Consider the following 57,671-nt stretch of genomic DNA (forward strand, 5'->3'; position numbering starts at 1 on the left):
ATTGGTGAATTCCGTGCCTTTAAATCTGGCCACGGTTTAAATAACCAACTGTTACGTGCTGTTCTTGCAGATCAGGAAGCGTGGGAGTGGACTACATTCGAAGAAGAAGTCGGCTCACCAGTAGCATTCGCAGAACCAAATATGGTGCTTGCGTAAATACTTGGCATTAGAATTAATAAAAAACCAGGCTTATGCCTGGTTTTTTGCTATTTGGCTTTAATCCTGGATTTATCAATAACATTCAAGCTTTCAGCATATTGAAATAACGTTCACTTACGATCTTCCTTTTCTGCCATATCGGCTAATCGTTTTAAACGCTCTTGAATTTTCGGTGGCGCCATGTCGGCAATCGTCATTAATGACTTTGCTGCAGATTCGGTTAGTGGTGGACGCTTAGGTCTGTCGTCTTGTTGAAAGCGGTTTCGATATAGTGAAGGATTGATCCTCACTTCAACGCTCATCAGCTTGGCAAAGCCTTGAGTACGAAGTTTATTTAGGATCATGAGGCGATCGTAATCGATCTTCATTTTGATCGCGGCACTAGAGACATCGATCAATAGATGGCCGTTACGAACATTCGCTACTCGGCAATGATCGGCCGTCCCCGTGGGTAAGACCTCTTGCAAAGCTTGGTTAAGCTGTAAGATTTCTCCAGCATGTTCTTGAATCTGCTTGAACTGTGACTCAGCAATAACATCTTCAGTCGAGGTTGGACGGTGATCACGCATAGGTAAAATCTAATTTTGTTGAGATATAGCTATTCTAGAGCAGCTTTCTATCAAGGTATAGTTTACATTAACGTCTTTAGCTTCAGTTTTACAATGTAGCAAGGTAAAAAGCAAAGTTTGCTCTGGATGGATTACACATATTGCGGTATGCAATATCGGCTAATCAGTCACCACTTTAAGTAAAAACTTCAGAGTGCTTCAAACAAATACGTCTATTTATGGTTGTATCGATTAAAAATCCTTACACTAAGCCACATTGTTTCAAAACTTAGCCTTGAAATATGGATGTTTGAACTCAATATCTTTGATAAATGATTTATCTCAGTATTCTTAGTTCCAAACTGGCAGAGACTGAAGGCATTATGAGTAGATCGGGAACGGTCTGAATAAAGAGAGATTCACGAAAAATGATAACTAAGCTACTGACAAAAGTGATTGGCAGTCGCAACGACCGAACACTGCGCCGCCTTAGAAAAATTGTAAAAGAAATTAATAACTTTGAGCCAACATTCGAAGCTCTAAGTGACGAAGAGTTAAAAGCAAAGACGGTTGAATTCCGTGAGCGCCTAGAGAAGGGTGAAACTCTTGATAAACTACTTCCAGAAGCTTTTGCTACGGTTCGTGAAGCATCTAAGCGTGTCTACGGTATGCGCCACTTCGACGTCCAGCTTATCGGTGGTATGGTTCTAAATGCGGGTCAAATCGCTGAAATGCGTACGGGTGAAGGTAAAACGCTGACGGCAACGCTCCCTGCTTACCTAAATGCCCTAGCTGGTAAAGGCGTTCATATTGTAACAGTGAACGATTATCTAGCTAAACGTGATGCAGAGACAAACCGCCCTCTATTTGAATTTTTAGGTATGACTGTTGGCGTAAACGTGCCAAACATGCCTCCTCAAGAGAAAAAAGAAGCGTACCAAGCTGACATCTTGTACGGAACGAACAATGAATTTGGTTTTGACTACCTTCGTGACAATATGGCTTTCCGTAGCGAAGATCGCGTACAACGTGAACGCTTCTTTGCAGTTGTCGATGAGGTGGACTCAATCCTAATTGATGAAGCTCGTACCCCTTTAATCATTTCTGGTCCTGCTGAAGATAGCTCTGAGCTATACACCCGAATCAACCTTTTGATCCCGCATCTTAAAAAGCAAGACAAAGAAGACTCTGAAGAATATCGTGGTGATGGTCACTACACTGTTGATGAGAAATCAAAGCAAGTATACCTCACAGAAACGGGCCAAGAGTACGTTGAAGAACTGTTGGTGAAAAATGGTCTTATGGAAGAGGGTGACACACTTTACTCACCGACTAACATCAGCATGTTGCATCACGTGAATGCCGCTTTGCGTGCTCATGTGTTGTTTGAGCGCAACGTTGATTACATCGTTACTGACGAAGGTGAAGTAGTAATTGTTGATGAACATACTGGTCGTACAATGCCAGGTCGTCGTTGGTCTGAAGGTCTTCACCAAGCAGTAGAAGCGAAAGAAGGCGTTAAGATTCAAAACGAAAACCAAACTTTGGCTTCGATTACCTTCCAGAACTACTTCCGCTTATACGAAAAACTGTCTGGTATGACAGGTACTGCGGATACTGAAGCGTTTGAGTTCCAATCTATTTATGGCTTGGAAACGGTGGTTATCCCAACCAACAAACCAATGATTCGTAACGATATGCCGGATGTGGTGTACCGTACCGAAGCTGAGAAGTTTGCTGCAATCATTGAAGATATCAAAGAGCGCGTTGCGAAAGGTCAGCCAACATTGGTTGGTACCGTATCGATTGAAAAATCAGAACTTCTTTCTAACGCATTGAAGAAAGCGAAGATCAAACACAACGTATTGAATGCGAAATTCCATGAGAAGGAAGCGGAAATTGTTGCTGAAGCGGGTATGCCTGGTGCGGTAACTATCGCGACCAACATGGCCGGTCGTGGTACGGATATTGTGCTTGGCGGTAGTTGGCAATCAAAAGTGGAAGCTTTGGAGAACCCAACTCAAGAACAAATCGATGCGATTAAAGCAGAGTGGAAAGTGGTACATGATCAAGTACTAGATGCTGGTGGTCTACACATCATTGGTACTGAGCGCCACGAATCTCGCCGTATTGATAACCAGCTACGTGGTCGTTCTGGTCGTCAAGGTGATGCGGGTTCATCGCGCTTCTACCTATCTATGGAAGACTCTTTGTTACGTATTTTCACTTCTGATCGTATGGCGAGCCTTATTCAAAGTGGTATGGAAGAAGGTGAAGCTATTGAATCGAAAATGCTTTCTCGCTCAATTGAAAAAGCACAGCGCAAAGTGGAAGGTCGTAACTTTGATATCCGTAAGCAGCTACTAGAATACGATGATGTGGCGAACGATCAGCGTAAGGTTGTCTACGAGCTGCGCGACGAATTGATGAACGTTGAAGACATCAGCGGTATGATCGAGCAAAACCGTGAAGATGTGCTAACAGCGGTTATTGATGAGTACATCCCGCCACAATCACTAGAAGATATGTGGGACGTTGAAGGTCTGCAAGAGCGCTTGAAAGCAGACTTCGATCTTGATGCGCCAGTGAAGCAATGGCTTGAAGAAGACGATAAGCTTTACGAAGAGGCGCTACGCGAGAAGATCATCAATCTAGCCGTTGAAGTGTACAAAGAGAAAGAGGAAGTGGTGGGTGCCCAAGTGCTTCGTAACTTCGAGAAATCGGTTATGCTTCAAACTCTGGATACGCTTTGGAAAGAGCACTTGGCAGCAATGGATCACTTGCGTCAGGGTATTCACTTACGCGGCTATGCGCAGAAGAACCCGAAACAGGAATACAAGCGTGAATCGTTTGAACTGTTTGAAGGTCTACTAGAAGCGCTGAAAACTGATGTGATTACTGTTCTATCTCGCGTTCGAGTTCAGCAACAAGAAGAAGTTGAACGTATGGAAGAGCAACGTCGTGCGCAAGCTGAAGAGGCCGCTCGTCGTGCTCAAGCGCAACACGCAGCAGCACAAAACCCTCTTTCTGAAGGTGAAGAATCTGAAGAAGGTTCAAGTCAGCCAATGGTACGTGATGAACGTAAAGTAGGTCGCAATGAGCCTTGCCCTTGTGGTAGTGGTAAGAAGTATAAACAGTGCCACGGCAAAATCGACTAACGTATTAGTCAGATAATTTTTTAAAGAGTCGCCTAGGCGGCTCTTTTTTTAAGCAAATTCTGTGGCTGTCGAATTTCATAAGTTTTGATAGCATCGGATAGTTTTAGAGATTCAAAGACCGTTGAAGTGTAACGGCTTGAGAGTTAGGAACCCCTATGAAAAGAATTCACATAGTCGCGGCTATTATTTTTAACCAAGACAAATCAAAAATTTTTATTACAAAGCGTCCAGATGACAAGCATAAAGGCGGGTTTTGGGAGTTTCCCGGCGGGAAAGTCGAGTCAGGAGAAAGTATTGAACATGCTCTAGCAAGAGAACTTGAAGAAGAGGTAGGAATTGAAGTTACTGAGCAAGCCCTTTTCGAGCATTTGGAATATGACTATCCAGACAAATCACTTAAGTTTGATTTTATTACGGTATCTAAGTTCAGTAATGAGCCTTACGGCCGAGAAGGTCAAGAAGGTCGCTGGGTTGAGATAAGAGAATTGGGTAACTATGCCTTTCCTGAAGCGAACGTGCCTATCTTGGAGCGTGTCGTAAAAGAGTTCGCTTAAGCCTGATGAACTTGCTTGTGGTAACCACGGTATGTTGTTAGTTTAAACAGATTAAGCGAAACGAGAGAACGAGAGCAAACCTCGTTATCCAGAGAAGGAGAGAAAGCGCAATGGTTCGTATTGCAATCGCAGGAGCAGCAGGCCGAATGGGCCGTAATTTGGTTAAAGCTTCACACCTTAACCCAGAGGCGACAGTGAGCGCGGGATCAGAACGACCTGAGTCCTCACTTGTCGGTGTCGATATCGGTGAACTTTGTGGTGAAGGCAAATTCGATGTGTTCTTAACGGATGATCTTGCTAAAGACGTCGATAATTTTGATGTAATCATCGATTTTACTGCCCCAGTAAGTACGTTGGTGAATCTTGAACTGTGTAAGAAGCATGGAAAGAGTATTGTGATTGGGACGACTGGTTTCAGTGATGCAGAGCGTGAACTGATTGACGAAGCCGCTAAGCAAGTGCCTGTTGTCATGGCTCCTAACTACTCTGTTGGTGTGAACCTAGTATTTAAGCTTCTTGAGAAAGCAGCCAAAGTGATGGGCGACTACTGTGATGTTGAGATTGTCGAAGCACATCATCGTCATAAAGTTGATGCTCCTTCTGGTACCGCTATCGGGATGGGGGAAGCCATTGCTGGTGCGATGGGCAACAAGCTGAATGATGTAGCTGTCTATGCGCGAGAAGGTATCACAGGTGAACGTACTAAAGATGAGATCGGCTTTGCTACAATTCGCGCTGGCGATATTGTCGGTGAGCACACAGCCATGTTTGCTGATATCGGGGAACGAGTGGAGATAACGCACAAAGCGACCGATCGCATGACGTTTGCTAATGGCGCCGTCAAGGCCGCTGTTTGGTTGAGTGCCAAACCAGCAGGCTTTTATACCATGACAGATGTTTTGGGATTGAATGAACTCTAAATACATAATTATTCGCCGGCTGTAGCCGGCTTTTTTATATCTATAGAATTATTTGTAAATGAAATGATTCTAACAGAAAGTATTTTGGTGCTTACTTTTGTTGTTGTTTTGGTTGTTTTGTGGGTGTTTTGGGTTTTGATGTCTAAAAACTAATGTCTTTTTTGTTGGGTGAACGTTTGCGTGAAAAACCAATACTTTTTTGTGATCTCTAAAAAGTTCAAATTTGTAAAATTCATTAAACCTCTATGCCTCTCTATGTAATAGCATGTAAAAGTTATCTTTTTGGGCCTTACTGATTCAAAATGACCTTACTCGCTAGAAATTAATCATTTATTTTTGATTGTAGGTTGACAGGTTTCGAGTCCAACTTTAGAATACCGCCAATTTGTCTGAAATACCTATTTATGTAGATTTTATAGGTAAAGGAAGGCATGTTTGCAGTTTGATTTATTTTTTTTGCATTTTTATTCTGGAGGTTGTCTTGGGTAAATTAGCACTGTTGGTCCTAGAAGATGGGACAGTGTTCCGCGGAGTGTCCATAGGGGCAGATGGTCTTTCCGTTGGTGAAGTCGTTTTTAATACCTCGATGACGGGGTATCAAGAAATCCTCACTGATCCTTCCTATTCTCAGCAAATCGTCACTCTCACTTATCCTCACATTGGCAATACCGGAACCACTTCCGAAGATGAAGAATCCTCTTCCATTCATGCACAAGGCCTTGTGATTCGCGATCTTCCTCTAATCGCTTCTAACTTCCGTAACGAACAATCCCTCTCTGATTATCTTAAGTCTCAAAATATCGTTGGCATCGCTGATATCGATACTCGTAAGCTCACTCGTATCCTGCGTGAAAAAGGTGCTCAAAACGGCTGTATTGTTGCGGGCAACAACCTAGACGAAGCTTTGGCACTAGCGAAAGCAAAAGAATTCCCAGGCTTAAAAGGAATGGACCTTGCGAAAGAAGTTACAACAAAAGAAGCGTATCAATGGAAGCAAGGTTCGTGGACGCTTGAAGGTGGACTTCCAGAGGCGAAAGATGACAGCGAGCTGCCATACCACGTTGTCGCTTACGACTTCGGCGCAAAACGCAACATCTTACGAATGTTGGTTGACCGCGGCTGCCGCTTAACGGTTGTACCTGCAGAAACGTCAGCGGAAGAAGTTTTGGCACTAAATCCAGATGGCGTATTCTTATCAAACGGCCCTGGTGACCCAGAACCATGTACTTACGCGATTGAAGCAACCAAAGTGTTCCTAGAAAAAGGCCTGCCAATTTTTGGTATTTGTCTAGGTCACCAAATTCTGGCGCTAGCATCAGGTGCGCAAACGGTGAAAATGAAGTTTGGTCACCACGGTGCAAACCACCCAGTAAAAGATTTAGAGCGTAACGTTGTGATGATTACCTCGCAAAACCACGGCTTTGCGGCAGATGAAGCAACATTACCGGAAAACTTACGTGCTACTCACGTATCGCTATTTGATGGCTCTTTGCAAGGTATCCACCGCACAGACAAGCCAGCATTTAGCTTCCAAGGTCACCCAGAAGCGAGCCCTGGTCCACATGACGCGGCACCGCTATTTGACCACTTTATCGAACTAATCAAAAAACACAGCGCTTAATTCGGAGTAGTAGATAATGCCAAAACGTACTGACATTCAAAGTATTCTAATTCTTGGTGCTGGTCCGATTGTTATCGGTCAGGCATGTGAGTTTGACTACTCTGGCGCACAAGCGTGTAAAGCTCTTCGCGAAGAAGGCTACCGAGTTATCCTAGTTAACTCTAATCCAGCAACGATTATGACTGACCCAGAGATGGCAGATGCGACTTACATCGAGCCGATTCAGTGGGAAGTTGTACGCAAGATCATCGAGAAAGAACGTCCTGATGCAGTTCTGCCAACTATGGGTGGTCAGACAGCACTTAACTGTGCGTTAGATTTAGAGAAGCACGGCGTTCTCGCAGAGTTTGGCGTAGAGATGATTGGTGCAACGGCTGATGCAATCGACAAAGCGGAAGACCGTTCTCGTTTTGATAAAGCGATGAAGTCTATCGGCCTTGAGTGTCCTCGCGCAGATACAGCGAAGAGCATGGAAGAAGCTTACAAAGTTTTAGATATGGTTGGCTTCCCTTGTATCATTCGTCCATCGTTCACCATGGGTGGCACTGGTGGTGGTATCGCGTACAACAAAGAAGAGTTTGAAGAAATCTGTCGTCGCGGTCTGGACTTATCTCCGACCAATGAACTTCTTATCGATGAGTCACTAATCGGTTGGAAAGAGTACGAAATGGAAGTCGTTCGTGACAAAGCGGACAACTGTATCATCGTATGTTCAATCGAGAACTTTGACCCAATGGGCATCCATACGGGGGACTCAATCACGGTGGCTCCAGCACAAACACTGACTGACAAAGAATACCAGCTTATGCGTAATGCATCGCTAGCCGTTCTACGTGAGATTGGTGTTGAAACAGGTGGTTCAAACGTACAGTTTGGTATCAACCCGAAAGATGGTCGTATGGTCATCATCGAGATGAACCCGCGTGTATCTCGCTCTTCTGCGCTAGCATCAAAAGCAACAGGCTTCCCAATCGCGAAAATTGCCGCGAAACTGGCTGTTGGCTTTACGCTAGACGAACTACAAAACGACATCACAGGTGGTGCAACACCAGCATCATTCGAACCAACTATCGACTACGTCGTAACTAAAATTCCTCGCTTTAACTTCGAGAAATTTGCTGGAGCAAACGACCGTCTGACAACTCAGATGAAATCGGTTGGTGAGGTAATGGCGATTGGTCGTAACCAACAAGAATCTCTTCACAAAGCACTGCGTGGCCTAGAAGTTGGCGCAACTGGTTTTGATGAGATGGTCGATCTTGAAGCACCAGATGCACTGACTAAGATTCGTCACGAACTTAAAGAAGCAGGTGCAGAGCGTATCTGGTACATCGCCGATGCATTCCGAGCGGGTATGTCAGTCGACGGTGTGTTCAACTTGACTCAAATCGACCGCTGGTTTCTGGTTCAAATCGAAGAAATTGTAAAACTCGAAGAGCAAGTCAAGGCTGGCGGCTACGCAGGTTTGACCAAAGAAGTGCTTCGTCAGATGAAACGCAAAGGCTTCTCTGATGCGCGCTTGTCTAAATTGCTTGGTGTCGCTGAAAGTGAAATTCGCCGTGCTCGTGAGCAGTTTGATATTCATCCGGTTTACAAACGTGTGGATACATGTGCAGCAGAGTTTTCTTCTGACACGGCTTACATGTACTCATCTTACGATGAAGAATGTGAAGCAAACCCAACAGACAAAGATAAGATCATGGTTCTTGGTGGCGGTCCAAACCGTATCGGCCAAGGTATCGAATTCGATTACTGTTGTGTTCATGCATCACTTGCGCTGCGTGAAGACGGTTACGAAACCATTATGGTTAACTGTAACCCAGAAACGGTATCTACTGACTACGATACGTCTGATCGTCTGTACTTCGAGCCAGTAACTCTGGAAGATGTACTGTCTATCGCTCGCGTTGAAAAACCAAAAGGTGTGATTGTTCAGTACGGTGGTCAAACGCCACTTAAACTGGCTCGTGCTCTAGAAGCGGCTGGTGTGCCAATCATTGGTACTAGCCCAGATGCTATCGACCGTGCGGAAGACCGTGAACGCTTCCAAGCCGCTGTTGACCGTTTAGGTCTACTTCAGCCAGAAAACGCGACAGTAACAACGATGGAGCAAGCGGTTGAGAAATCGAAAGAAATTGGCTTCCCATTAGTTGTTCGTCCATCTTATGTACTCGGTGGTCGTGCGATGGAAATCGTATACGACGAGCAAGACCTGCGTCGCTACTTCAACGAAGCAGTAAGCGTATCGAACGAGTCTCCAGTTCTGCTAGACCGTTTCTTGGATGATGCAACCGAAGTTGATATTGATGCTATCTGTGACGGTGAACGCGTCGTTATCGGCGGTATCATGGAGCACATCGAACAAGCGGGTGTTCACTCTGGTGACTCTGCATGTTCACTGCCTGCATACACGCTAAGTCAGGAAATTCAAGACAAGATGCGTGAGCAAGTTGAGAAGTTAGCATTCGAACTCGGTGTACGCGGTTTGATGAACACGCAGTTTGCTGTGAAAGATAACGACGTTTATCTAATTGAAGTGAACCCTCGTGCTGCTCGTACGGTACCATTCGTATCGAAAGCGACAGGCGCTCCTCTAGCGAAAATCGCTGCACGTGTAATGGCGGGTCAATCTCTAGAGTCACAAGGCTTTACTAAAGAGATTATCCCTCCTTACTACTCAGTGAAAGAAGTGGTTCTGCCGTTCAACAAATTCCCTGGTGTTGACCCTCTATTGGGCCCTGAAATGCGCTCAACAGGTGAAGTAATGGGTGTGGGTGCAACGTTCGCAGAAGCTTACGCGAAAGCAGAGCTAGGTTGTGGTGCGGTTTATCCTGAAGGTGGTCGTGCGCTACTGTCTGTACGTGAAGGTGATAAAGAGCGTGTTGTTGACCTAGCTTCTAAGTTAGTGAAACTGGGTTACCAGTTGGATGCGACACACGGTACTGCTGTAATTCTGGGCGAAGCGGGTATTAACCCACGTTTGGTAAACAAAGTACACGAAGGTCGTCCACACATTCTTGACCGCATCAAGAACAACGAATACACCTACATCGTAAACACGGCTGCTGGTCGTCAAGCGATTGAAGATTCGAAAGTTCTACGCCGTGGTGCACTGGCAGAAAAAGTGAACTACACAACGACACTGAATGCAGCGTTCGCTACATGTATGTCTCATACTGCAGACGCAAAAGCGTCAGTAACTTCGGTTCAAGAGTTACACGCTAAAGTGAAAGCGAGTCTAGACGCGTAACAGATAAAAATCAGTAAGCTCATTAATCAGGGCTTACATGACAACCTCATTGCCCGCTCATTTGAGCGGGCTTTTTTATATCGAGGTTTTTCTAAAATGAAGAGCATTAAAGTGTGCTAGGAACGATTGGTATGCTTTGCTTTTGAAGATCATTAAGCTAATGATGGCAAGCAATGTGCCCAAAGATGAAGCAATAGAACTACCACTTGCTGCAACAAAATTAATGCTGTAGGACTGAGGTATTAAGCCGACCATAACTCTTTAAGCAGATAGGTAATTAGAAAAAGTTAAAATAAGCAGTGTCGAGCTTAAAGACATACTAACTATGGAGTGCTTCGATATGTTCTTTTTTCTAGGACTAAGTTATAAGTTGATTCTTCAGTATCAAGAGAGTATCCGTTACTTTTTGCAAAAACATCTGCTGCTAGTAGCGAGGGATAAAGAAGAAAAAAACTAGTTACCGATATAGTTAGGAATATCTTACTAGAGCTTTTAAACTCACTTTTAGTTAGGAAATTATTTGATTTTAATGTTTTTACGGACATTCTAGAGCATTCAAATAAGATCAAACTAGAGCCTATAATCAAAATATCAGCTTGATCAAAAGATGAATAACTTTCATTATTATAGATGTTAAGATAAAAGTCTGACAATCCATCAAAACCATATATTAACAGTGATATTGCTGATGCTAATAAAATTATTAAATAAAAAAACACTTGCGTTCGGTCGTAACTCCCTTTTTTCATCGTAACAAACCTCGCTGTATTTCTTGCGAGAAAATCATACTTTGAGTTTTACGTTGAATCTCATTATATTCTTCTTTTGCTCTTCTCTTTGCTTCTATATCTCTTTGCTTTAAGTAAATATCTATAGAGGCTATTAACTTCTGTGTTAAACCTCGTTTATCATTTTCTCTATTCAATAAAAGACCTACAGCCGAGCTTATCAAAATAGCCCCTAATAATGGGCCAGCACTTAAAGTTACAACACTGCCACCCACTGCTGCGGCAAAGTTTACAAATATAGCTGCTGCAGCTGACGATAACCCGATAGTGATTATATCACTAGCTAAAGTACCAAATAGTTTGGCTAAGGTTTGACGGTCATTGAGGAAAAAGTCAATCACTCTGTATGTGGATATTAAGATAATTGTTATTATGCCCCCACTTCTAATGGATTGTAATGCCCCTTCTGGTCCAACAGCGAACTTTGCCACAGTTGGAGTGGGAAGAAATTTTCCTAATCCAGAAAGCTTTGAGTGCATAGCAGGGGAGCCTGTGAGTATGATATGTGGAGCTCCAGAATAATTTTTAACGATAACAGAGCTATTATTTCCGTACAAATAGTTTGATAAGTTGGTTATAAAAACTAAGTCCTGTCCTGTAGCATAATAGTTTGCTGTATTTTCAAACATTCCCTTTATCTTTTCCCAACGTTCTAATTTCGCTTTATCTTTTACATTGTTCTTGACAACGATATCGAAGCTCTCGATAGATAAGATAATGGTTTCTTGATTTCGATGTTGATGATTTGATTTATAAAGTGGGTAGGTGCTTATACTACCACTATTTTTTGAGGATTGATGTCGTGATAAAGGGTAGTTGCTAGTCATGTATTTTCCTCAGATATCGGGCCTTGAGCGCTGACAATGTAAACTCTACATGCTGAACAGATCTTTCATATTCGTCTAGTTTTATATTTAAAGGTAAGCGTTTGATCTCATTATCAGGAATAGATTTGTGACAGTGATTCAATTCTTTCTGACAACTAAATTTTATATAAAAGTTTGGAGTCAAGTTTAAGCATTAATTCTATGAAAATTAGGAATAGATTGGTGTCTTGACTTTCCATTGGTAGTTTTGTGAATAAATGCTACCGTTTCTTCCTCTTTGATACCTCTTCAAAAAGGAAGTGTAGTGGAAATCACGGTTGAGATTTTGTTGGCCTTATTTTTGGTTGCGACTGCCGCAGGCTTTATTGATGCGATGGCTGGTGGGGGAGGGCTCATTACACTCCCTGCGCTTTTGGCTGCGGGGTTAAGTCCGACTCAAGCTCTAGCAACCAATAAGTTACAAAGTTCGTTTGGCAGTTTCTCTGCTAGCTGGTATTTCGTGCGTAACGGTATTGTCAGCCTAAAGGAAATGCGTTTCGCGATACTCTGTACTTTTATTGGTGCAGCGATCGGTGCCGAGGCTGTTCAGTTTATTGATGCTAGCGTACTCACCAGTTTGATCCCTGTTCTTTTGATAGCCATTTCCCTCTATTTTTTACTCGCGCCAAGTACGCGAAAAATCGATGGAGAACCAAAGTTATCTGAAGCGATGTTTGCGCTATGCATTGGTGGCGGGATCGGTTTCTATGATGGCTTTTTTGGCCCTGGGACTGGATCTATTTTTACTGTTTGTTTTGTTGCACTAGGTCACTTTTCTTTGGTCGAAGCCACTGCTAGAACCAAAATTCTCAATTTCACGTCAAACATTGCGGCACTACTCTTTTTTATCTTCGCTGGGTTGCCCGTGTGGAAGCTTGGCTTAACCATGGCTGTTGGCGGTTTTCTTGGTGCTCAGTTAGGAGCGAAGGTCGTGGTAAGTAAAGGACAAAAATGGATTCGTCCTCTAGTTATAGTGATGTCGATGCTTATGGCAACGAAACTTCTTTGGCAACAACATCAGCAATGGATTCTGTCAGTGCTTTAACTCGTTCGCTACGATATGTGCTGTGACGTAAGCAGATATGTATTGGTCGAACTAACTGATCTAGCTCTTCAAAGTCATAGCAGAACTTAGATGTGATATTAAGTGTCGTTAGGATAGATTTAGGGATTAAAGCGGGAGCCATACCTCCCAAAGCCAGTTGTGCTGCCGCAGTATACGAATCCATTTCCATCAAAGGTTCGATTCCGTGTTTGGATAAAATAGCTTGTTGATATGTGTTGGCAGGGTTAGTTAGGTCATTGGTCAAAATAGCTTTAGGTAGTTGTGAAAGTGAATGTCGACTGACAATTGAGAAAGGTTCATCGGCGAGGTGAAGGCTCATTAATCCATGATGAGGTGGTAGATAGCCAGCGCAAAATCCCAATGTTGCTTTGCCTGATTTCACATTCTCAATAATGCGTGGCGTATGATTGGTCGATATTCGTATGTACTGATCATGGGCAAAGTGTTCTGCCATGATCATGCTGAGGTATCCAGCGACTAAGGTTTCAGAGCAGTCTATCTTGATCAAAGAAGTATCTTCTATTTGTTGTTGATCATAGATCTGACCTCTTAACTCATTGAACGTTGGCTCGATCGTGTTGATGAGCGCAAGGCCATCGGAGGTCAGCTTTATGTGCCGACCATTTGGCTCTATTAATTTTTTTCCTAACTTCTTCTCTAGATTTGAAATACGTTTACTCACGGCAGATTGACTAATATAGAGTTGACTGCCCGTGCGGCTCATGGTTTTTTCTTTACTGAGGACAAGTAACGTTTCAATACCTTCAAGCAACATAATGATTAATGAAAGTTAGGAATGGTTGAGATAATTTAGCGAATTGCCCAAGAATTGGCGAATCAAATGAGCATAAATGAGAGGAGCCGACACTTGGTCGACTCCATGGTGAGTGATGTTGTTGGTGTTTAACGGTTAATGGCGAAAGTTGGCAGGGATAGATGCCAACGAATCGCACCGAGACGTATAATGAGCGTTGAGATTACACCAGCGAGCAAAGCCGTTGAGTGGTCATATCCCATGTTTACCGCCATCGTATGGAAGATGCCGCCAATAATACATGCCGTAGCATAGACTTCACTTCTTAATACCATAGGAACTTCGCGAGCCAGCACGTCTCGTATAATGCCACCGCCACAGCCAGTAATAACCCCCATTATCACCGCGACCATCCCGGATGCATTGTAGGCGAGTGCCTTTTCTACTCCTATTCCCACAAACACAGCGAGACCGATGGCATCACAAACGGGTAATACCCACCATGAGAGTCGCTTGGGTCTTCGAATAACAAGCATGGTTAGTAGACACGTAACAAATATCACCCATAAGTAAGTCGTATCTGTTATCCAAAATACGGGAGTGGCACCAAGCGCCATGTCTCGGATTGTTCCGCCACCTATAGCAGTCACACTGCCGAGCACGATAACGCCGAATGGATCCATTTTTAAACGGCCCGCCAGTAATACGCCAGAGATGGCGAAAACAGCGGTACCGAACAAATCGATCATATAAAGCAGCATGGAGTCCATGTTACTTAGTACCTTTAAATAGTGTGAGAAAAAATGGGCGGAAATTGTACGGTATTTGCCACGAAATCGTTAGCGTTTTTGACGAACGCTTTTAAAGTGCTCACACACTTCTTTGATCGCGTTCAATGTGCGTGGTGTGGGACGGTTAATCCAATCAGAGTTTAGGGACCAGATGTGTTTGTTTTTAAGAGCAAGAAGCTCATTACTCCACTCAGTCCACATACCATCGTTACTCATTGCGTGACGAGAAGTAAAAATAACCTCTGGCTGGCGAGTAATGACTTGCTCGATGCTAACTTGAGGATAAGGCGCGCTAGATGCGGCGAAAATGTTCTCACCACCGCAAAAAGTAAAGACTTCACTTGGCCAGTTCTTTCCGGCGACAGTGATGATAGGCTTTTCACTCAACTGATAAAAGTAACTAACTTTCTCGTTCGTGTTGTACTGTTCTTTTAGTGTACTCAGCTGCGTTCTAAAATCTTCAGCGGCCTTTTTTCCTACTTGTGGAGTTTCGCTGTATTGGCTGAGTTGCTCAATATTATTGGCGATATCTTCTAATGAACCTGTAGTGGAGTAATAGATAGGAATACCGAACTGTTTAATTTTCTCCAACTCTTTAGCGGGGTTTCCGGCTGGCCAAGCAATCACTAAGTCCGGCTGAAGAGCAATAATGCGCTCTAATTTAATTCCTTGATAATTTGAGACTCTTTCTAGCTGCTTTGCCTGTTCTGGATAATCGCTCATTTCGCTGACAGCAACAAGCTGGTCTCCTAGCCCTGCTGCAAAGGCAATTTCGGTGGCATGTGGAGCTAAACTTATAATGCGTTGAGCGGGTTGAGCGAAGGTCGCTGTCGAAACAAACAGCGTTAATGCGAAGCATAATTTATTCATCATAATCCTTGATAAATTATTCCTAAAAGCAAACTTTGGATTGCGATCCAAGCCAGGACGCGCCAAACGAGCAGCGTATGTATTTGTGAAAGGTGAATAGCCGATGGCGCAATGCGCCCACCGATTTTTGCGCGCTCTGCACGCACACCTTGATAGATAGCAGGGCCGCATAAAGACAGTTGTAGTTTGTGTCCGATAGTACATAACACCCAGCTAGGTCCTGGTAAGGGCCAAGACTTCGCTTGCTGTTGTATTCCAGAGAGCACATTACTTGTATTCTTTCCGGCAGCTAAAAGTATGGCAAAGAGACGAAGTGGAATAATATCCAGAGTAGCAACCAGTTGAATCACAGGTTTACCAAAGGGCAAATATTGGCGTCGGCTAGGGGACCACACTCGCGCTAATTCTGTTGTGAGTCGATACATTAGCGCACCAATACCACCTGTTAGTGCGTACCAAAATAGTACGCCGATCACGTTGCGGCTGTATCCCATAATCAGGGTTTCTGAGCCAGCTTTACCTATGCCAACGATCGAGAGGCTACCAGTATCGCGATTAAGATATGGTCTCAGTAATGCTCGACACTGAGCTTTGTCTTCCGAAGACATACTAGTTACGAGCTGTTTCGTTAACGTTTCGCTGTTGCGCCAGTCTAGCGCAATGATCAATAGAACCAGTTCATATAAAGGGATTTGCCAAACAAATGGCTTTACTGCAATCAGTAATATCAAGCAAGGAAACAGCATCAAGCCTAGTGCAAGACTGCCTGAGATTACACTCTGTGAGTAATTGTGATTATTGTTCACTTTGTTAGCTAGCTGTTCTGCTAGCTTTCGCCATAAAGTGATGGGGTGCGCTGAATTGGGGATTGGCACTAGAAGGTGCAAGATCAGTGCGCCCCACATTATAAGGAGCGCACCGTTGGCATAAAATGACTGAAAAACTTCTTCCATGAATGAGTCGTTTATTTAATGAGTTCCAGCATTTTGAATACCATTTCGGAAGAGCTTTTTGCTGCTAGAGGTAGGAACTCATCAAAGCTCATTGGTGATTCTTTATCAGCGACATCAGAGATTGCACGCACAACAACAAACGGCGTGTTGAATTGGTGACAAGTTTGAGCGATAGCAGATGCTTCCATTTCTACAGCGATAACTGACGGGAAGTGTTTACGAATAAACTCTTGACGCTCAGCAGTACAAACAAACGCATCGCCAGTACAAATTAGGCCGCGAACCGCATGAGTGTTTTCCATTTGTGCTAGGGCTTTTTCGGCTAAGTCCATTAGCTTGTCATCCGCTTTGAATGCAGCTGGTTGACCGGCCATTTGGCCAATTTCATAACCAAAAGCGGTTACGTCTGCATCGTGATGACGAACTTCTGTAGAGATAACTACATCGCCAAGGTTTAAGCTTGAATCGAAACCGCCAGCAGAGCCTGTGTTAATCACAACGTCTGGTTGGTATTCATCAAGAAGGATTGTCGTGCCCACTGCCGCTGCAACTTTACCGATGCCCGATTGTAGTACGACGACTTCGACATCGTTAATTTGACCAGAGAAAAACGTACAACCCGCTTTATTTACAGTTTTGCAGTTTGTAATTGCTTGCTTCAGGATGGTCACTTCTTGTTCCATCGCACCGATGATACCAACTTTCATAACACTCTCTTTAAGTAAATATTTTAGTTGGCCGAGAGTATAGCACTCCCCGTTGGCAGTTTTCTATTTGATGAGCTTAGCTTGAGTGAGCTTTTCTCGTAATTGATCGGCGCGCTTTCTGTTTACGCCAAAGTCAGAGTAGCCCACACGAGATTCCGAGCGCACAATCAGTTGGTCTCCTGCTATTTTTAGTTCGAGGTCATCCACGAAGCGCATGATTTTAGATGTGCACTCGATACGAAGGTAGTTGCTTTCTTTCACCGCGGTTTTCGCGCCTGGCAGTTCAAGCGCAACTTGCTCAATAGCGTCGATGTTCGCTGAATCAACTAAGATAAATGGCGTTAGGTTGTATTTTTCTCGCGTGTCTTGGGTGGAGACGCAGTTTGGTTTGTCACCACAAGGTGATTGAGAACGATCCGTCATGGTTGTGACTCCTTGGCTACAAGCGGTTAAGCCGAGCAAAGTAATGGAAAGGAGAGCGGCTTTTTTCATTATATTTACTCTTATAATTTTGTTTCTAATTATATGGATACAAAAGAAAAAGGATCCAATAACAGGACCCTTTTTGTGAGGTTAGCTGAGATTAAACTTCGAGGTAATCGAGAATGCCTTCTGCCGCTTTTCGTCCTTCATCAATTGCGGTTACGACAAGATCAGAACCTCGTACCGCATCGCCGCCCGCGAAGATCTTTTCATTGCTGGTCTGGAATTGGAACTCTTGCTTCGCTGGGGCTTTGATACGACCCCACTGATCCAAATCGACATCAAACGGTGCTAACCAGTCCATTTTGTGCGGCTGGAAACCAAACGCCATGATAACAACGTCTGCTGGTAGAACGTGCTCGCTGCCTTCAACGGGCTCTGGGCGTCGGCGACCCGCTTCATCAGGTTCACCAAGTGCGGTTTTCACCACTTTGACCCCCGAGACTTTGCCTGACGCATCCACTTCAACTCCCAAAGGCTGAAGGTTGAACATGAACTTCACGCCTTCTTCCTTTGCGTTTTTTACCTCGCGACGAGAGCCTGGCATGTTGGCCTCATCACGACGATAAGCACAAACTACGTTGGAGGCACCTTGGCGAATTGAGGTACGAACGCAGTCCATTGCGGTATCACCACCACCCAGTACGACGACTTTCTTTCCTGCCATATCGATAAAGGGTTGGTTACTCTCAAGACCCATGACTTTGTAGGTGTTCGAAACTAAAAATGGCAGCGCGTCATACACACCCGGCGCATCTTCATTATCTAGACCAGCACGCATGTATTTATAGGTGCCAACGCCCAAGAAAACAGCATCGTATTCATCAAGTAGCTCTTGCATTTGGACATCTTTGCCTACTTCCATGTTCATGCGGAACTCGACGCCCATTTCAGTGAACACACGGCGGCGGTTTTCCATCACGCCTTTTTCAAGCTTGAAGGAAGGAATACCGAAGGTCAGAAGGCCTCCAATTTCAGGGTAGCGGTCAAACACGACTGGCTTAACGCCATTGCGCACTAGGATATCCGCGGCAGCCAAGCCAGCTGGGCCTGCTCCAATGATTGCGACCTTTTTATCGGTCCACTCCACCTTGGACATATCTGGCTTCCAGCCCATTTCAAACGCTTTGTCGGTAATGTACTTTTCTATGTTACCGATGGTGACGGCACCAAAGTCATCATTAAGCGTGCATGAACCTTCACATAGGCGGTCTTGAGGACAAACGCGCCCACATACTTCCGGTAGGCTGTTGGTTTGATGCGATAGTTCAACCGCTTCAAGAATACGACCTTCATTGGCAAGTTTTAACCATTGAGGGATGTAGTTGTGGACTGGGCATTTCCATTCACAATATGGGTTGCCACAATCTAAGCAGCGATCCGCTTGTGCAGTCGCCTGTTGTTTAGTGAACGGTTCATAGATTTCAACGAACTCGATCTTACGAACTTTGATAGGCTTTTTCGCAGGATCTACACGCTGCACATCGATAAATTGATAAACGTTCTGGCTCATGATTCAAACATCCTCCATGATTACTGTGCTTGAACACGCAGCTCTGCGGCACTGCGGCTCTGGTGACCAAGTAGCGTGCGAAGATCTGCCGCTTGTGGTTTCACCAAATAGAACTTTGGAATCCATTCATCAAAGTTCGCCAAAATATTTTCAGCATGACTCGACCCTGTTTCTTCAAGGTGTTCCGCAATTAGGCCACGCAAATGTTCTTGGTGGATGTAAAGATCGGACAATGAGATGGCTTCGACAGACTCAGTATTAACTCGACCTTCAAAGCTTTGGTTCTCATCCAGAACATAGGCAAAGCCTCCAGTCATACCCGCGCCAAAGTTCACACCTGTCGCACCAAGAATGGCAACAATACCGCCAGTCATGTACTCACAAGCGTTATCGCCAGCACCTTCAATGACGGCTATCGTACCTGAGTTTCGTACGCCGAAACGCTCACCGGCTTTACCGGCTGCAAATAGTTTACCGCCGGTCGCGCCGTACAGACAGGTGTTACCAATGATGGTTGCTTCATTACACTTAAATGCAGTGCCAAGGTGAGGTTTGATAACCACTTTACCACCCGCCATACCTTTGCCCACGTAGTCGTTCGCATCGCCCGTGAGGTAAAGCTCTACACCACCTGCGTTCCAAACACCAAAGGACTGGCCTGCGGTGCCGTCAAGATAGATTTTGATAGGGGAAGCCGCCAACCCTTGGTTGCCATAGCGTTTTGCTATTTCGCCAGATAAGCGTGCACCAACAGAACGATCAGTGTTGATGACATTGTAGAAGAAACTTGCCGATTGACTGTTTTCGACCGCATGCATGGCATCATCAACGATCTTTTGGTTGAGCTCAGCTTTATCAAACGGTTTGTTTGGCTCTGTCCAAAATAGCGGATGGCCCTCAGGTGATACTGGAGCTTCTAGAATATTGGATAGATCCAGCTTGGTCTGTTTCGCTGTAAATCCCTCTACTGCCTCAAGTAAATCGGTACGACCAATCAAGTCCGTCAGCTTTTCAACGCCAAGTTCGGCGAGTAATCCGCGCACTTCGTCTGCCAGGCCGATGAAGTAATTCATCACCATTTCTGGTAGACCTTTGAAGTATTCTTTACGCAGTGTCTCGTCTTGAGTCGCAACCCCAGTTGCACAGTTGTTGAGGTGACAAATTCGTAGGAACTTACAACCCATAGCGACCATTGGCGCAGTACCAAAACCGAAGCTTTCTGCACCTAAAATTGCGGCTTTAACTACGTCTAAACCAGTCTTTAGACCACCGTCTACCTGTAGGCGGATCTTATGACGCAGACCATTAGCAACCAGAGCTTGTTGTGTCTCTGCCAACCCCAACTCCCAAGGGCTACCAGCGTATTTTACCGAAGTTAATGGGCTTGCTGCGGTACCACCGTCGTAACCCGAAATGGTAATAAGATCAGCGTAAGCCTTGGCTACACCCGTTGCGATGGTGCCGACACCTGGCTCGGAGACGAGTTTTACCGAAACCAGCGCATTCGGGTTGACTTGTTTAAGGTCGAAGATCAGCTGGGCCAAATCTTCAATCGAATAGATATCGTGATGCGGAGGAGGGGAGATCAGAGTCACGCCTTGTACCGAATAACGCAGTTTTGCGATTTCTGCGGTGACTTTGTGTCCTGGTAGCTGTCCACCTTCACCCGGTTTCGCACCTTGTGCCACCTTGATTTGCAGTACATCCGCATTAGTCAGGTAATGCGGCGTTACACCAAATCGGCCAGAAGCAATCTGTTTGATACGTGAGTTACGCTCAGTACCGAAACGGCGAGGATCTTCACCGCCTTCACCCGAGTTAGAGTAACCACCAAGACGGTTCATCGCCGTTGCAAGTGCTTCATGCGCTTCTGGGCTAAGTGCGCCAATGGACATTGCCGCTGAGTCAAAGCGTTTGAACAGTTCAGTGCGTGGTTCTATTTGCTCAAGTGGCAGCGGTGAGTCTGATTTTTTCAGCGACATTAAGTCACGCAGCATGGCAACAGGGCGTTGGTTTACCTGCTTAGCAAAGCTCTGATAGTCGTTACTTTCGCCAGATTTAACGGCCTGTTGCAGCGTGCCGACGACATCCGGGTTGTAAGCATGATATTCACCTCCATGGACGTACTTTAACAAGCCGCCATGATCAATCGATTTGCGTTTCGCCCATGCTTTACGAGATAAGTTTGTAAGATCTTGCTGGAAGTCGTCAAAATTCGCGCCTTCAATTCGAGTTGTGACGCCTTTAAAACACAGATCGACCACATCTTGGCTCAAGCCAACTGCTTCAAACAGTTGTGAGCAGCGGTAAGAGGCGATGGTTGAGATCCCCATTTTCGACATGATCTTGTACAGGCCTTTGTTGATGCCGTATTGGTAGTTTTGCATCACATCGCGGTAGTCTTTCTCTAGTGCTTTATCATCAATCAGTTTACCTAAAGCTTCATAAGCAAGGTATGGGTAAACCGCAGTAGCACCAAAGCCAAGCAAGACAGCAAATTGGTGTGGGTCACGAGCTGTTGCGGTCTCAACAACAATGTTGGCATCGCAACGTAAGTTCGCGTCAATCAGACGAGTTTGAACGGCGCCGACTGCCATTGCTGCCGGAATTGGTAACTTACCTTTGACCAAGGCTCTGTCCGAAAGAACCACTAAAACCGTGCCTTCACGAACGACTTGCTCTGCTTGCTCACACAGATCATTAATGGCTTGTTTAAGATCTTTTTGTTGTGGGTCGTAGTTGATATCGAGAATGGTATTACGGTAATGATCGTCACTCAGCTCTAGTAGTTGCTGCATGTCTGAATAGAGCAGTACTGGAGAATCAAAGGTTACACGATGCGCGTGGCCATCGGTTTCACAGAAGACGTTCATCTCCTGGCCGATGCTGGTCGCTAGCGACATGACGTGTTTCTCACGCAGCGGATCGATTGGTGGGTTGGTGACCTGCGCGAACTTCTGACGGAAGTAATCAGTCACCAAGCGCTCTTTCGAAGAAAGAACCGCCATCGGGGTGTCATCACCCATCGAACCGACGGCTTCTTGCCCCATATCACCGAGGACACGCAATACTTGATCGACTTCTTCATTGCTCATGGCAAACTGCTTTTGATAAGTCTTAAGCAAGTCTTCATCAAAGCTGCGCTCACCTACTTGATCTTCAGGCAGCTGAGAGAACGGTGTTAGTTTGCGAACGTTGTTCTCCATCCATTCGCGATAAGGGTGACGAGATTTCAGGTCATTATCGATCTCGCTAGACTGCCAAAGCTTACCTTTACGAGTGTCGATGACGAGCAATTCCCCCGGACCTACACGACCTTTTTTGGCAACTTCATCTGGGGCGTAATTCCAAATCCCTACCTCAGATGCCAGAGTGATCAGCTTGTCTTTGGTAATTACATAACGCGCAGGACGTAGACCGTTTCGGTCTAGGTTACAAGCAGCATAACGACCATCGGACAGTACGATACCTGCTGGGCCATCCCATGGTTCCATGTGTTTGGAGTTGAAATCGTAAAACGCACGCAAATCCGGATCCATATCCGGGTGGTTTTGCCATGCTGGCGGTACGAGCATACGCATGGCACGGAAGATATCCATGCCGCCAGCTAAAAAGAGATCTAGCATATTATCTAAGCTAGACGAGTCTGAGCCTGTCTCGTTCACAAACGGTGCTGCAGTTTGTAGGTCAGGCAGCAGTGGTGACGAGAACTTATAAGCACGAGCGCGTGCCCATTGTCGGTTACCTTCAATGGTATTGATCTCACCATTATGAGCAAGGTAGCGGAACGGTTGAGCTAATGGCCAACGCGGTTGAGTGTTGGTAGAAAAACGCTGGTGGAACAGACAGATAGCAGATTCCATACGTAGATCGGCAAGATCAAGATAAAAGCGCGGTAAGTCCGCAGGCATGCATAGGCCTTTGTACACCAAAACTTGAGTCGACAAGCTACAGATGTAGAAATCCGGATCTTCGGTGATTTGTTTCTCGATGCGACGGCGTGCGATGTAGAGGCGACGTTCAATGTCACGCTCGCGCCAACCTGCCGGTGCAGAGATAAAGACTTGCTGAATATTTGGAAGCGAGTTGGCCGCAATTGGACCGAGTACTTCTGAATTAGTTGGTACTTCACGCCAACCAGCCACAGTTAGCGTCTCTTGCGCCAGTTCTTTGTTGACGATGTCTTTAGCGAGTTGAGCTTTGACTGGATCTTGGTTGAAGAAAATCATCCCTACGGCGTATTGCTTGCCAAGGTTGAAACCATTTTCTTCGGCAATAAGACGTAAATAGGAATCGGGCTTTTGTAATAGAAGACCACAACCATCACCAGTTTTACCATCGGCGGCGATACCACCACGGTGAGTCATGCGGTCAAGTGCAGAAATTGCTGTACGTACCAGCTTGTGGCTTTGTTCGCCTTCCATATGCGCGATCAAGCCAAATCCACAGTTGTCTTTCTCAAGACTTGGATCATAAAGAGCCATTGCAATTCTCCCTTTGCTTATCCGTCATCCCGACAGATATATCAACACTGCTTACGTTGATATCGATGACTAACTATGCGTCACCTTTATAGCTTTATGTATAATTATTCAGTAAAAGTTGTGAAATATCTAACATTTTTTGAGTGTTTTATTTTCATCAACTTCACAAGCTATAGCTTATTGTAAAAAAGGTCAAGTTATTAGTGGATCATCACGTGAATATACGATTTACCATTTAATAAGCTAAAATAGTTTAATAATTTCAAATAGATAGAAAATTGATTGTTACAAAAAAGTAACATTTGATTCTGTGGGAGATAAAAAAGACCAGCATAAAATGCTGGTCAAAATAGAAAGATTGGAAGGAATTGTTTTCTTTCTTCACCGATAGCCATCGATATTGCTGATGGCTATTAGGCAATTGAAAGAGAGAAGCGTGACTGCTTCGTTAAGCAGAAAGCATCAGTGAATCTGCTTTTGCTTCTAGGTTTGTGCCACCCATTAGATAATCATCGATAGCACGGGCACATTCGCGGCCTTCATTGATACAACGAACCACCAAAGATTGGCCTGTTCGCATATCACCAGCAGCAAATACGCCTTCTTGGTTAGTAGCAAAATCTTGAGTTGCTACGTTACCGCGATCGTCTAGTGCGATATCCAGTTGAGCAAGTACGCCTGTTGGTTCAGGGTGTAGGAAGCCCATCGCTAGAAATGCCATATCACATGGAATCACACGCTCGCTGCCTTCTACTTCTTTGAAGCTTGGACGCTCGCCAGGTTTTGCATCTTGCCAAACGATATCAGCTAGACGAAGACCGGTAACTTCACCTTTGTCATTGCCGATGAACTCTTTGGTTAAGATGTTCCAGTGACGATCAACACCTTCTTCATGAGAGGTCGAAGTACGTAGGATCATTGGGTATTGAGGCCAAGGCATATTGGCTGGGCGCTTCTCTGGTGGAGTCGGCATGATTTCCACTTGAGTTACGCTTGCTGCGCCGTGACGGTTTGACGTACCTACACAGTCTGAACCGGTATCACCACCACCAATGACAACCACATGTTTACCTTTTGCGTGAATCTCTTCCGTTTTCAGGTCCATGTTATTTGCACGGCGGTTGTTTTGACCTAGGAATTCCATTGCGAAGTGAACGCCTTTTAGTTCACGACCCGGAACGGGCAAATCACGAGGAACGGTTGAACCACCCGTTAGTAGAACCACATCGAACTCTTGACGCAACTGCTGAGCATTCACATCAACACCAACGTGTTGGTTTACTTTAAACTCAATGCCAGCTTCTGCCATTAGATTGATCTTGCGATCAATGACTTCCATGCTCAGTTTAAAGTCTGGGATACCAAAACGTAGCAGACCGCCCACTTTCTCGTCTCGCTCGAATACTGTCACGGTATGGCCTGCGCTGTTTAGCTGCTCAGCAGCCGCAAGACCAGCAGGTCCAGAACCAATGATCGCCACCGTTTTACCAGTGCGAGAACGTGGCGTTTTTGGCTTGGCGTACCCTTCACGATACGCCGTTTCTACGATGGTTTTCTCGATATTACAGATAGTGATTGGGTCTTGGTTGATGCCAAGTACACAAGCACTTTCACATGGAGCAGGGCAAACACGACCAGTGAACTCTGGGAAGTTATTGGTTGAGCTTAGAATGTTCCATGCTTCTTCCCAGCTATCACGATAAACCGCGTCGTTAAATTCTGGGATGATGTTACCGATAGGGCAGCCGTTATGACAAAACGGCACACCACAATCCATACAACGAGAAGCCTGAGTATTGATCTTGTCACCAAACTCCTCGTTCAGAACGAACTCTTTGTTGTTCTTGATGCGTTCAGCTGGGTCAATCTTCTGTGGTAGTTCACGACCATGCTCTAAAAATCCAGTAGGCTTACCCATTATACGGCCTCCACTTGAGTTTCGTTTCCTTGAGACAGTGCTTCAGCTTTGCGTTTTTGAAGAACCGCTTTGTAGTCACGCGGCATTACCTTAGCCATAGAGGCTAGGCTAGCTTCAAAATTGTCTAGGAAAGACTGAGCGACTTCACTTCCTGTGAATTGAACATGCTTAGTTAGCATGTCGAGTAATAGATCTCTGTCTTCTTGCTCGATTGGATCTAGGTCTACTAGCTCTGGGTTCAGTTTCGACTCAAAGTCACCTGATTTATCCCATACGTATGCCACGCCGCCACTCATACCTGCGGCAAAGTTACGACCTGTTGAACCTAGGATAATTGCTGCACCGCCCGTCATGTATTCACAACCGTGGTCACCGACGCCTTCTACTACTACTTTCGCGCCTGAGTTACGAACACAGAAACGTTCACCAGCCATACCGCGAATGAAAGACTCACCCGAAGTTGCACCGTAGAAACACACGTTACCAACCACGATGTTGTCTTCCGCGACAATACTTGATTTTGCATCTGGGTAAAGTACTAACGTACCGCCAGATAAGCCTTTACCCCAGTAGTCGTTCGCGTCGCCTTCTACTTCGAACTTCACGCCCTTAGCTAGGAATGCGCCGAATGACTGACCCGCAGAACCTTTGAACTTCACGTTCATTGGCTGAGGTAGACCGGCATCTTTGTACACTTTCGAGATTTCGTTCGACAACATGGTACCTGCAGAGCGGTCCGTGTTAACGATAGGGAACTCGGCATTCACCGCTTCGCCTTTCTCGAGTGCAGGAATCGCTGCTTGAATCAGCTTACGGTCTAGCACTTCTTCTAAGTTGTGGTTCTGCTGAGCTTGGTTGAATACACCATCAGCTTCACGTGGTTGCTCAACGTGAAGAACAGGAGACAGATCTAGGTTCTTGTATTTCCAGTGAGAAACGTCTTGGCGAATCTTCAGCTTCTGACCTTGACCGACCATCTCATCGATAGTGCGGAAGCCAAGTTCAGCCATGATTTCACGTAGACCTTGTGCCATGTATTGGAAGAAGGTTACGACGTCTTCTACGCGGCCATCAAAGCGCTCGCGAAGTGTCTTATTTTGAGTTGCGATACCAACAGGACAGGTGTTCTTATGACACTTACGCATCATAATACAACCTTCAACCACCAATGCTGCGGTTGCCACGCCCCATTCTTCTGCACCGAGTAGTGTTGCCACTGCAAGGTCGCGAGGTGTCTTCATCTGACCATCCGCTTGAACCACGATACGGTTACGTAGACCGTTCTTCAGTAGCGTTTGGTGCGTTTCTGCCAAACCAAGTTCCCAAGGAAGACCTGTATGACGGATTGAAGACATTGGGGATGCACCAGTGCCGCCGTCGAAACCTGCGATAAGTACAACGTCCGCTTTCGCTTTAGCAACACCAGAAGCGATCGTACCTACGCCTGCTTCTGATACCAGCTTAACGTTTACACGGCCCGTGCGGTTCGCGTTCTTCAAGTCGTAGATAAGCTGAGCCAAATCTTCGATTGAGTAGATATCGTGGTGTGGCGGTGGCGAGATAAGACCGACGCCTGGAGTCGAGTGACGCGTTGCACCGATCCAGTCATCTACTTTATCGCCTGGTAGCTGACCACCTTCACCTGGCTTCGCACCTTGAGCCATTTTGATTTGCAGCTCATCAGCGTTAGTTAGGTAGTAAGAGGTTACGCCGAAACGACCAGAAGCCACCTGCTTGATTGCAGAGCGTTCCCAATCGCCGTTCTCTTTGCGCTCGAAACGCATTGGGTCTTCACCACCTTCACCAGAGTTCGATTTCGCGCCAAGACGGTTCATCGCAACAGCTAGTGTGGAGTGTGCTTCGTAAGAAATAGAACCGAATGACATAGCACCCGTAGCGAAGCGTTTCACGATGCTTTCAATTGGCTCGACTTCGTCGATAGAGATAGAACCGGCTGGGTTCTTAATGAACTCAAGTTGGCTACGCAGGGTTACCGCGTTGTCGCCCTGCTTATCTACTGCTGTTGCGTACTGCTTGAACTGATCGTAGTTTTTGTTGCGCGTAGACTCTTGCAGTAGAGAAATAGTCTCTGGGTTGAATAGGTGCTTCTCACCACGCTGTTTCCATTGGTAAACACCACCAACATCCAGCATTTGAATTGGGATTTCGCGTTGTGGGTAACCGATGCGGTGACGGATCAGCACTTCTTTGGCGATATCATCAAGGGTTAGACCTTGGATACGAGAAACCGTACCTGTGAAGTATTTGTCGACCACTGATTTGTGGATACCCAACGCTTCGAAGATTTGTGCGCCGTGGTAAGACTGTAGCGTCGAGATACCCATCTTCGAGAAGATCTTCAGAAGACCGCCATTAATCGCTTTACGGTAGTTGTTGAACAGATCACGAGGGTTCGCTTCTGGATCCAACTTCTTCGTACGTTGAAGTTCAATGATGGTTTCAATCACTAGGTAAGGGTTAACCGCATTCGCACCGTAACCAAGTAGTGTTGCAAAGTGGTGCGTTTCACGCGCGTCACCAGTTTCAACCACGATGTCACACTTCGCACGTAGACCTTTACGGATCAAGTGGTGGTGCACTGCGCCAACTGCCAGCATTGCTGGGATCGCAGCGTGGTTTGAATTCACTGCGCGGTCAGTGAGTAGGATGATTGAGTAACCATCGATAACCGCGTCTTCTGCGTATTGGCAGATACGTTTTAATGCACGCTCAAGTTTGCCTTGATCTTCACTAGCTTGGAATACGATATCCAACGTTTTCGCTTGTAGGTGCTCGTTATCGATCGCACGCAGTTTTTCAAGCTCTGAGTTCGCCAGAACCGGCGATTCTAATTCGACTTTCTGACAGTGAAGTGGTGTTTCAGTCAGAAGGTTTTGGTCTTTACCCAAGTAAGTGTTCAGCGACATAACCATACGCTCACGGATCGGGTCAATCGGTGGGTTAGTTACCTGTGCGAACAGCTGCTTGAAGTAGTTTGAAAGATGTTGAGACTGATGAGAGAGAACCGCAAGAGGCCAGTCGGCACCCATTGCTGATAATGGCTCTTTCGCGTCATTCGCCATTGGAACGATGATTTCGTTCACTTCTTCAGTGCTTACGCCAAACGCTTGTTGGCGGTGTAGAAGGTGTTCTGGCTTAGGTTGGCTGAACTGGTTGCTCGCATCTGGCAGCTTCTTCAAGCTCAGTAGGTTTTCTTCTACCCACTTCTCGTAAGGCTGTGCCGTTGCGATGGTGTCTTTCACTTCTTCATCAGAGATGATTCGACCTTGCTCTAGGTCTGCAACGAAGATACGACCTGGTTGTAGGCGACCACGGAACTCAACGTTTTCTGGTTCTATATCCACAACACCAGATTCAGATGCCATCACTAGGAAGTTATCTTTGGTCACCGTGTAGCGAGAAGGGCGCAGACCGTTACGGTCTAGTGTCGCACCAACTTGGACACCATCAGTAAAACATACTGATGCAGGACCATCCCATGGTTCCATGATGTTCGCGTGGTACTGATAGAACGCGCGACGCTTAGGATCCATGTTTTTGTTTTCTTGCCATGCTTCCGGGATCATCATCATTAATGCGTGTGGCAGGCTGCGACCAGACAGAACTAGGAGCTCCAGTGCCATGTCAAAGTTAGATGAATCCGAGCTGCCTTCCTGACAAATTGGAAGAAGCATGTCGATCTCAGCCTGAGTAAACAGGTCTGATTCTAGAATTGCTTCACGGGCTTTCATCCAGTTCAAGTTACCGCGAACTGTATTGATTTCACCGTTGTGGGCAATGTAACGGAAAGGCTGTGCAAGACGCCATTTCGGGAAGGTATTGGTAGAGAAGCGAGAGTGTACCAGTGCTAGTGCAGTCACCATGGTCGGGTTTTGCAGATCAAGGAAGTACTGAGGTACTTGCTCGGTCGTTAACTGACCTTTGTACACCAATGTCTTGTAAGACATTGAGTTAATGTAGAAGTCGTCACCAATGTTCGAAACGCTTTCTAGGCAAACACGTACAGTGTAGTTACGAAGTACGTACAGTTTGCGCTCTAGCTCTTCAGGTGTGATGCCAGGGCCACCAGAGATAAACACATGCTCAAACTGAGGTTCTGTGCTTAGTGGGTCTGCACCGATCATTGAGTTATCGGTTGGCAATACGCGGTAGCCGATAACTTCAAGGTCTAGACGTTGTGCATTACGTTCTAGAATGTCACGGCATTGCTCGCGTTTGTATTCGTCTTTCGGGAAAAGAACGACACCAACACCATACTTTTCAAACGAAGGCAGTTTAATGCCTAGCTTAACGGCTTCTTCTAATAGGAATTCATGAGGTTTTTGTAGCAAGATACCCGCACCGTCACCGCTGCATGGGTCACAACCTTGACCACCACGGTGTTCCATGCGAGCCAGCATATCCAATGCTTGAGTCACTACTTCATGAGATTTACGGTTTTTAAGGTGAGCAACAAAACCGATACCACAAGCGTCATGCTCCAGTTCCGGAGTGTACAGACCCTGTGGATTTTGCTCTCTATCTACCATAGATACATCCTTCCAGTTCAATGTCGACGCAAAAGTACCGGGCAGCAAATACTACCTAGACTATTGATTACGTCTTGTCCTTTATATTTATTATCGCCACCGATCTAGGTTGACCGGTCTTGATTCCTTTCCGTATCTCGCAGGAAAAGTTTTGCGAGAAAAACAATCCTTGGTGGTATCCCTTTATTTATTATCACTATTCAGTGATTTATATAGGTAGGAGTGGGATAACACCGACAAATCCCGCAGTGTGCTTTGTAATAAAAGTCACAAAAATAACGGGGTTGTGTAAGTATCCTACAATTTTGTCACTTCAGAATGCAATGAAAAAGTCGGCGTTGTGACCCAATTTTTTCGTTTAATTATGCATTTTTAGTTTAACATTTACGCAACATGAACGATTTTTGTCTTTAATTATGCAAGTTTATTGATTTTGACCCGCATGATGGGTGTTTGAATTGATTAATATTGTGTGTTTTTTCTTGCAGGGATGTAATTTATTTACACAGATCGTAGTGAGATTGATTACGATTTATTGTTGGTGAGAATTTATGCAGTTACATGAGTTGGTCAATACAATCGGCCAAGATCTTCAGCGTCGATACGGTGAAAAGGTTCATAAGTTAACATTGCACGGTGGATTTAGTTGCCCTAACCGCGATGGCACGATTGGGCGGGGAGGATGTACATTTTGCAATGTGGCTTCGTTTGCAGATGAAGAAGTCCAGATAAAAAGCATTCACGAACAGTTAAAAGATCGCGCAGGTGAAATTCACAGAGCGAAGAAGTATCTCGCTTATTTTCAGGCCTACACCAGTACCTATGCAGAAGTACAAGTTCTCAAAAACATGTATGAGGAAGCACTAAAGGCTGCAGACATGGTTGGTCTTTGTGTGGGGACGCGTCCTGATTGCGTCCCTGATGCGGTATTGGATTTACTGTCGGGCTATGTACAGCAAGGTTATGAAATTTGGCTAGAACTAGGTCTTCAAACCGCCAACAATGACACCCTAAAACGTATCAATCGTGGTCATGACTTTGAGTGTTATGCCGAAATCACTAAGCGTGCACGAACACTCGGAATCAAGGTTTGTACCCACTTAATTGTGGGTTTACCCAAAGAAACCCGCGCTGAAAATATTGAAACGCTGCAAAAAGTGTTAGCCGTGGGAACGGATGGCATCAAGTTACATGGCTTGCATATTGTCGAAGGTAGCACCATGGCGAAAGCTTGGCGTGCTAGAAAGCTAGAAGCCCCTGAATTAGAAGAATATGTTGCGATCGCCAGTGAAATGATTCGTATGACACCACCAGATGTGATTTATCATCGCGTTTCATCAGCAGCCAGGAGGCCCACGTTATTATCGCCTCTGTGGTGTGAAAACCGTTGGCTATCGATGACGGAAATTGGTCGAGATCTCAGTGCTCATGGTGCTCAAGGGAGTCTTACGGGGAATACCTTTATCTATACTAAACCGGAATTAATAGCAGATCGCTCAATAAATAACTGATATATTTTAACCAGTGTTCTTTGAAGGTTTAAACGATGGATCAGTTACTCAATTGGCTTTGGGGTGGTCAAGGCGGTTATGGCTATGTCGTCTTGTTGTTAATCGCAGGCGTGTGCGCGTTAGCACTGATCTATTTGCACTTTCAGACGTCACTTAAGCAACTAGTAACGGATTCTCCCTATCCAGTCATAGTGGTGGACACTAGCCATGCTCAGCTCTTGCTATCTAACCAGGCTGCGATGCAGTTATTAGGCATTCGCTCTTTGGGAACGGGGTATTTGTATCCTGCTTTATTCGATATTCATGAGCTTGAGCAGTTTCTCGATCGCTTCTCTAGTCGTCATTTTCGTCAGCAGGCTTTTGACTGGCGACTATCTGATAGTGAATCTATTAAAGTGGAGCTGTCAGGCAGAAAGAGTTTATTGCGCAATCATCGAGTTTGGATTCTTTATGCTCAGCCATATCAAGCCACTCACCAAGAGCAGCAACAAGAACTTGCACAATTAATCATCGCACGTTCGGCATTAGACTCACTTTCAGAGCTGATTTGTACCCAAGACCGCCAAGGCAATCTGTTAACGACCAATCGAGCATTTGATCAATTCTGGCAAGGGCGAAGGGAAGAAGCTTGCGCATCCAAGACCTTGGGTGAGATGACCAGAAAAAGCGAACGTAAATGGACAACGGATCCACAAGGTCGAAGTTGCTTACTGGAAGTCAATCAAAACTCTCTTGTTTCGCCGAGTGGTGAGCTTATCGGTACGCTGTCTATTAGTCATGACGTGACTGAATGGCACAAGATGCAACAGAATCTGCGAGATGAAATGGAGCGTCGCAAAGATACAGAGGTGGCGCTAGCGCAAAGAGATACTATCTTACAAACGATTCTGGATGCCAGTCCGGACTCTATTGGTATTTTCAATGAGAACATGGTCTATCAAGCGTGTAATCAGCCTTTTGTTAAGGCGTTAGGAATTTCAAAAATTTCTGATTTGATAGGTAAGCGCCTCCAAGACGTGATTCCTAAAGAGATGTACGCGCGCTTAGCAGACAGTGACTTAGAAGCATTACGCCAGTTAGAGCCAGTTCGATACATAGATAAAGTCGTGAGTAGTGATGGTAAAAGTACGTGGTTTGATGTGGTGAAATCGCCTTTTAAAGATAAAGCATCAGGAACGAATGGTGTGCTGATCATGGCGCGTGATATTTCTGAGCGTTATCTTGCAGAACAAAAGTTGGAAAAAGCCAACCTAGAGTTAGAAAAATTGAGCTTTATGGATAGCTTAACTCAAGTATCGAACCGACGCCGTTTCGATGAACAACTGCAGGTATTGTGGTACCACCATGCTAGAGAAAAGCTGCCGCTCACCATCATGTTATGTGACATCGACTTTTTCAAAGATTACAACGACTGTTACGGTCACCAACAAGGTGATGAAGCGTTAGTCAGTGTTGCTACCGTGTTTACACAAGTCATCAATCGTTCTTCGGATTGTGTTGCGCGTTATGGTGGCGAGGAGTTTGGTTTTATCTTGCCGAATACCACCACGGAAGGTGCGCGCAACGTAGCACAGCGTATTCATGAGAAAATTCTACAGCTTGATATGGAACACGACAGTTCAGAAGCATCTGAACGCCTTACCGTCAGTATCGGTCTGGTCTCTTACATTCCTCAGCATGGTGATGAACCCGAAATGGGCATCGCTATGGCTGACAGTGCGTTATATCAAGCTAAAGCTGATGGACGTAATCGCACTTGTATTCACCCCAGTTCTTGCTAACGCTTTGTGACCGCTTGCTCTAAGTTGATAGCTGATTGTTTAAATCACCGTATTAAACACGTTAAACTTACACAAGCCTGTGCGCTCGTTGGTTTATCTTTTTATCTCGTATCACAAGAGCAGATCGCACCGTGTGTTTTTCACTAATCAAACAGACCTAAATTGCGTTAGGTCGAGTGCATTTACCTGTTTTTCATCATCGAATGGCGCTATCTAGCCACCACCATGGAGTAGTTAATGAAACCCATGAAAAATCTCGCCCAGTATTATGTCGACTTGCTAGTCAAACTGGGGATTGTTCGCTTCTCTATTTTGCTAGCCCTTGCGCTGGTGGCATTAGCTGTTGTGGTGCAGGTAGGGATTACTTTAGCTCTCAAAGGGCGAGTAGATGATATCGACATTGTCCGTTCGGTGTTTTTTGGTCTATTGATCACCCCTTGGGCGGTTTACTTCCTCTCTGTGGTTGTCGATCAACTAGAAGAGTCTCGCCAGCGTTTAACTAAGCTGGTGTCCAAACTGAAGGACATGCGTTCGCGAGATCAAGAGCTGAATTACCAACTTCAACAAAACATTGAAAAGCTTAACCAAGAAATTGAAGAGCGTATTAAAGCGGAAGAAGCACGTGAAGAGGCGATGCAAGACCTCGAAAATGAGGTGTTCCAACGCGAACGTACTCAATTAGAGTTGGCAGAACGTACCGCATTACTGCGTTCATTTATTGATGCCTCACCAGACTTAATTTACTACCGCAATGCGGATGGTGTTTTCTCTGGCTGTAACCGCGCGATGGAAGAGCTAACGGGCAAGAAAGAGCACCAGTTAGTCGGATTAAGCCCTTGGGATGTGTATAGCAAAGAAATCGCCGAGCATATCGTTGATACTGACCAAAAGGTTTTTGCCGATAATCAAGCAATTACTTACGAGCAATGGCTCGAATACCCAGATGGTCGCAAGCATTACTTTGAGCTGCGTAAAGTGCCATTTTACAGCAAAGATGGCCGCCACCTTGGTCTCGTTGGGTTCGGTCGTGATATCACTGAACGTAAGCGCCATGAAGAGTCGTTAGAGAAAGCAAGCCGCGACAAAACTACCTTCATCTCAACCATCAGTCATGAGCTGCGAACGCCGCTGAATGGCATTGTAGGCTTAAGTCGTATGCTTCTAGATAGTCCGTTGACAGAAGAGCAGCGTAAACACATGCAGACCATCAATGTGAGTGCGATTACTCTAGGTAACATCTTCAACGATATTATCGATATGGATAAATTTGATCGCCGTAAGTTAGAACTATTACCTGCGCCACTTAACTTCGAAGACTTCGTCGCAGAGATTGAGAGTATCTCAGCTCTGATGGCGGAACAAAAAGGGTTACGCTTTGACTTAGAACGTTTAAGCGACTTGCCAAAAGCAATTGAAGTGGATGCAACCCGTCTACGTCAGGTGATTTGGAACTTGGTCAGCAACGCAATGAAGTTCACCAAGGAAGGTGGCGTTGTGATGACAGTGAGCGCGGATGTCGAAGACGATTTTGCGACCATTATTATGGAAGTGGAAGACACAGGTATTGGTATCCCAGACGAAGAGCTAGATAAGATCTTTGCGATGTACTACCAAGTGAAATCAGGCAAGGACAACCTGCATGCGGTCGGTACAGGTATTGGTTTGGCGGTATCTAAGCAACTGATCAATATGATGGATGGTGACATTACGGTTACCAGTGAGGAAGGCTTTGGTAGCACTTTTACTGTATCGATCCACGTTCCGATTGTTGAACTAGCTGAGCCAGTCATTGATGCGAAACGCGACAATGTGCGCCTCAACATATTTATGGTCGAAGACATCGAGCTTAACGTAACTGTGGCTAAATCGTTACTAGAGAGCCTAGGGCACTCTGTCACCGTGGCAATGACGGGCCAAGAAGCGTTAGTGAACTTTGTGCCAGAAAAATACGACTTAGCGTTGTTGGATATCCAACTGCCTGATATGACGGGCTTTGATGTCGCCAATTATTACCGCAAGCATTATAACAATCTTCCTCCATTGGTCGCCTTAACTGCTAATGTAATGAAAGATCGTCGTGAATACTTAGATAACGGCATGGATGATGCTATCAGTAAGCCGCTGGCAGTGAATGCTATTCAGTCAGTGATTGATAAATTCTTCGCTCACCAGTTAGAACAACCTAAGGAAGTGGTGAGCGGTCCCGAAACAGTGGAAGAGCCAGTGCCTTCTCCTGTGATTGAGACACATTTGCTCGATATGGATATGTTAGAGTCTTACGTCGACATTGTTGGTGCAAAACCTGTCTACGACAGCATAAAAATGTTTGAAGATATGATGCCAGACTATATCGATGTCTTAGATTCGAACATGACAGCGAAAGATCAAGATGGGATTGTTTCTGAAGCGCATAAAATCAAAGGTGCTGCAGGTTCAATTGGCCTGAAACGTATCCAAAGTGTGGCGCAAAAAGCGCAATCGCCCGATATGCCAGCATGGTGGGAAAACATTTCAGACTGGGTTGAAGAGATCAAAAATGAATACCAAAACGATATTCAAGTCCTCAAAAGTTGGTTGGAACAAAGGAAATAACATGAAAAGAATCGCACCATTGGCATTAGCCATGGCATTGATGGCAGGCTGTAGTTCCGTTCCAAATGTGAATTGGCAACAAAACAGTCAGATTACGATTAATGAGGTTAATGTTGAGCTCAAAAGTAATTTATGGGTGAACCTCATGCCGAATATTGGGGACGTGGAAGAGCAAAGTATTCAAGGTGCACTTTACCTCGAAGGAGATCAGTTACTTCCTGCAAATCTAACGGCAGAAGCTCTTATTATTAAACAGGGGCAAAAAGAGTGGTTGGTGGACAGTGCGTCTTTAGATACTCGAACGCACAGTGAAAGCCGATGGGAGGTGGCGTTCTCGTCTCACATTGATGTGAACACAGAAAAATCGGTTGATATCGCAGTGCTTCTAGACGATGCGGGTAAACAGCGTTGGTTAGTCGAAAAGTACGTGAAGATTAACAAGGTTTATTAACCGCAATGATGTTGCATTAGTCGTTAGACCTAAAACAAAAAGGGCTTGCTCAATGAGCAAGCCCTTTGCATATTAGCGGTTAAATCTAGTCTTCTAGATCGCCACAGAAGCGGTAACCTTCGCCGTGGATAGTGGCGATGATTTCTGGCGTACCTGAAACAGACTCAAAGTGCTTACGGATACGACGAATCGTTACGTCTACAGTACGGTCGTGTGGCTTAAGTTCACGACCAGTCATCTTCTTAAGAAGATCTGCACGAGTTTGAATCTTACCCGGGTTCTCACAGAAGTGCAGTAATGCGCGGAACTCAGAGCGAGGTAGCTTGTAGCTATCACCAGCAGGGCTTACTAGAGAGCGGCTGTTGATGTCTAGTACCCAACCGTTGAATTCATACTTTTCTACCGAGCGCTTCTCTTCTTGCACCGCGTTAGAGCTCATTGAGCGACTAAGTAGGTTACGTGCACGAATAGTTAGTTCACGTGGGTTGAATGGTTTAGTGATGTAGTCATCTGCACCAATCTCAAGACCTAGGATCTTGTCTACTTCATTGTCACGGCCTGTCAGGAACATTAAAGCAATGTTCGCTTGCTCGCGTAATTCACGCGCTAGTAGAAGGCCATTCTTGCCTGGAAGATTAATGTCCATAATAACCAAGTTGACTGAGTTATCAGACAACACTTGGTGCATCTCTTCACCGTCACTGGCTTCAAAAACAGCGTATCCCTCTGCTTCAAAAATACTCTTAAGAGTGTTACGAGTTACTTGCTCATCTTCAACGATAAGAATCTGCGGGGTTTGCATTGGCGGTACCTAAATTTGTGACAAAATTGTGCTAATAGAATAAATTCTAGGCAAAAATATAACATACAGGTAATGTGATTTTGATAATAAATCAAGTTGATCAAAAAAACACTTCTTTCAGTTATCCGCCCTCCATGGAATTTTGCCAACTCACCAGTATCCAATGGCGACGTTTATTCTAAAGGGCTTGTTTACCTTTCATTTCCTGCTTTCAGTGGGGCCTGAAACGTAAACACCCTAAGATATTGAGCGGATTTTATATTGTTAACAGCATGCTAACAATGCTCAAATGTTAATTCCATTCAGTTTGTTGATTTATATCAATTGATGAAATGTAACTGTTATTAATCGTTTAAGACTTATGATAGAAAAAAGTAATAAGAACATAGACGCATCGTTATGGAATGCTTATTCAGAATCTTTTTTCAGATTCGAAGCCGAGTGGCGTGTTTCAAACTATGCTGTGATAACCGCTTGGAACCCATACAGTAACTTGAGGTCCAAAGAAGAGAACAGCATAAACAATCACGCGTTAGAAAAACAGCTACAGCACGTTAATTACGCGCCTGTCACGGTAGGTGATAGCGCTTTTACATGGTATGAGGAAAGCTTTGCCGTCGAGTTGTCGCCAGAGGTAGCCGTTGAATTGGCGAGTGACTTTCAACAAAACGCGATTTATTACGTCATTAATGACCAACTTTATCTTATTGCGTGCTCGCAGCCGAAAGTTTTTCATACGTTAGGCTCCATTAAACCTCGGCTCGTATAGAAGGTATAGAAAAGGATACTGCTCACTGAAGCACCGCTTGGGTGAGAAAATTCACGGAGGAAATATGAGAGACATTACACCCGATATTTGTGACCAATTTGAAGACCAAGTGAGCTTGCTTACTTTACCATTGCAGAACTTTGGTCAACGTAGCGCTTTTTACGGTGAAATCGTTACGGTGCGCTGCTATCACGATAACTCGAAAGTGCGTGAAGTACTGGGCGAAGATGGAACGGGTAAAGTATTGATTGTTGACGGGCATGGATCGTGTCAGAGAGCATTACTCGGCGATCAATTAGCGATACTCGGAATAGAAAATGGGTGGGAAGGCATCATTGTCTATGGTGCAATACGCGACGTAGCACAAATATCTCAAATGGACATTGGCGTTCAAGCTCTTGGAACTAACCCGTTTAAAACAGAGAAACGCGGGATAGGAGAGGTAAACGTAACCTTAACGATGCAAAACCAAATCGTTCAACCTAAGCACTACGTTTACGCGGACTGGAACGGTGTATTGATTTCTAAGCAAAAGCTGGACTTCTAAAAACGAAAGCCTAAACCAACCTCAAAGCCTTGTTGCCAATCTTGGTAATCAAGAGTCGCGTGAAGATCCAGTTTATCGGTAATTTTTACGCGACTTGATACTTCAGCCGCGAGGCTGCTGTCGTCTTGGCGAATACCTTCCGCTGTTTCGTTCTTGTAAGAGCGAACTGTACTTTTCAGCGTGACACGATCATTAAAGTGATAGCTGATCCCACTCAAAAAACCACTTTGATTTTGGGTAGGAGAGTTATTGACTCGCGCACCGACATAAACATCTACCGAATCAAAAAGTTCGTAGGCGTAACCCGTATCGATATTCCAAACATCAAAACTGTCAGACTGGTAACTGTCGCTGGAAATGAATAGTTTATGAGGAGAAGGGGATGTTTTACCTGGAAGCGGCGGAAGCTCGTTTGCTAGACAAACACCAGGCACAAAAAACAGCAACAGAAAAAGCCATCTTTTCATGTTCACCACTCCTTGTGTCAACTTTTTTATTAGTATGCGCCCAAAGCTTCTCACTATTAAAGCATAGAATATGAAAGCTAGCTCACCTATTTTCTAAATAATTCGATCCTATGAACATAAGTCACAGTTAAGTTGTTGTTATGTGTCACAACCCTCTCGAATTATTTGATCGTACGTTTTATGGCAAAGATCAGACTAGTTATTAGATAAAAAACCGAACTGGTGATGATGGTTAAGTCCTTTAAAAAATTAACTGTAGATTTTCAAATGATCAATAATGTGTAATTAACTATAAATATCAATGACATTGCTTAGCAGAAATCTCTGAAAGATGGAAAAACAAACAATTTTTTGTTGACTATGTATCAGAAACTCGGTAAACGTAGAGTTAAGCAAACACAATTAACGTTGAATATTTATTTATGCCATCTAACAGCCTAGTAGTAATGACCACGACCATTATTATTACCGACACGACACATGTTGGGGCAGGCTGCTGAGCGAAAGAAATTCACAAAAAAGGCCTGTATCCAACAAGATACAGGCCTTTTTTTATGCTTTTTTATCCAGAATTTAGACAAATTTAAGAAGATATACCGGAGGAAGGGATGCGAGTATTGAAGTTTGGCGGATCATCACTAGCTGATGCAGATCGCTTTTTGAGAGCGGCAGACATTATTGCCAATAACGCTCAACAAGAAGAAGTGGCGGTTGTTCTTTCCGCTCCTGGTAAAACAACAAACAAATTGGTTTCGGTCATTGAAGGCGCATTGCGCAATGGTGAAGCAGAACTACAAATCAAAGAATTGGAGGAGTCGTTTAAAACGCTCTTCACTCAAGTCCAAGCAGTACTACCCAATATCGATGGTTCAGCTTTCGATAACCAAGTGAAAACTTCTCTCTCTCAATTACGCCAATTCGTTCATGGCATCAATCTTCTTGGCATGTGCCCAAACAATGTTAATGCACGTATTATTAGCAAAGGCGAACGCGTTTCGATTCAATTGATGAAAGCAGTGTTAGAAGCCAAAGGCCAGCCTGCACATCTTATCGACCCAGTTGAATACCTATACGCAAAAGGTGATCACCTTGAAGCCATGGTTGATGTAGACGTTTCAACGCAAAACTTCCGCCAAAACCCTCTTCCTCTGGGCCATGTGAACATCATGCCAGGCTTTACCGCAGGTAACGAGAAAGGTGAATTGGTAACACTTGGTCGCAATGGCTCTGATTATTCAGCGGCGGTTCTTGCAGCGTGTCTGCGCGCAGATTGTTGTGAGATCTGGACTGACGTAGATGGTGTATACAACTGTGACCCTCGTTTAGTAGAAGATGCTCGCCTGCTTAAATCTCTTAGCTACCAAGAAGCAATGGAGCTTTCTTACTTCGGTGCTTCCGTTTTGCATCCGAAAACCATTGCTCCTATCGCGCAGTTCCACATCCCATGTCTGATCAAAAACAGCTTTAACCCACAAGGTGCAGGTACCCTGATTGGGCAAGACACTGGTGAAGACAATCTGGCGATCAAAGGTATCACGACGCTAAACGACCTAACCATGGTTAACGTCTCCGGCCCAGGTATGAAGGGTATGGTTGGCATGGCAAGCCGCGTATTTGGCGCAATGTCTTCCGCTGGTGTGTCTATTGTTCTTATTACTCAGTCTTCTTCTGAGTACAGCATTAGCTTCTGTATTGAGGCAGAAGATAAAGCAAAAGCGCAACAAGTACTGGCCGATGCGTTTGAGTTGGAACTGAAAGATAGCTTATTAGAGCCGGTCGAGTTTATTGATAATGTTTCAATCATAACGTTGGTTGGTGACGGCATGCGTACATCGCGCGGTGTTGCATCTCGCTTCTTCTCATCTCTTGCTGAAGTGAACGTAAACATTGTAGCCATCGCACAGGGCTCATCTGAGCGTGCTATCTCAGCCGTGATTCCTGAAGATAAAATCTCTGAAGCGATCAAAGCGTGTCACGAGAACCTATTCAACTCTAAGCACTTCTTAGACGTATTCGTGGTTGGTATTGGCGGCGTTGGTGGTGAGCTGGTGGATCAGATCGAGCGTCAACAGGCGAAGCTTGCGGAAAAAGGCATCGTTATTCGCGTGTGTGGCTTGGCAAACAGCAAAGGTCTTCTGCTTGATAGTGAAGGTCTGCCACTCGATCATTGGCGTGATCGTATGTCGGCAGCGACAGAAGAGTTCAGCCTAGCGCGTTTGATTTCTTTGGTTCAACGTAACCACATCATCAACCCAGTATTGGTTGACTGTACATCAAGTGAAGATATCGCGAATCAATACGCTGATTTCTTAGCTGCTGGTTTCCATGTCGTTACACCAAATAAAAAAGCAAACACAGCAAGCATGGCTTACTACCATCAGCTTCGCGATGTTGCGCGCAGCTCTCGTCGCAAGCTGATGTACGAAACAACTGTGGGGGCGGGTCTACCGGTAATCGAAAACCTGCAAAACCTAATCTCAGCGGGTGATGAGCTAGAGCGCTTTAGCGGTATTCTTTCTGGCTCTCTGTCATACATCTTCGGTAAGTTAGATGAAGGTATGAGCCTAAGTGAAGCAACTAATATCGCAAAAGAAAATGGTTTTACTGAACCGGATCCTCGTGATGATCTTTCTGGTATGGATGTCGCGCGTAAGCTTCTGATCCTAGCTCGTGAAGCAGGCATGTCTCTAGAACTAGAAGACGTTGTGGTTGATCAAGCACTGCCACCAGGTTTTGATGATTCTGGTAGCGTTGATGAATTTATGGCGCGTTTACCTGAAGCAGACGCCTACTTTAAAGAATTATCTGCAAAGGCAGCGGAAGAGGGCAAAGTACTGCGCTACGTTGGTGAAATTAATGAGGGCAAGTGCACAGTAAGCATCGCAGCGGTGGATGAAAACGATCCAATGTATAAAATCAAGGACGGTGAAAACGCACTGGCATTTTACAGCCGTTACTATCAGCCAATCCCACTAGTGTTACGTGGCTATGGTGCAGGCACCGAAGTAACGGCTGCGGGTGTATTTTCTGACGTGATGCGTACTTTAGGTTGGAAACTAGGGGTATAACAATAATGAGTTCAAGTGATATGGATGTAGTGGTTTATGCCCCAGCATCAATTGGTAATGTAAGCGTTGGCTTTGATGTGCTGGGGGCTGCCGTGTCTCCAGTGGATGGCACACTATTGGGTGACCGTGTATTGGTGAAATCTGGGGCTGATCCGTTCAGCCTTAAAACGGCGGGTGATTTTGTTGAGAAATTGCCAACTGAACCAAAAGAGAACATCGTCTACGACTGTTGGCTCGTGTTTGCTTGTGAGTTAGACAAAAAAGGCGTTGAGCTAAAACCACTTGAGATGACGCTAGAAAAGAACATGCCAATTGGCTCTGGTTTAGGCTCAAGTGCATGTTCTATCGTTGCTGCATTAGATGCATTGAACCGATTCCATGGACAGCCACTTAACGAGACAGAATTACTAGCGCTGATGGGAGAGATGGAAGGCAAGATCTCTGGTGGTATTCACTACGACAACGTTGCGCCATGTTACCTTGGTGGTGTGCAACTGATGCTTGAAGAGTTGGGTATCATCAGTCAAGAAGTGCCTTGCTTTGATGATTGGTACTGGGTGATGGCGTATCCGGGTATCAAGGTATCAACGGCGGAAGCGCGTGAGATCCTACCATCTCAATACCGCCGACAAGATATCATCGCTCATGGTCGCCACCTTGCGGGCTTTATTCATGCGTGTCATTCTGGTCAGCCAGAACTTGCTGCAAAAATGATCAAAGACGTGATCGCAGAACCGTATCGTGAGAAACTGCTTCCAGGTTTTGCGAATGCACGTCAATACGCAGCGTCTGCGGGTGCATTGGCAACCGGTATTTCTGGCAGTGGTCCGACACTGTTCAGTATTTGCAAAGAGAAAGATGTCGCTGAGCGAGTTGCTCGCTGGTTAGAACAAAACTACGTACAAAACGAAGAAGGATTCGTCCACGTTTGTCGTCTAGATAAGCAGGGTTCGAAAGTAACAGGAAGTGAGCTATGAAGCTTTACAATATAAAAGAAAATGATGAACAAGTTTCCTTTGGCCAAGCCGTTCGCCAAGGGTTAGGCCGTAACCAAGGTCTATTTTTTCCATCGGAATTACCAAAATTTGAAGATATCGATGCGCTGCTTGCAGAAGACTTTGTCTCTCGTAGCACTAAGATTCTATCGGCGTTAATTGGAGATGAACTTACAGAGGAGCAAGTGAATGCCCTTGTTGATGCTGCGTTTCAATTCCCTGCGCCTATCAACCAAGTAAAAGACGGTGTTTATGCACTGGAACTGTTCCATGGTCCAACGCTTGCGTTTAAAGACTTTGGTGGTCGCTTTATGGCGCAATCTCTTGCTGCGGTTTCGGACGGCGGCAAGATCACCATTCTGACGGCAACGTCTGGCGATACTGGCGCAGCCGTTGCGCATGCTTTCTACGGTATGGAAGACATCAATGTTGTGATTCTTTACCCGAAAGGAAAAATCAGCCCACTGCAAGAGAAGTTATTCTGTACGCTTGGTAAAAACATTCACACTGTCGCGATCGATGGCGACTTCGATGCGTGTCAGGCACTGGTTAAGCAAGCTTTTGATGATTCAGCACTGCGTGAAGAGATCGGTCTGAACTCTGCAAACTCAATCAACATCAGCCGTTTGATGGCGCAAATCTGTTACTACTTTGAAGCAGCTGCGCAAATGAGCAAGCAAGAGCGTGAAAACCTAGTGGTATCAGTACCAAGTGGTAACTTTGGTAACCTAACTGCTGGTCTACTGGCAAAAGCGCTGGGCTTGCCTATCAAACGCTTTATCGCGGCAACTAATGCCAATGACACTGTTCCTCGCTACCTAGAAACAGGTAAGTGGGAGCCAAAACCAACAGTCGCAACAACATCGAACGCGATGGACGTGAGCCAACCAAACAACTGGCCTCGTATTGAAGAGCTGTGCCGCGTGAAAGAGTGGGGCTTGGAGACGTTAGGTAAAGGCGCAGTATCTGATGAGCAAAGCGCACAGTCAGTGAAAGATTTACATGCTCTAGGCTACCTATGCGAACCGCATGGTGCGATTGCTTACCGAGTGCTTGAAGAACAATTGCAAGACGGTGAAACCGGTCTGTTCCTATGTACTGCTCACCCTGCGAAGTTCAAAGAAGTCGTGGATGATATTCTAGAATCCGATATCGAGCTTCCTGCGCCACTAGCGAAGCACGCTGCGATGGAGCTGCTATCGGAAGAGCTCGACGCAGACTTTGACGCATTGAAACAAGTACTGCGCCGCGTGCAGTAAGCTTTAAAGTATAGTAAGTATCAAAAACAGAAATAACGAGAGGTGAATGAGTAATCATTCACCTTTTTTATTGTCGGTAAGTTTTGACTCTCTTTATGATTGAGAAACGAACTTAACTAAATGAGATGGAAAGAGAAGCATGCATTTTTTGATTTTTCTTGGCTCAGTGAGAGACAGCACGCCACCACGACCAGCCCGTTTAGGAATGCGAGTCAGTAAAGCGTGTGAAAAACTCATCGCGAGTCAACATTCGCAACATACGGTCGAAATCATCGACCCTTTGAATTACGACTTTGGTGATGTGTTTAAGCCCGAGTTTGCTTATCACCGCTCTAAAGTTCCGCAGAACCTAAGTGAGCTGGCAGACAAAATCAAACATGCGGATGGGTATGTGATGGTTAGCCCGGAATATAACCATTCGATGAGTCCTGCTCTGGCGAACACGCTTAACCATTTCGGCAGTTCGCTGTTTTCTTACAAGCCGAGTGCTATCGTGACCTATTCTGCCGGACAATGGGGTGGTGTTAGAGCTGCCGTTTCTATGCGTACCTTCTTATCTGAACTTGGATGTCTACCTGTCTCTGCGATGATCCACATTCCGAAAGCGCAAGAAGTGTTTGATGAGCAGGGCGTTGCTGCGGATGAGTCGGAGCAGACGCAGTGGGACAACTATATGAATCGCACTATGCATCAATTGATTTGGTGGGCAGAAGGGGCGTCACTGCAAAGAGATAGGCTTGATCCAACCTCTTTAGCGCAAGCGTTTCAGAAAGATCCTTCGCAAAGAAATGCACCTTAGAGGCGAGTTGCTTTCCATTATAGAAAGGGTTTAGAAGGATTCTGAAACAAAAAAAGCTTGGTCATTGCTGACCAAGCTTTTTAAATTCTAGCGAGCTAGTTTACTGAGAGATTATAGAGTCTCAGTAAAAGTACGAGCGATTACATCACGTTGTTGCTCTGGAGTTAGCGAGTTAAAACGTACTGCGTAACCAGAAACACGAATAGTTAGTTGTGGGTATTTCTCTGGGTGTGCAACTGCATCTTCTAGTGTTTCGCGTTTAAGCACGTTCACGTTTAGGTGTTGGCCGCCTTCGATACGAGGAGCAGTTTCGATTGCAACTTCACGGCTTTCGTATTCACCTAGGTCGCTGATTGCGATAACTTGGTCTGCTTCGTAGCCAGCAGTTGCAGCAACACAACGAGCTTCATTTTTTTCGCTATCTAATAGCCAGATAGAGTTTAGTAGGTCGTCGTTTGCCGCTTTTGTAATTTGGATACCTTGGATCATCACTATCTCCTAGACCACTTACGTGGTGATTATTGGTGTTAATTTTCGAATTTTCGTTGAGCTGAGTATTATATAGCTAATATCCACTATTTTAATATTGATTTAAGTCAAAAAACAACCAAAAACATTATTTTTATTAAGGTGATTTTATTGAGTTAAATCAATAAAACCTTTGAAAACAAACTAATTACAATTTATTTGATAATATAAAAAATATTTAATAACTAGTTTTGTTGTAAATTTACTACAAATTGAGATTAAAGTTTAAACTGGTTAACGCAACTATCTGTATTTAGGTAGCAATACTGAAAGTCTAAAGTGATTAAATGACAAACATGAAAAACAAGCTTGGGAATAAACTCATTGGTGCACATGTCTCTGCTGCTGGTGGGGTCGATCAAGCTCCGTTGAGAGCTCGTGAAATTGGCGCGAATGCCTTCGCACTATTTACAAAAAACCAACGCCAGTGGGTGGCGAAGCCTTTAGAAGCAAAAACCATCAGTGCGTTTAAAGCGAACTGTAAAATGCTGGGTTTCGGAGCAGGGCATATTCTTCCCCATGATTCTTATCTGATTAACTTGGGTGCGCCGGAAGAAGAAAAGCTGAATAAATCCCGCGCGGCATTTATTGATGAAATGGAGCGTTGTAATCAGTTGGGGCTGACTTTGCTTAACTTCCATCCGGGTAGTCACCTAAAGAAAGTCTCTGAACAGGAGTGCCTCGCAACGATCGCCGAGTCGATCAACCTTGCGCATAAAGCGGTGCCGAATGTGATCGCTGTTATCGAGAATACGGCAGGTCAAGGCACTAACTTAGGCTGGAAGTTTGAGCACCTTGCTGAAATCATCGAGCAAGTGGAAGATAAAGATCGTGTCGGCGTTTGTATTGATACCTGCCATACCTTTACGGCTGGTTATGACTTACGTACAAAAGAAGATTGCGAGCGCACCTTTGCAGAGTTCGACCGTATCGTAGGTATGCACTATTTAAGAGCAATGCATCTAAATGATTCAAAAGTAGAGTTTGCCAGCAAAGTAGATCGCCACCATTCGCTAGGTAAAGGAGAGATCGGGTGGGATTGCTTTGAGTACATCGCGAAAGACCCTCGTTTTGATGGTATCCCTCTGATTTTGGAAACAATTGATCCAGATATTTGGCAGCAAGAGATCAACACGTTGCGTCAATTCCATTTAGCGGCCATTGCCAGTTAATGGCGTAACCACAAAGTTGGCACCTTTCTTTCTTAGTCATTGAACATCAATCTCTGAATTAGCAAAGAAGGATGCCAACATGTCTCGACCACTCTCTTTTACTCCTTATGCTTTCACTCGTCGCGTGCTTCGCTTACCGATGCCTAATCGTCACATTACCGGACAGGGGCATTTTCGAACGCCACAGAAGCATTAGTCTTTTATTACTTGTCTCAAGTTCGTGGTAAGTTTTTGTTTGTTTGAGTTTCGCTCGTTAGAATAGAAGCAAAATTTAGGACAGGAACTTTCCATGAATCAGTCACCCACTTGGCACGATGTGATCGGCGAAGAGAAAAAGCAGAGCTACTTTGTAGACACCTTGAATTTTGTTGAAGCCGAACGCGCCGCAGGCAAAGCTATTTTTCCTCCCGCAAAAGATGTCTTTAACGCGTTTCGTTTTACCGAGTTCAAAGACGTTAAGGTCGTGATTCTAGGACAAGACCCATACCACGGCCCAAATCAGGCGCATGGCCTGTGTTTCTCTGTACTTCCTGGCATTAAAACGCCACCGTCACTGGTTAATATGTATAAAGAGCTGGCGCAAGATATTGAAGGTTTCCAAATCCCTCAGCATGGTTTTTTGCAAAGCTGGGCTGAACAAGGCGTATTGTTACTCAATACGGTATTAACGGTGGAGCAAGGTAAAGCGCATTCACATTCAAAGACAGGTTGGGAAACGTTTACTGATCGAGTGATTGAAGCCATTAATCAGCATCAAGAAGGTGTAGTGTTCTTGCTGTGGGGTTCACATGCACAGAAGAAAGGTCGTTTTATCGATCGCAATAAGCACCATGTGTTAGCTGCCCCACACCCATCGCCACTTTCTGCACATCGAGGCTTTTTCGGTTGTAAGCATTTCTCTCAAGCAAACCAGTTGCTTACATCACAAGAAAAAGCACCAATTAACTGGCATTTGCCATTAACGGTATAAATGAAGAGACAGCGATCATGGATGGTATGATCGCTGTTTTTTTGAGCACGCTCGAGGCTGATAGTAAATTTCTCATGTACACTTACTAAAAGTAGGTGTTAAGGAGAGACGCTATGATGATCGAAAGAATTCGACGCGAACATGGTTATATGGTTCGTCTGTTGGCGATACTGCGCCATAAGCTTAATGAGATAAAAAAAGAACGTGTAATCAACTATGCGTTAGTAAGCGAGATTGTTGATTACCTCTCTAATCATTCGGAGAAAGTACACCACCCGAAAGAAGATATCCTCTATCACCACTTTCTTGAACACTATGGTAAGCAACAAACCATGGAAAATTTAGAGAAAGAACATCTAGAGTTAGCGAGTAAAACCAAAGAGTTTTCATCCGTGATAGAGATGATCCTTCAGGATGCTGTTGTGCCACAAGACATGTTTGTCGCTCACCTAGAAGATTTCATAGAATCGCAAAGGCACCACTTGGAGCTAGAAGAGCGAAAAATTTTGCCTCTCATTGAAGAGTTATTTACCACAGAAGATTGGCAGCATGTCGAGAGCTTATGGAGCGTCAGTGAGGATGATCCTGTGTTTGGTGACACGATTGCTGATCGTTATAAGCAGTTGGCCGAACGTGTTCGTCAAAGTGATACTGAATATGTTTAAGACTGAATGATGAAACCTGAGCGAGCGAAAGCCGTCTCTCGGGTTTGTGAGATACATTTCTTATTTATTGGGAATCAACCGAAAATTTAGTGTGCATATTTCTCGGCAAAAAGTACGGAAGATTCTCATTGAGTAATAATGGTATTCATACTTAAACCTTGGTACATAAACTCACGGTGTTTACGGTCACTGTAAACAAAAAACAAAAAACAAAAGGCACCTGTAAGGTGCCTTTTGTTTGAATTAGAGTTTAATGTCTTCCAAGTTATAATCGGTACAGACATCAAGTTCGCGCAGCTCTTTAAGCAAATTGCGTCTGTCGTTCATCTCTTCTATTTCACGCCACTTTCGCTTTACTGGTTTGGCACGAGATTTGGTTGTTGAGGTAGTATCCAGATTAAAAATGTCATCTAGTTGAAAGCCTTCCATAAGCCACCTTTACCTTTCTTAAGCTAAACTGTTGTAACCAGTCCTTGTGGAGTTTTTTTAGTACCACAATAGCCGTGAGAATAACCATGATATATTTCGCATTTGTGTCGGTAGCATGACATTTTCGTGCAAAAATATTCTCAAAATCACACTTTTTATTGCAACGATGTGGATAAAAAATGCACAAACGATCTCAAGAAAACGATTAAATAGAGAGATTTTCTATGTTAATTCGATTTGATGAATGGGTGCACTGCGCAAAGGTTAAAGTTGCATAAAATCAGTTTGATGAAATAGTGTTCAATTAGATGGTAAGTCACTAGCGTAAATTTATGTAACACCTTGTGAATACTAGCTTGTTCTTGTTTATACGGTTTGCCATTCCATTTAATGAAGAATAATTATTTATGTTGGTGTTTGGTAATTGAAATGTTGCGCAGTTTGAGTGTTAAGTCTTCTATTTATGTTATTTTTTGGTGACTTTATAGTGAAAAATAACAATGTTATTCTTATTGTTGCATATTGATTTTTGCGCTCCTAGGTTGCATTATCCGCCCGTCAAAAAATACGCTGGTACGTAAAATGGATGCATGAAGCGACGTTTACGATTCTAGATTGCCCATAAACATTACTTAAAAAGCTAAGCACACTTTGACACTTAGCAGGCAATTTGGTGGATGGCTAGGACGCATAGACTGGCGCAACTCACTTTGAGGTACACATGACAGACTTAATCAATTTGATGAACGATCTCCTCTGGGGCTCGATTCTGGTTTATCTTCTTGTTGGTGTTGGTATTTACTTCACCGTTCGATTAGGGTTCATTCAGTTCCGCCATTTCGGCCACATGTTCTCTGTTCTTAAGAACAGCCGTAAAGCAGACAAAGCTGGTATTTCCTCTTTCCAAGCGCTTTGTACTAGTCTTGCTGCACGTGTTGGTACAGGTAACATGGCGGGCGTTGCAGTTGCATTGACTGCGGGTGGTCCTGGTGCGATCTTCTGGATGTGGCTGATTGCAATGCTTGGTATGGCAACATCGTTTGCTGAGAGCACACTGGCGCAGCTATACAAAACCAAAGATGATGATGGCAACTACCGTGGTGGCCCTGCCTACTACATGGAAAAAGGCCTGGGCATGCGTTGGATGGGCGTGTTGTTCTCAGTTTTCCTAATCATCGCTTTTGGTTTGGTATTCAACGCCGTACAAGCTAACTCAATTGCCAATGCAATGAGCAACGCATTTGGTTGGAATAACCTGTATGTCGGTATTGCCGTTGTTTTACTGTCTGCAATTGTTATTTTCGGTGGCATCAAGCGTATCGCAAGAGTTGCTGAGATGATCGTTCCGATCATGGCACTACTTTATCTAGCCCTAGCGCTGTTCATCATGTTCTCTAACCTAGAGAAATTACCTGATGTATTGATGCTTATCTTTAAGAGTGCATTTGGTCTGCAAGAAGCAGCAGCAGGTGGTCTTGGCTACGCAATTGCACAGGCAATGATTAACGGTATCAAGCGCGGTCTATTCTCGAATGAAGCAGGTATGGGTTCTGCACCTAACGCGGCAGCTTCAGCAACACCTTACCCACCACACCCAGCGTCTCAAGGTTACGTACAGATGCTAGGCGTGTTCATGGATACGATCGTTATCTGTTCTGCAACAGTGGCTATCATCCTGATGTCTGGTGAGTATGTCGGTCAAGCAACAGAAGTGACGGGTATCGAGCTAACTCAGCGTGCATTGAGCTCACAAGTTGGCGATTGGGGCGGCATCTTTGTTGCTGTGGCAATCTTCTTCTTTGCGTTTACTTCAATCATTGCAAACTACTCGTATGCTGAAACGAACTTAATCTTCCTAGAGCACAATCATAAAGCGGGCTTAAGCATTTTCCGCGTTATTGTTCTTGGTATGGTGATGTTTGGTGCACTAGCTTCGTTACCAGTCGTATGGTCGCTTGCTGACGTCTCTATGGGTCTGATGGCGATAGTCAACTTGGTGGCGATCATCTTGCTATCTGGCATCGTGATTAAACTGGCCAAAGATTACAATCGCCAGCTTGGTGAAGGCAAAGTGCCAACATTTGATGCGAATGATTTCCCAGAGCTGAAATCTCAGCTTGAAGAAGGCATTTGGTACAACGATAAAAAAGACTAAGTGAGCTATCACTCATAGTTGAAAGCTATTAGTACGATGTAAAAAGCCATGCAGACAATGCATGGCTTTTTTTGTACCCTATTAAAAACAAAATTAGAGAAGGGAAAGTCATGCTTATCGTAGTTTCTCCAGCGAAGACTCTTGATTACGAGTCTCCGTTAGCGACAGAAAAATTTACTCAACCTGAGTTGGTCGAATACTCAAAAGAGCTTATCGATGTTTGCCGCAAACTGACTCCTGCTGATGTTGCCTCTTTAATGAAAGTGAGCGACAAGATTGCCGATTTAAATGTGGGCCGATTCCAAGAGTGGAGTGAAACGTTTACCACGGAAAACTCTCGACAAGCTATTCTTGCATTTAAAGGTGACGTTTACACAGGGCTAGACGCCGAAAGTTTATCTGAAGCGGACTTCGAATATGCTCAAGATCATCTGCGTATGCTATCGGGTCTTTATGGTTTACTAAAACCACTTGATTTGATGCAGCCATACCGTCTTGAAATGGGTACCAAGCTTGCAAACGACAAAGGTACGAACTTGTACCAGTTTTGGGGCAATGTTATTACGGACAAGCTTAACGAAGCGATTTCTGCTCAAGGTGATAATGTCCTTATCAACCTTGCATCAAATGAATACTTTAAAGCGGTTAAGCCAAAGAATTTAGATGCGCAAGTGATCACGCCAGTATTCAAAGATTGTAAGAATGGTCAATACAAGGTCATCAGTTTTTACGCGAAGAAAGCGCGCGGTATGATGGCGCGTTACATCATTGAAAACCGTGTTGAGAGCGTGGCAGACCTGACTAAGTTTGATACGGCGGGTTACTACTTTGTGGAAGATGAATCGACGCCAACAGAGTTAGTATTTAAACGCGAAGAGCAAAAATAAAGCTGATTGAGACGTAATCGACGTTAATCTCTTTCAGCACAAACGAAAAAAGGGTTGGCATTGCCAACCCTTTGTTATTTTCTAGCTTGAGCTACTTGGCCCCAACAAGATTACTTCTTCTTAGCGGTTTTCTTTTTCGCTACTTTTTTCTTGTCGTCTTTTTTCTTTTTCTTCTTAAACACGGGCTTTTTGTGTTTAGGACGCATCTCTTTCACGAAACGCTCTTTGATGTCTTCTTTCACGTAACGTGCAACGCGATCCATCATTGGTTGGTCGTGTGCTTCTACGATTGAGATAGCGTTACCTTTCTTACCTGCGCGAGCAGTTCGGCCGATACGATGAAGGTAAACATCAGCCGTGCGTGGCATGTCGTAGTTGATAACGTGTGATACATCCGGAAGATCGATACCGCGCGCAGCAACGTCCGTCGCGAGCAGCACGTTCACAGTACCATCGCGGAAGCGAGAAATCGCATTATTACGACGATCTTGAGGCATTTCACCTTGAATCCAAGAACATGGAATCTGTGCGCTTTCAAGCTGCGCTCGTAGCTCAGCCAAACGCTCACGAGTCTTTAAAAAGACGATGGTGCGTTCAGCCTGCTGAGTAATAATGTGTTTTAGTAATTCCAGTTTGTGTTCTGCATCATCAGCTCGGTGGTACCACTGAGCAATTTTCTTACGCTCACGCAGCGGCGATTTTGCATCAATCTCTGCTGGGTCATTCAACAGATCTGCGGTAAAGCCTTCTACGCCTTTCCCTTCTAACGTTGCTGAGAACAGAAGGGTTTGCTTACGCCAGCGACATTCGTTCGATAGGCGATCGACAGTAGGAGCAAAACCCATATCTAGCATACGGTCTGCTTCATCAAGGATTAACCATTCGATTGCACGACAATCAAAACGTTCTGCATCAATGTATTCTTTTAAACGGCCAGGTGTCGCAACCACAATGTCTTGCGTTGTTGCAAGGATGTCGGCGTGCTCTTGGTACTGAACACCACCAGTGATGGTGAAAATGTTGAGTTTGGTATTTTTTGCCAAAGCACGTGCTTGATCGGCAATTTGCATCGCCAGTTCGCGAGTAGGCGTTAGGATCAAAATACGCGCAGGCCCAGGCTTACGACGAGGGAAGTCTTGCAAGTATTGCAATGCTGGCAGGACGAAGGCGGCCGTTTTACCAGTTCCTGTTGGCGCTGACGCTAGAATGTCACGACCGTCCAACGCTTGTGGAATCGCTTCTGCCTGAATTTTTGTTGGGCGTTCGTAACCCATCTCTTCAATGGCTTCAAGTAGGTTTTGGTCTAGATCAAGTTCAGCAAAGGTTCTGATCACAATGAGTTCTCCACAAGCAAAGCTTGGTTAATGGTTCGCCACAACAGCATAGAATACAAAAAGGTCGCACATTATAAAGTGATTGGTGATAAGGATCACATGTTATTTCACATCTTAAGATAAAACTCGCGGGTTAACTGGATGAAATCATCACTATAGCCGTCATTTGAACGGATAATTAAATGTGACGTCTGCAAATCGCAAGGTCGTTTTGACAGTTCAAATAACAGTCGGTGTACTGGTTTCTTTTCTGATGGTTGCACACGACAGATCCTCGATAGATACCAACCTTGGTTTAATGCTAGCTCAATGAACTGCTCGCCTTCGGTGATTGGCAACACAAAACTAGCTCTCCCTTCGTCATCAAGCAAATGATAGCAACGCTGTAGCAATGCGTTATGGCCTAGCGTATCAGTGTGCCTCGCGGTTGCACGTTGACTGTGTTTCGATTGCTCGCCGTTGTTGAAGTAGGGCGGGTTACAAATGATGCGTTGGAATGGATGTGTCGGCGTAAAGTGCAGTATGTCGGTGTGATGCACACTTACACGATCTGACCAAGGAGACTGGGCCATATTTTTTTGCGCGGCAGCAACGGCTGTTAATTCGATATCGACCGCGGTTATTTGAGCTTCCGTAAAGCGTTGAGCACACATCAGGGCAAGCAGGCCAGTGCCAGTCCCAATATCGAGAATTTTAGCGTCGTTAGGGCTTTGAATCCAAGCACCAAGCATTACCCCATCTGTGCTGACTGGCATACCACTCTCGCCGCCCTCAATACAAAATTGCTTAAAATTGAAGCCTTTAGTTTTCAGTTTTTTGTTCTTCATGATTGTTTTATATTTGCTCAATAATTAAGTAGATTGCTCTATTGTTTATTAATTGTATAGATTGTTGTTTTGTTGGTTATTAAATTGTATTGTTAATTGATCGAGATAAAGAACTGGTCTGTTATTTGGATCTGGTTATATCCACTGCTTTTAAGTTTGAAAACTAAATTAATATGGTGTTTTTTTCTTAAAGGTTGCCAAATGATGAGTCTTTCGTCATTATGCGGCGAAAATTTTATAGATTGAACCACGTGTACTTATTGACTTTAGGTATACAAAAAGTGGTCTAAGCATACACAACATTCATTAATTAAAAGACAAGGGTTATCTGTGAAGCAGACGTTAAAACTAACAGATATTATCGCAGTAGGCTTTATGCTATTTGCGTTCTTTTTAGGTGCGGGCAATATTATCTTTCCACCTCTAGCGGGTCAGTTAGCGGGTGAAAACTTAATGCCAGCTATGTTTGGTTTCTTGCTAACAGCGGTAGGTCTACCTCTTATTACTATCGTTGCTATTGCTGTTGCTGGTGGTTCTTGGGATCACTTGACGCAAGATCTTCCGAAAAAAGCGGCAGTTCTTATGGCTGCACTGATTTTCATCATCATTGGTCCTGCGTTTGCAGCGCCTCGTACTGGCCTAGTGGCTTACGAGATGGCGGTGAAACCTTTCTTCCTTGAGGCGTCACAAACGCATCTGACAGCGTTCTCAGTGATCTTCTTTATCGCAGCGATGATGTTCTCATGGTTCCAAGGCCGTTTGATCGATCTTATCGGTAAAGTACTGACACCAGCATTGTTCGTTGGTTTGATCATTCTTGCTGTCGCTGTCTTCCTTGATCCTCAGGGCGATATGATTGGCGCGCACGGTGAATACCTAACGCAGCCTCTGACCAAAGGCTTCTTAGAAGGCTACAACACAATGGATACGTTCGCGTCATTGATGTTTGGTATGCTGATGGTTGATGCACTGCGCGGCAAAGGCATTACTGAGCGCTCTGCTACTACTAAATATCTGATCTATGCAGGTTGTATTGCTGCTGCTGGTCTTGCGTTTGTTTACATCTCACTATTTTACTTAGGTGCGACGAGTGCAACTGTTGCTGCTGGTGCTGATAATGGCGGCCTAGTGCTTAGCCAATACGTTCAAGCGTTGTTTGGTCCATACGGTCAAATCGTTCTGTCTGTCATCGTATTGCTAGCGTGTCTGACAACCGCGATTGGCTTGATTTCTGCGTGTTCAGATTTCTTCAGCTCGAAAACACCACTGTCATACAAGCAATGGGTACTGATTAATGGTTCTGTTTGTGCATTGGTTGCAAACGTTGGTCTTGCGCAGCTGATTTCTCTGTCAGTGCCAGTATTGTTTGCGCTGTACCCTGTGGCGATTGCGTTGGTTGCACTAACATTTGTGCGCAGCAAACTGCCGAATCCACGCTTTGCTTACCGTGCAGTACTGCTTGTATCTCTACTGTTTGCGTTGGTTGATGCGGCAAAAGTATCGGGTATTGATGTTTCTGCGTTTAACATGTTGCCACTATTCGAAGTCGGCATGGGTTGGGTGCTTCCAACATTTGCGGCTATCGTGTGCATGTTCTTCATCGCGAAACCTCGCCCAGAGCTAGCACAAGAAACCGCGTAATCACTTCGCGTTATCAAGATAATAAAAAGCCCGATGAATTACTTCATCGGGCTTTTTACTTTTTTAATGATTACGTGTTTGCGCTATCAAAGCGTGTCGTGGAATTCCACAAGAACTTGTTCACACCATTTTTCGATGCGTTCATCACTCAGTTCGTACTGTGAGTCTTCATCTAACGCAAGTCCAACAAACTTGCTGCCATCTTCGATCAATGCTTTCGATGCTTCAAATTCGTAGCCTTCATTTGGCCAGTAACCGATAAAGGTTGCGCCTGTGGCTTGTAATTCATCGTGAAGTAAGCCCATCGCATCTAAATACCACTCTCCGTAACCTTCTTGGTCACCCAGACCAAACAGCGCTACAACTTTGCCTTTCAGTGGCGTGGTCGCGATGTCTTGCCAAATCGCGTTCCAATCTTCTTGAATTTCACCAAAATCCCAAGTTGAGATGCCAAGGAGTAATAAGTCGTAGTCCGCCATTAGTGATAACGGTGTCTCTTTCACATTGTGAATGTCGACAAGGTCTTCACCAATAAGGGTACGAATTTTCTCTGCTGCCATTTCGGTGTAGCAGGTCGTTGAGCCGTAAAAGAGTCCGATTTTCATTATATTCGTCGTTATTTGTGTTGCTGTTGTGGAAGATTCTAACCATAAATTGAGGAAGATTGCAGCGAATATCCTATGTGGGATGATTTTTTATGGTATTGGATTGGCAGGTGCTTTAATCTAAATACTGTAAATATAAACAGATAAGGAAGCATTCATGACGGCACAACAGCCTGTCAATCAACAAGATTTTTCGCTTGTTGAGCAATTCTTAGATGCGATGTGGATGGAGCGTGGCCTATCAGAGAACACGTTGGCTTCCTACCGAAACGATTTAATGAAGCTGCTCGTGTGGATGGAAAAACATCGATACCGTCTTGATTTTATCAGTTTGTCTGGCTTGCAAGAATATCAAAGCCACCTTGTAGACTTAGATTACAAACAGACGTCCCGTGCGCGTATGTTGTCGGCTATTCGTCGTTTATTTCAATACCTGCATCGTGAGAAGGTGCGTGCTGATGACCCGAGTGCGCTTTTGGTTAGTCCTAAACTGCCACAACGTTTACCCAAAGATATTAGTGAAGAGCAAGTGGACGCGTTGCTCGAAGCGCCAGACCCGAATGACCCTATAGAATTGCGCGATAAAGCGATGCTAGAGCTACTCTACGCGACAGGGTTGCGTGTGACAGAGCTCGTCAGTTTGACCATGGAAAATGTTAGCTTGCGCCAAGGGGTGGTGCGCGTGACTGGTAAAGGTGGTAAAGAACGCCTGGTTCCTATGGGGGAAAACGCGGTCGATTGGATCGAGACGTTCATTCAACAAGGGCGTCCTGCGTTACTTGGTGATACATCATCTGATATTGTTTTTCCTAGTAAACGCGCAAGACAGATGACTCGTCAGACGTTTTGGCACCGTATTAAGTACTATGCTTTGATAGCAGGGATTGATACTGATCAGCTGTCGCCGCACGTACTGCGTCATGCCTTTGCCACGCATTTATTGAACTATGGCGCAGATCTCAGGGTCGTACAGATGCTTTTAGGACATAGTGACTTATCGACCACGCAAATTTATACTCACGTGGCGACTGAACGATTGAAGCAGATCCACAGTCAACACCACCCAAGAGCATAACAATGGTTAGATTCATCCATGTCTTCTTGGAAAAACGATTTTACATTAAGGTGAATTTCATGAGCGTATTACGCCGACTAACTCTGCTGACTTTACCATTTTTTGTTACCGCTTGTGGTGCAGAAGAAAGTCAGGCTCAAACGGAGACTCCTGCGCAACAAGTGGCGCCAGCTGCACAAAGCGGCTTTGATGAAGCAGCATTAAAAACTAAGTTCTCAAAGCTTGGTTTATCTATCGTTGATATTCAACCATCAGACGTCGCTGGCTTATTGGAAATTCAAACCAATGGCGGGATCCTGTTTGCTTCAAATGATGGTAGCCATTTTATCGCCGGTACGCTTTATGCCATTAATGATGATGGCAGTTACAAAGATGTCATAGCAGAGCGT

At 44.8% G+C, this 57,671-nt stretch carries 46 protein-coding genes and 1 other annotated feature (2 of these 47 running past the window's edge); of the genes, 26 read left to right on the forward strand and 20 right to left on the reverse strand.

Going from position 1 to position 57,671, the window contains the following annotated elements; translation table 11 throughout:
• Positions 1-156, forward strand: the final stretch of a protein-coding gene (gene lpxC / locus R8O10_RS02175) for a UDP-3-O-acyl-N-acetylglucosamine deacetylase (protein ID WP_318191056.1). 762 nt of this gene lie to the left of the window's left edge; only the last 156 of its 918 coding nucleotides appear in the window; its start codon lies beyond the left edge, outside the window; it ends in the stop codon at positions 154-156.
• Between the two features lie 113 nt (positions 157-269).
• Here the strand turns inward: lpxC and R8O10_RS02180 are convergent, their stop codons facing one another.
• Positions 270-728 (reverse strand): DUF721 domain-containing protein, encoded by a 459-nt coding sequence (locus tag R8O10_RS02180; RefSeq protein ID WP_033906094.1) that lies wholly within the window; start codon positions 726-728, stop codon positions 270-272.
• 407 nt (positions 729-1,135) lie between these two features.
• Here R8O10_RS02180 and secA point away from each other — a divergent pair, with 407 nt between their 5' ends.
• The 5 genes from secA (at position 1,136) to carB (ending at position 10,210) form a co-directional block, all read left to right on the forward strand.
• Positions 1,136-3,865, forward strand: a complete 2,730-nt coding sequence (gene secA / locus R8O10_RS02185; RefSeq protein WP_005381868.1) for a preprotein translocase subunit SecA — start codon at positions 1,136-1,138, stop codon at positions 3,863-3,865.
• A gap of 155 nt (positions 3,866-4,020) precedes the next feature.
• Positions 4,021-4,419 (forward strand): 8-oxo-dGTP diphosphatase MutT, encoded by a 399-nt coding sequence (mutT, locus tag R8O10_RS02190; protein WP_005387387.1) that lies wholly within the window; start codon positions 4,021-4,023, stop codon positions 4,417-4,419.
• A 110-nt stretch (positions 4,420-4,529) separates the two neighbouring features.
• The gene (gene dapB / locus R8O10_RS02195; protein WP_213912406.1) at positions 4,530-5,339 is read left to right on the forward strand and encodes a 4-hydroxy-tetrahydrodipicolinate reductase; all 810 of its coding nucleotides are present in this window, start codon (positions 4,530-4,532) and stop codon (positions 5,337-5,339) included.
• A gap of 481 nt (positions 5,340-5,820) precedes the next feature.
• Positions 5,821-6,960: a glutamine-hydrolyzing carbamoyl-phosphate synthase small subunit gene (gene carA / locus R8O10_RS02200; RefSeq protein ID WP_017821483.1), complete on the forward strand. Its 1,140-nt coding sequence runs from the start codon at positions 5,821-5,823 to the stop codon at positions 6,958-6,960.
• A 16-nt stretch (positions 6,961-6,976) separates the two neighbouring features.
• Positions 6,977-10,210 carry a carbamoyl-phosphate synthase large subunit gene (gene carB / locus R8O10_RS02205; protein ID WP_005381854.1) on the forward strand — a complete coding sequence of 1,078 codons (3,234 nt, stop codon included), beginning with the start codon at positions 6,977-6,979 and terminating at the stop codon, positions 10,208-10,210.
• A gap of 323 nt (positions 10,211-10,533) precedes the next feature.
• On the opposite strand, the gene R8O10_RS02210 is transcribed toward carB, so the two are convergent.
• Both R8O10_RS02210 and R8O10_RS02215 read right to left on the reverse strand, forming a co-directional pair.
• Positions 10,534-10,959 carry a hypothetical protein gene (locus R8O10_RS02210; protein WP_017633621.1) on the reverse strand — a complete coding sequence of 142 codons (426 nt, stop codon included), beginning with the start codon at positions 10,957-10,959 and terminating at the stop codon, positions 10,534-10,536.
• Positions 10,956-11,825, reverse strand: coding sequence for a hypothetical protein (locus R8O10_RS02215; protein WP_017633622.1), 870 nt, complete (start codon positions 11,823-11,825; stop codon positions 10,956-10,958). The genes R8O10_RS02210 and R8O10_RS02215 overlap by 4 nt, the downstream gene beginning before the upstream one ends.
• 304 nt (positions 11,826-12,129) lie before the next feature.
• Here R8O10_RS02215 and R8O10_RS02220 point away from each other — a divergent pair, with 304 nt between their 5' ends.
• The gene (locus R8O10_RS02220; protein WP_005381847.1) at positions 12,130-12,909 is read left to right on the forward strand and encodes a TSUP family transporter; all 780 of its coding nucleotides are present in this window, start codon (positions 12,130-12,132) and stop codon (positions 12,907-12,909) included.
• On the opposite strand, the gene R8O10_RS02225 is transcribed toward R8O10_RS02220, so the two are convergent.
• From R8O10_RS02225 to gltB (R8O10_RS02270), 10 genes are all read right to left on the reverse strand, one after another.
• Positions 12,851-13,705 carry a LysR family transcriptional regulator gene (locus tag R8O10_RS02225; RefSeq protein ID WP_017821479.1) on the reverse strand — a complete coding sequence of 285 codons (855 nt, stop codon included), beginning with the start codon at positions 13,703-13,705 and terminating at the stop codon, positions 12,851-12,853. The genes R8O10_RS02220 and R8O10_RS02225 overlap by 59 nt on opposite strands.
• Positions 13,706-13,833: 128 nt before the next feature.
• Positions 13,834-14,454, reverse strand: coding sequence for a TRIC cation channel family protein (locus R8O10_RS02230; RefSeq protein WP_005387377.1), 621 nt, complete (start codon positions 14,452-14,454; stop codon positions 13,834-13,836).
• 69 nt (positions 14,455-14,523) lie between these two features.
• Positions 14,524-15,345 carry a vitamin B12 ABC transporter substrate-binding protein BtuF gene (gene btuF, locus R8O10_RS02235; RefSeq protein WP_237306520.1) on the reverse strand — a complete coding sequence of 274 codons (822 nt, stop codon included), beginning with the start codon at positions 15,343-15,345 and terminating at the stop codon, positions 14,524-14,526.
• Positions 15,345-16,298 (reverse strand): cobalamin biosynthesis family protein, encoded by a 954-nt coding sequence (locus R8O10_RS02240; RefSeq protein ID WP_250654287.1) that lies wholly within the window; start codon positions 16,296-16,298, stop codon positions 15,345-15,347. Before R8O10_RS02240 ends, btuF begins: the two co-directional genes overlap by 1 nt.
• Positions 16,299-16,309: 11 nt before the next feature.
• The gene (gene mtnN / locus R8O10_RS02245) at positions 16,310-17,005 is read right to left on the reverse strand and encodes a 5'-methylthioadenosine/S-adenosylhomocysteine nucleosidase (RefSeq protein WP_005381837.1); all 696 of its coding nucleotides are present in this window, start codon (positions 17,003-17,005) and stop codon (positions 16,310-16,312) included.
• 63 nt (positions 17,006-17,068) lie between these two features.
• Entirely contained in the window at positions 17,069-17,497 is a 429-nt protein-coding gene (locus R8O10_RS02250; protein WP_025768418.1) for a DUF1499 domain-containing protein, read from the reverse strand.
• A 91-nt stretch (positions 17,498-17,588) separates the two neighbouring features.
• Complete coding sequence (locus R8O10_RS02255; RefSeq protein WP_053304346.1) at positions 17,589-19,001, reverse strand: FAD-dependent oxidoreductase; 1,413 nt, start codon at positions 18,999-19,001, stop codon at positions 17,589-17,591.
• Between the two features lie 20 nt (positions 19,002-19,021).
• Positions 19,022-23,485: a glutamate synthase large subunit gene (gene gltB, locus R8O10_RS02260; RefSeq protein WP_033906097.1), complete on the reverse strand. Its 4,464-nt coding sequence runs from the start codon at positions 23,483-23,485 to the stop codon at positions 19,022-19,024.
• A gap of 448 nt (positions 23,486-23,933) precedes the next feature.
• Entirely contained in the window at positions 23,934-25,403 is a 1,470-nt protein-coding gene (locus R8O10_RS02265) for a glutamate synthase subunit beta (protein WP_213904802.1), read from the reverse strand.
• Positions 25,403-29,953 carry a glutamate synthase large subunit gene (gene gltB, locus R8O10_RS02270; protein WP_318191057.1) on the reverse strand — a complete coding sequence of 1,517 codons (4,551 nt, stop codon included), beginning with the start codon at positions 29,951-29,953 and terminating at the stop codon, positions 25,403-25,405. The genes R8O10_RS02265 and gltB (R8O10_RS02270) overlap by 1 nt, the downstream gene beginning before the upstream one ends.
• A gap of 551 nt (positions 29,954-30,504) precedes the next feature.
• Between gltB (R8O10_RS02270) and R8O10_RS02275 the strand changes: the two genes are divergently transcribed.
• The 4 genes from R8O10_RS02275 to R8O10_RS02290 all read left to right on the forward strand — a co-directional run bounded on the left by R8O10_RS02275 (position 30,505) and on the right by R8O10_RS02290 (position 36,288).
• Positions 30,505-31,464, forward strand: coding sequence for a TIGR01212 family radical SAM protein (locus R8O10_RS02275; protein ID WP_318191058.1), 960 nt, complete (start codon positions 30,505-30,507; stop codon positions 31,462-31,464).
• Positions 31,465-31,499: 35 nt separating this feature from the next.
• The gene (locus R8O10_RS02280; RefSeq protein ID WP_033906101.1) at positions 31,500-33,245 is read left to right on the forward strand and encodes a GGDEF domain-containing protein; all 1,746 of its coding nucleotides are present in this window, start codon (positions 31,500-31,502) and stop codon (positions 33,243-33,245) included.
• A gap of 237 nt (positions 33,246-33,482) precedes the next feature.
• Positions 33,483-35,837 (forward strand): aerobic respiration two-component sensor histidine kinase ArcB, encoded by a 2,355-nt coding sequence (arcB, locus tag R8O10_RS02285; RefSeq protein WP_005381826.1) that lies wholly within the window; start codon positions 33,483-33,485, stop codon positions 35,835-35,837.
• 1 nt (position 35,838) lies between these two features.
• Positions 35,839-36,288 (forward strand): hypothetical protein, encoded by a 450-nt coding sequence (locus R8O10_RS02290; protein WP_005381825.1) that lies wholly within the window; start codon positions 35,839-35,841, stop codon positions 36,286-36,288.
• 85 nt (positions 36,289-36,373) lie between these two features.
• Here R8O10_RS02290 and arcA read toward each other — a convergent pair whose 3' ends face one another.
• Positions 36,374-37,090 carry a two-component system response regulator ArcA gene (gene arcA, locus R8O10_RS02295; protein ID WP_005381824.1) on the reverse strand — a complete coding sequence of 239 codons (717 nt, stop codon included), beginning with the start codon at positions 37,088-37,090 and terminating at the stop codon, positions 36,374-36,376.
• Between the two features lie 361 nt (positions 37,091-37,451).
• On the opposite strand from arcA, the gene R8O10_RS02300 reads away from it, so the two are divergent.
• On the forward strand, positions 37,452-37,859 hold the full coding sequence (locus R8O10_RS02300) for a DUF3293 domain-containing protein (protein ID WP_005381823.1): 408 nt from the start codon (positions 37,452-37,454) through the stop codon (positions 37,857-37,859).
• Positions 37,860-37,923: 64 nt separating this feature from the next.
• Complete coding sequence (locus tag R8O10_RS02305; protein ID WP_005381822.1) at positions 37,924-38,406, forward strand: putative 4-hydroxy-4-methyl-2-oxoglutarate aldolase; 483 nt, start codon at positions 37,924-37,926, stop codon at positions 38,404-38,406.
• On the opposite strand, the gene R8O10_RS02310 is transcribed toward R8O10_RS02305, so the two are convergent.
• Positions 38,403-38,873 (reverse strand): hypothetical protein, encoded by a 471-nt coding sequence (locus R8O10_RS02310; RefSeq protein ID WP_047102035.1) that lies wholly within the window; start codon positions 38,871-38,873, stop codon positions 38,403-38,405. The genes R8O10_RS02305 and R8O10_RS02310 overlap by 4 nt on opposite strands.
• Positions 38,874-39,295: 422 nt before the next feature.
• Between R8O10_RS02310 and thrL the strand changes: the two genes are divergently transcribed.
• From thrL to R8O10_RS02335, 5 genes are all read left to right on the forward strand, one after another.
• A complete protein-coding gene (gene thrL, locus R8O10_RS02315; RefSeq protein WP_074192076.1) occupies positions 39,296-39,373 on the forward strand; it encodes a thr operon leader peptide in 78 nt (25 codons plus the stop codon).
• Positions 39,309-39,428 (forward strand) — a sequence feature (Thr leader region). It overlaps the preceding gene by 65 nt.
• 53 nt (positions 39,429-39,481) lie before the next feature.
• Entirely contained in the window at positions 39,482-41,941 is a 2,460-nt protein-coding gene (gene thrA / locus R8O10_RS02320) for a bifunctional aspartate kinase/homoserine dehydrogenase I (protein WP_025768424.1), read from the forward strand.
• Between the two features lie 20 nt (positions 41,942-41,961).
• A complete protein-coding gene (thrB, locus tag R8O10_RS02325; protein ID WP_318191066.1) occupies positions 41,962-42,918 on the forward strand; it encodes a homoserine kinase in 957 nt (318 codons plus the stop codon).
• Positions 42,915-44,195, forward strand: a complete 1,281-nt coding sequence (gene thrC / locus R8O10_RS02330) for a threonine synthase (RefSeq protein WP_005381818.1) — start codon at positions 42,915-42,917, stop codon at positions 44,193-44,195. The genes thrB and thrC overlap by 4 nt, the downstream gene beginning before the upstream one ends.
• A gap of 139 nt (positions 44,196-44,334) precedes the next feature.
• Complete coding sequence (locus R8O10_RS02335) at positions 44,335-44,994, forward strand: NADPH-dependent FMN reductase (RefSeq protein WP_158173675.1); 660 nt, start codon at positions 44,335-44,337, stop codon at positions 44,992-44,994.
• 111 nt (positions 44,995-45,105) lie between these two features.
• On the opposite strand, the gene grcA is transcribed toward R8O10_RS02335, so the two are convergent.
• On the reverse strand, positions 45,106-45,483 hold the full coding sequence (gene grcA / locus R8O10_RS02340; protein WP_005381814.1) for an autonomous glycyl radical cofactor GrcA: 378 nt from the start codon (positions 45,481-45,483) through the stop codon (positions 45,106-45,108).
• Positions 45,484-45,809: 326 nt separating this feature from the next.
• On the opposite strand from grcA, the gene nfo reads away from it, so the two are divergent.
• The 3 genes from nfo to R8O10_RS02355 all read left to right on the forward strand — a co-directional run bounded on the left by nfo (position 45,810) and on the right by R8O10_RS02355 (position 48,329).
• On the forward strand, positions 45,810-46,694 hold the full coding sequence (nfo, locus tag R8O10_RS02345; RefSeq protein ID WP_213968473.1) for a deoxyribonuclease IV: 885 nt from the start codon (positions 45,810-45,812) through the stop codon (positions 46,692-46,694).
• 289 nt (positions 46,695-46,983) lie between these two features.
• Positions 46,984-47,664 carry a uracil-DNA glycosylase gene (gene ung, locus R8O10_RS02350; protein ID WP_005382846.1) on the forward strand — a complete coding sequence of 227 codons (681 nt, stop codon included), beginning with the start codon at positions 46,984-46,986 and terminating at the stop codon, positions 47,662-47,664.
• Positions 47,665-47,777: 113 nt separating this feature from the next.
• On the forward strand, positions 47,778-48,329 hold the full coding sequence (locus tag R8O10_RS02355) for a hemerythrin domain-containing protein (RefSeq protein ID WP_318191059.1): 552 nt from the start codon (positions 47,778-47,780) through the stop codon (positions 48,327-48,329).
• A gap of 243 nt (positions 48,330-48,572) precedes the next feature.
• Here R8O10_RS02355 and R8O10_RS02360 read toward each other — a convergent pair whose 3' ends face one another.
• Positions 48,573-48,758, reverse strand: a complete 186-nt coding sequence (locus R8O10_RS02360) for a DUF3545 family protein (RefSeq protein ID WP_005381805.1) — start codon at positions 48,756-48,758, stop codon at positions 48,573-48,575.
• A 721-nt stretch (positions 48,759-49,479) separates the two neighbouring features.
• Here R8O10_RS02360 and R8O10_RS02365 point away from each other — a divergent pair.
• The gene (locus R8O10_RS02365) at positions 49,480-50,913 is read left to right on the forward strand and encodes an alanine/glycine:cation symporter family protein (RefSeq protein WP_005381800.1); all 1,434 of its coding nucleotides are present in this window, start codon (positions 49,480-49,482) and stop codon (positions 50,911-50,913) included.
• A 110-nt stretch (positions 50,914-51,023) separates the two neighbouring features.
• Positions 51,024-51,800, forward strand: coding sequence for a peroxide stress protein YaaA (gene yaaA / locus R8O10_RS02370; protein WP_005382848.1), 777 nt, complete (start codon positions 51,024-51,026; stop codon positions 51,798-51,800).
• A 110-nt stretch (positions 51,801-51,910) separates the two neighbouring features.
• Here the strand turns inward: yaaA and srmB are convergent, their stop codons facing one another.
• Entirely contained in the window at positions 51,911-53,134 is a 1,224-nt protein-coding gene (srmB, locus tag R8O10_RS02375) for an ATP-dependent RNA helicase SrmB (RefSeq protein ID WP_005381797.1), read from the reverse strand.
• A gap of 107 nt (positions 53,135-53,241) precedes the next feature.
• The gene (locus R8O10_RS02380; RefSeq protein WP_064368990.1) at positions 53,242-53,961 is read right to left on the reverse strand and encodes a tRNA1(Val) (adenine(37)-N6)-methyltransferase; all 720 of its coding nucleotides are present in this window, start codon (positions 53,959-53,961) and stop codon (positions 53,242-53,244) included.
• A 330-nt stretch (positions 53,962-54,291) separates the two neighbouring features.
• Here R8O10_RS02380 and brnQ point away from each other — a divergent pair, with 330 nt between their 5' ends.
• Positions 54,292-55,602, forward strand: coding sequence for a branched-chain amino acid transport system II carrier protein (gene brnQ / locus R8O10_RS02385; protein ID WP_005381792.1), 1,311 nt, complete (start codon positions 54,292-54,294; stop codon positions 55,600-55,602).
• An 86-nt stretch (positions 55,603-55,688) separates the two neighbouring features.
• Here brnQ and fldB read toward each other — a convergent pair whose 3' ends face one another.
• Positions 55,689-56,207: a flavodoxin FldB gene (gene fldB / locus R8O10_RS02390; protein WP_005381790.1), complete on the reverse strand. Its 519-nt coding sequence runs from the start codon at positions 56,205-56,207 to the stop codon at positions 55,689-55,691.
• A gap of 157 nt (positions 56,208-56,364) precedes the next feature.
• Between fldB and xerD the strand changes: the two genes are divergently transcribed.
• Complete coding sequence (gene xerD / locus R8O10_RS02395) at positions 56,365-57,282, forward strand: site-specific tyrosine recombinase XerD (protein WP_005381788.1); 918 nt, start codon at positions 56,365-56,367, stop codon at positions 57,280-57,282.
• Between the two features lie 59 nt (positions 57,283-57,341).
• Positions 57,342-57,671: the 5' end (the start) of a bifunctional protein-disulfide isomerase/oxidoreductase DsbC gene (gene dsbC / locus R8O10_RS02400; protein WP_318191060.1), read on the forward strand. 459 nt of this gene lie beyond the right edge of the window; 330 of the gene's 789 nt are visible here — the first part of the coding sequence; it begins with the start codon at positions 57,342-57,344; its stop codon lies off the right edge, out of view.

This window comes from Vibrio sp. 1727, assembly GCF_033344415.1.
Lineage (GTDB): Bacteria > Pseudomonadota > Gammaproteobacteria > Enterobacterales > Vibrionaceae > Vibrio > Vibrio alginolyticus.

Coding starts and splice junctions, on each gene's coding strand:
- dapB (WP_213912406.1), top strand. CDS start 4,530: ATGGTTCGTATTGCAATCGCAGGAGCAGCAGGCCGAATGGGCCGTAAT.
- R8O10_RS02225 (WP_017821479.1), bottom strand. CDS start 13,705: ATGTTGCTTGAAGGTATTGAAACGTTACTTGTCCTCAGTAAAGAAAAA.
- thrA (WP_025768424.1), top strand. CDS start 39,482: ATGCGAGTATTGAAGTTTGGCGGATCATCACTAGCTGATGCAGATCGC.
- R8O10_RS02290 (WP_005381825.1), top strand. CDS start 35,839: ATGAAAAGAATCGCACCATTGGCATTAGCCATGGCATTGATGGCAGGC.
- R8O10_RS02360 (WP_005381805.1), bottom strand. CDS start 48,758: ATGGAAGGCTTTCAACTAGATGACATTTTTAATCTGGATACTACCTCA.
- arcA (WP_005381824.1), bottom strand. CDS start 37,090: ATGCAAACCCCGCAGATTCTTATCGTTGAAGATGAGCAAGTAACTCGT.
- R8O10_RS02240 (WP_250654287.1), bottom strand. CDS start 16,298: ATGGAAGAAGTTTTTCAGTCATTTTATGCCAACGGTGCGCTCCTTATA.
- R8O10_RS02265 (WP_213904802.1), bottom strand. CDS start 25,403: ATGGGTAAGCCTACTGGATTTTTAGAGCATGGTCGTGAACTACCACAG.
- R8O10_RS02380 (WP_064368990.1), bottom strand. CDS start 53,961: ATGAAGAACAAAAAACTGAAAACTAAAGGCTTCAATTTTAAGCAATTT.
- thrB (WP_318191066.1), top strand. CDS start 41,962: ATGGATGTAGTGGTTTATGCCCCAGCATCAATTGGTAATGTAAGCGTT.
- R8O10_RS02230 (WP_005387377.1), bottom strand. CDS start 14,454: ATGGACTCCATGCTGCTTTATATGATCGATTTGTTCGGTACCGCTGTT.
- R8O10_RS02365 (WP_005381800.1), top strand. CDS start 49,480: ATGACAGACTTAATCAATTTGATGAACGATCTCCTCTGGGGCTCGATT.
- R8O10_RS02280 (WP_033906101.1), top strand. CDS start 31,500: ATGGATCAGTTACTCAATTGGCTTTGGGGTGGTCAAGGCGGTTATGGC.
- secA (WP_005381868.1), top strand. CDS start 1,136: ATGATAACTAAGCTACTGACAAAAGTGATTGGCAGTCGCAACGACCGA.
- arcB (WP_005381826.1), top strand. CDS start 33,483: ATGAAACCCATGAAAAATCTCGCCCAGTATTATGTCGACTTGCTAGTC.
- R8O10_RS02355 (WP_318191059.1), top strand. CDS start 47,778: ATGATGATCGAAAGAATTCGACGCGAACATGGTTATATGGTTCGTCTG.
- thrL (WP_074192076.1), top strand. CDS start 39,296: ATGCCATCTAACAGCCTAGTAGTAATGACCACGACCATTATTATTACC.
- xerD (WP_005381788.1), top strand. CDS start 56,365: ATGACGGCACAACAGCCTGTCAATCAACAAGATTTTTCGCTTGTTGAG.
- R8O10_RS02210 (WP_017633621.1), bottom strand. CDS start 10,959: ATGAAAAAAGGGAGTTACGACCGAACGCAAGTGTTTTTTTATTTAATA.
- btuF (WP_237306520.1), bottom strand. CDS start 15,345: ATGAATAAATTATGCTTCGCATTAACGCTGTTTGTTTCGACAGCGACC.
- R8O10_RS02215 (WP_017633622.1), bottom strand. CDS start 11,825: ATGACTAGCAACTACCCTTTATCACGACATCAATCCTCAAAAAATAGT.
- R8O10_RS02250 (WP_025768418.1), bottom strand. CDS start 17,497: ATGAAAAAAGCCGCTCTCCTTTCCATTACTTTGCTCGGCTTAACCGCT.
- carB (WP_005381854.1), top strand. CDS start 6,977: ATGCCAAAACGTACTGACATTCAAAGTATTCTAATTCTTGGTGCTGGT.
- R8O10_RS02275 (WP_318191058.1), top strand. CDS start 30,505: ATGCAGTTACATGAGTTGGTCAATACAATCGGCCAAGATCTTCAGCGT.
- R8O10_RS02335 (WP_158173675.1), top strand. CDS start 44,335: ATGCATTTTTTGATTTTTCTTGGCTCAGTGAGAGACAGCACGCCACCA.
- gltB (WP_033906097.1), bottom strand. CDS start 23,485: ATGGCTCTTTATGATCCAAGTCTTGAGAAAGACAACTGTGGATTTGGC.
- ung (WP_005382846.1), top strand. CDS start 46,984: ATGAATCAGTCACCCACTTGGCACGATGTGATCGGCGAAGAGAAAAAG.
- R8O10_RS02305 (WP_005381822.1), top strand. CDS start 37,924: ATGAGAGACATTACACCCGATATTTGTGACCAATTTGAAGACCAAGTG.
- yaaA (WP_005382848.1), top strand. CDS start 51,024: ATGCTTATCGTAGTTTCTCCAGCGAAGACTCTTGATTACGAGTCTCCG.
- gltB (WP_318191057.1), bottom strand. CDS start 29,953: ATGGTAGATAGAGAGCAAAATCCACAGGGTCTGTACACTCCGGAACTG.
- R8O10_RS02310 (WP_047102035.1), bottom strand. CDS start 38,873: ATGAAAAGATGGCTTTTTCTGTTGCTGTTTTTTGTGCCTGGTGTTTGT.
- grcA (WP_005381814.1), bottom strand. CDS start 45,483: ATGATCCAAGGTATCCAAATTACAAAAGCGGCAAACGACGACCTACTA.
- R8O10_RS02180 (WP_033906094.1), bottom strand. CDS start 728: ATGCGTGATCACCGTCCAACCTCGACTGAAGATGTTATTGCTGAGTCA.
- fldB (WP_005381790.1), bottom strand. CDS start 56,207: ATGAAAATCGGACTCTTTTACGGCTCAACGACCTGCTACACCGAAATG.
- R8O10_RS02255 (WP_053304346.1), bottom strand. CDS start 19,001: ATGAGCCAGAACGTTTATCAATTTATCGATGTGCAGCGTGTAGATCCT.
- nfo (WP_213968473.1), top strand. CDS start 45,810: ATGACAAACATGAAAAACAAGCTTGGGAATAAACTCATTGGTGCACAT.
- mutT (WP_005387387.1), top strand. CDS start 4,021: ATGAAAAGAATTCACATAGTCGCGGCTATTATTTTTAACCAAGACAAA.
- mtnN (WP_005381837.1), bottom strand. CDS start 17,005: ATGAAAGTTGGTATCATCGGTGCGATGGAACAAGAAGTGACCATCCTG.
- R8O10_RS02300 (WP_005381823.1), top strand. CDS start 37,452: ATGATAGAAAAAAGTAATAAGAACATAGACGCATCGTTATGGAATGCT.
- thrC (WP_005381818.1), top strand. CDS start 42,915: ATGAAGCTTTACAATATAAAAGAAAATGATGAACAAGTTTCCTTTGGC.